53 protein-coding genes and 3 pseudogenes (1 of these 56 only partly in view) are annotated in these 57,216 nt (G+C 59.6%); 33 read left to right on the top strand and 23 right to left on the bottom strand.

Going from position 1 to position 57,216, the window contains the following annotated elements; translation table 11 throughout:
- From QQK95_RS15495 to QQK95_RS15510, 4 genes are all read left to right on the top strand, one after another.
- Positions 1-853 (top strand): alpha/beta fold hydrolase (locus tag QQK95_RS15495; protein ID WP_284274131.1); only part of this gene is annotated, 853 nt, incomplete at its 5' end.
- A gap of 478 nt (positions 854-1,331) precedes the next feature.
- Entirely contained in the window at positions 1,332-1,706 is a 375-nt protein-coding gene (locus tag QQK95_RS15500; RefSeq protein ID WP_284274133.1) for a DUF2147 domain-containing protein, read from the top strand.
- Between the two features lie 13 nt (positions 1,707-1,719).
- Complete coding sequence (locus QQK95_RS15505; protein WP_284274135.1) at positions 1,720-3,153, top strand: cryptochrome/photolyase family protein; 1,434 nt, start codon at positions 1,720-1,722, stop codon at positions 3,151-3,153.
- Between the two features lie 32 nt (positions 3,154-3,185).
- Complete coding sequence (locus tag QQK95_RS15510; protein WP_284274137.1) at positions 3,186-3,596, top strand: DUF2177 family protein; 411 nt, start codon at positions 3,186-3,188, stop codon at positions 3,594-3,596.
- On the opposite strand, the gene QQK95_RS15515 is transcribed toward QQK95_RS15510, so the two are convergent.
- From QQK95_RS15515 to QQK95_RS15535, 5 genes are read right to left on the bottom strand one after another with little or no spacing between them, the layout of a single operon-like run.
- Positions 3,575-4,168: a hypothetical protein gene (locus QQK95_RS15515; protein WP_284274140.1), complete on the bottom strand. Its 594-nt coding sequence runs from the start codon at positions 4,166-4,168 to the stop codon at positions 3,575-3,577. The genes QQK95_RS15510 and QQK95_RS15515 overlap by 22 nt on opposite strands.
- 1 nt (position 4,169) lies before the next feature.
- Complete coding sequence (locus QQK95_RS15520) at positions 4,170-5,198, bottom strand: SAM-dependent methyltransferase (RefSeq protein WP_284274241.1); 1,029 nt, start codon at positions 5,196-5,198, stop codon at positions 4,170-4,172.
- Between the two features lie 2 nt (positions 5,199-5,200).
- Positions 5,201-6,025 (bottom strand): DUF1295 domain-containing protein, encoded by an 825-nt coding sequence (locus QQK95_RS15525; protein WP_284274141.1) that lies wholly within the window; start codon positions 6,023-6,025, stop codon positions 5,201-5,203.
- Positions 6,026-6,034: 9 nt separating this feature from the next.
- Positions 6,035-6,688 (bottom strand): ChrR family anti-sigma-E factor, encoded by a 654-nt coding sequence (locus QQK95_RS15530; protein ID WP_284274143.1) that lies wholly within the window; start codon positions 6,686-6,688, stop codon positions 6,035-6,037.
- Positions 6,685-7,341 carry a sigma-70 family RNA polymerase sigma factor gene (locus tag QQK95_RS15535; RefSeq protein WP_284274145.1) on the bottom strand — a complete coding sequence of 219 codons (657 nt, stop codon included), beginning with the start codon at positions 7,339-7,341 and terminating at the stop codon, positions 6,685-6,687. The genes QQK95_RS15530 and QQK95_RS15535 overlap by 4 nt, the downstream gene beginning before the upstream one ends.
- 145 nt (positions 7,342-7,486) lie before the next feature.
- Here QQK95_RS15535 and QQK95_RS15540 point away from each other — a divergent pair, with 145 nt between their 5' ends.
- Together QQK95_RS15540 and QQK95_RS15545 are read left to right on the top strand one after the other, a co-directional pair.
- Positions 7,487-8,833: an NAD(P)/FAD-dependent oxidoreductase gene (locus tag QQK95_RS15540; RefSeq protein ID WP_284274147.1), complete on the top strand. Its 1,347-nt coding sequence runs from the start codon at positions 7,487-7,489 to the stop codon at positions 8,831-8,833.
- Positions 8,830-9,648, top strand: a complete 819-nt coding sequence (locus QQK95_RS15545; RefSeq protein ID WP_409371691.1) for a DUF1365 domain-containing protein — start codon at positions 8,830-8,832, stop codon at positions 9,646-9,648. Before QQK95_RS15540 ends, QQK95_RS15545 begins: the two co-directional genes overlap by 4 nt.
- 217 nt (positions 9,649-9,865) lie before the next feature.
- On the opposite strand, the gene QQK95_RS15550 is transcribed toward QQK95_RS15545, so the two are convergent.
- Positions 9,866-10,756, bottom strand: a complete 891-nt coding sequence (locus QQK95_RS15550) for a LysR family transcriptional regulator (RefSeq protein ID WP_284274151.1) — start codon at positions 10,754-10,756, stop codon at positions 9,866-9,868.
- A 102-nt stretch (positions 10,757-10,858) separates the two neighbouring features.
- Between QQK95_RS15550 and QQK95_RS15555 the strand changes: the two genes are divergently transcribed.
- The 4 genes and pseudogenes from QQK95_RS15555 (at position 10,859) to QQK95_RS15570 (ending at position 12,978) form a co-directional block, all read left to right on the top strand.
- Positions 10,859-11,728 (top strand): SDR family oxidoreductase, encoded by an 870-nt coding sequence (locus QQK95_RS15555; protein ID WP_284274243.1) that lies wholly within the window; start codon positions 10,859-10,861, stop codon positions 11,726-11,728.
- A 45-nt stretch (positions 11,729-11,773) separates the two neighbouring features.
- Positions 11,774-12,140: pseudogene (locus QQK95_RS15560) on the top strand (AtaL-like protein); the annotation flags it as partial.
- Between the two features lie 53 nt (positions 12,141-12,193).
- Positions 12,194-12,400, top strand: a complete 207-nt coding sequence (locus tag QQK95_RS15565) for a response regulator (RefSeq protein WP_284274153.1) — start codon at positions 12,194-12,196, stop codon at positions 12,398-12,400.
- A gap of 158 nt (positions 12,401-12,558) precedes the next feature.
- The gene (locus QQK95_RS15570) at positions 12,559-12,978 is read left to right on the top strand and encodes a response regulator (protein ID WP_284274155.1); all 420 of its coding nucleotides are present in this window, start codon (positions 12,559-12,561) and stop codon (positions 12,976-12,978) included.
- 410 nt (positions 12,979-13,388) lie between these two features.
- On the opposite strand, the gene QQK95_RS15575 is transcribed toward QQK95_RS15570, so the two are convergent.
- Both QQK95_RS15575 and QQK95_RS33500 read right to left on the bottom strand, forming a co-directional pair.
- Positions 13,389-13,583 (bottom strand): hypothetical protein, encoded by a 195-nt coding sequence (locus tag QQK95_RS15575; RefSeq protein ID WP_284274157.1) that lies wholly within the window; start codon positions 13,581-13,583, stop codon positions 13,389-13,391.
- A gap of 204 nt (positions 13,584-13,787) precedes the next feature.
- A pseudogene (locus QQK95_RS33500) lies at positions 13,788-13,919 on the bottom strand (transposase); the annotation flags it as partial.
- 1,122 nt (positions 13,920-15,041) lie between these two features.
- Between QQK95_RS33500 and QQK95_RS15580 the strand changes: the two are divergent.
- The 3 genes and pseudogenes from QQK95_RS15580 to QQK95_RS15585 form a co-directional block, all read left to right on the top strand.
- Positions 15,042-15,284 (top strand): annotated as a pseudogene (locus QQK95_RS15580) (cyclic nucleotide-binding domain-containing protein); the annotation flags it as partial.
- A 107-nt stretch (positions 15,285-15,391) separates the two neighbouring features.
- The gene (locus tag QQK95_RS33505) at positions 15,392-15,478 is read left to right on the top strand and encodes a hypothetical protein (RefSeq protein WP_409371693.1); all 87 of its coding nucleotides are present in this window, start codon (positions 15,392-15,394) and stop codon (positions 15,476-15,478) included.
- Positions 15,479-15,832: 354 nt separating this feature from the next.
- Positions 15,833-16,372 carry an Hsp20/alpha crystallin family protein gene (locus tag QQK95_RS15585; protein ID WP_284274159.1) on the top strand — a complete coding sequence of 180 codons (540 nt, stop codon included), beginning with the start codon at positions 15,833-15,835 and terminating at the stop codon, positions 16,370-16,372.
- Between the two features lie 19 nt (positions 16,373-16,391).
- On the opposite strand, the gene QQK95_RS15590 is transcribed toward QQK95_RS15585, so the two are convergent.
- Positions 16,392-16,739, bottom strand: a complete 348-nt coding sequence (locus QQK95_RS15590) for a hypothetical protein (RefSeq protein ID WP_284274161.1) — start codon at positions 16,737-16,739, stop codon at positions 16,392-16,394.
- On the opposite strand from QQK95_RS15590, the gene QQK95_RS33415 reads away from it, so the two are divergent.
- Complete coding sequence (locus QQK95_RS33415; protein ID WP_322791217.1) at positions 16,730-17,182, top strand: hypothetical protein; 453 nt, start codon at positions 16,730-16,732, stop codon at positions 17,180-17,182. The two genes, QQK95_RS15590 and QQK95_RS33415, sit on opposite strands and share 10 nt — an antisense overlap.
- A 1,155-nt stretch (positions 17,183-18,337) precedes the next feature.
- Here QQK95_RS33415 and QQK95_RS33510 read toward each other — a convergent pair.
- Positions 18,338-18,886: a hypothetical protein gene (locus QQK95_RS33510; RefSeq protein ID WP_409371694.1), complete on the bottom strand. Its 549-nt coding sequence runs from the start codon at positions 18,884-18,886 to the stop codon at positions 18,338-18,340.
- Positions 18,771-19,046, bottom strand: coding sequence for a hypothetical protein (locus QQK95_RS15600; RefSeq protein ID WP_284274163.1), 276 nt, complete (start codon positions 19,044-19,046; stop codon positions 18,771-18,773). The genes QQK95_RS33510 and QQK95_RS15600 overlap by 116 nt, the downstream gene beginning before the upstream one ends.
- A gap of 88 nt (positions 19,047-19,134) precedes the next feature.
- Here QQK95_RS15600 and acsA point away from each other — a divergent pair, with 88 nt between their 5' ends.
- The 7 genes from acsA to QQK95_RS15635 all read left to right on the top strand — a co-directional run bounded on the left by acsA (position 19,135) and on the right by QQK95_RS15635 (position 26,191).
- Positions 19,135-20,925: an acetate--CoA ligase gene (acsA, locus tag QQK95_RS15605; protein ID WP_240564827.1), complete on the top strand. Its 1,791-nt coding sequence runs from the start codon at positions 19,135-19,137 to the stop codon at positions 20,923-20,925.
- Positions 20,922-21,908, top strand: a complete 987-nt coding sequence (gene pdhA / locus QQK95_RS15610; protein WP_284274167.1) for a pyruvate dehydrogenase (acetyl-transferring) E1 component subunit alpha — start codon at positions 20,922-20,924, stop codon at positions 21,906-21,908. Before acsA ends, pdhA begins: the two co-directional genes overlap by 4 nt.
- Positions 21,909-21,934: 26 nt before the next feature.
- Positions 21,935-22,906, top strand: a complete 972-nt coding sequence (locus QQK95_RS15615; RefSeq protein WP_240564837.1) for an alpha-ketoacid dehydrogenase subunit beta — start codon at positions 21,935-21,937, stop codon at positions 22,904-22,906.
- Positions 22,903-24,150: a dihydrolipoamide acetyltransferase family protein gene (locus QQK95_RS15620; RefSeq protein ID WP_284274169.1), complete on the top strand. Its 1,248-nt coding sequence runs from the start codon at positions 22,903-22,905 to the stop codon at positions 24,148-24,150. The genes QQK95_RS15615 and QQK95_RS15620 overlap by 4 nt, the downstream gene beginning before the upstream one ends.
- Positions 24,147-24,383, top strand: a complete 237-nt coding sequence (locus QQK95_RS15625) for an acyl carrier protein (RefSeq protein WP_240564830.1) — start codon at positions 24,147-24,149, stop codon at positions 24,381-24,383. Before QQK95_RS15620 ends, QQK95_RS15625 begins: the two co-directional genes overlap by 4 nt.
- Before the next feature lie 152 nt (positions 24,384-24,535).
- Positions 24,536-24,994, top strand: a complete 459-nt coding sequence (locus QQK95_RS15630; protein WP_284274172.1) for a pyridoxamine 5'-phosphate oxidase family protein — start codon at positions 24,536-24,538, stop codon at positions 24,992-24,994.
- Between the two features lie 276 nt (positions 24,995-25,270).
- Positions 25,271-26,191, top strand: coding sequence for a universal stress protein (locus tag QQK95_RS15635; protein WP_284274174.1), 921 nt, complete (start codon positions 25,271-25,273; stop codon positions 26,189-26,191).
- Positions 26,192-26,376: 185 nt separating this feature from the next.
- Here QQK95_RS15635 and QQK95_RS15640 read toward each other — a convergent pair whose 3' ends face one another.
- Together QQK95_RS15640 and QQK95_RS15645 are read right to left on the bottom strand one after the other, a co-directional pair.
- Entirely contained in the window at positions 26,377-29,262 is a 2,886-nt protein-coding gene (locus QQK95_RS15640) for an AMP-binding protein (RefSeq protein WP_284274176.1), read from the bottom strand.
- A gap of 335 nt (positions 29,263-29,597) precedes the next feature.
- The gene (locus QQK95_RS15645) at positions 29,598-31,016 is read right to left on the bottom strand and encodes a sigma-70 family RNA polymerase sigma factor (RefSeq protein WP_284274178.1); all 1,419 of its coding nucleotides are present in this window, start codon (positions 31,014-31,016) and stop codon (positions 29,598-29,600) included.
- A gap of 1,221 nt (positions 31,017-32,237) precedes the next feature.
- Between QQK95_RS15645 and QQK95_RS15650 the strand changes: the two genes are divergently transcribed.
- The 4 genes from QQK95_RS15650 to QQK95_RS15665 all read left to right on the top strand — a co-directional run bounded on the left by QQK95_RS15650 (position 32,238) and on the right by QQK95_RS15665 (position 36,010).
- Complete coding sequence (locus tag QQK95_RS15650; RefSeq protein WP_240565255.1) at positions 32,238-32,657, top strand: DUF2267 domain-containing protein; 420 nt, start codon at positions 32,238-32,240, stop codon at positions 32,655-32,657.
- Positions 32,658-32,960: 303 nt separating this feature from the next.
- Entirely contained in the window at positions 32,961-34,697 is a 1,737-nt protein-coding gene (locus tag QQK95_RS15655) for a VTT domain-containing protein (RefSeq protein WP_284274182.1), read from the top strand.
- A 337-nt stretch (positions 34,698-35,034) separates the two neighbouring features.
- Positions 35,035-35,577, top strand: a complete 543-nt coding sequence (locus QQK95_RS15660; RefSeq protein WP_284274183.1) for an Hsp20/alpha crystallin family protein — start codon at positions 35,035-35,037, stop codon at positions 35,575-35,577.
- A gap of 67 nt (positions 35,578-35,644) precedes the next feature.
- Entirely contained in the window at positions 35,645-36,010 is a 366-nt protein-coding gene (locus QQK95_RS15665) for a LapA family protein (protein WP_284274185.1), read from the top strand.
- A 361-nt stretch (positions 36,011-36,371) separates the two neighbouring features.
- On the opposite strand, the gene QQK95_RS15670 is transcribed toward QQK95_RS15665, so the two are convergent.
- Entirely contained in the window at positions 36,372-37,724 is a 1,353-nt protein-coding gene (locus QQK95_RS15670; RefSeq protein WP_284274187.1) for a nicotinate phosphoribosyltransferase, read from the bottom strand.
- 357 nt (positions 37,725-38,081) lie between these two features.
- Here QQK95_RS15670 and polX point away from each other — a divergent pair, with 357 nt between their 5' ends.
- Both polX and QQK95_RS15680 read left to right on the top strand, forming a co-directional pair.
- Positions 38,082-39,800 (top strand): DNA polymerase/3'-5' exonuclease PolX, encoded by a 1,719-nt coding sequence (gene polX / locus QQK95_RS15675; RefSeq protein WP_284274189.1) that lies wholly within the window; start codon positions 38,082-38,084, stop codon positions 39,798-39,800.
- Positions 39,801-39,848: 48 nt separating this feature from the next.
- Positions 39,849-40,541, top strand: a complete 693-nt coding sequence (locus QQK95_RS15680) for a CBS domain-containing protein (protein ID WP_284274190.1) — start codon at positions 39,849-39,851, stop codon at positions 40,539-40,541.
- Positions 40,542-40,589: 48 nt separating this feature from the next.
- Here the strand turns inward: QQK95_RS15680 and QQK95_RS15685 are convergent, their stop codons facing one another.
- From QQK95_RS15685 to QQK95_RS15700, 4 genes are all read right to left on the bottom strand, one after another.
- A complete protein-coding gene (locus tag QQK95_RS15685; protein WP_284274192.1) occupies positions 40,590-41,045 on the bottom strand; it encodes a DUF3775 domain-containing protein in 456 nt (151 codons plus the stop codon).
- Between the two features lie 872 nt (positions 41,046-41,917).
- Positions 41,918-43,732, bottom strand: a complete 1,815-nt coding sequence (locus QQK95_RS15690) for an adenosylcobalamin-dependent ribonucleoside-diphosphate reductase (protein ID WP_284274194.1) — start codon at positions 43,730-43,732, stop codon at positions 41,918-41,920.
- A 66-nt stretch (positions 43,733-43,798) separates the two neighbouring features.
- Positions 43,799-44,629, bottom strand: coding sequence for a hypothetical protein (locus QQK95_RS15695; protein ID WP_284274195.1), 831 nt, complete (start codon positions 44,627-44,629; stop codon positions 43,799-43,801).
- Entirely contained in the window at positions 44,626-47,001 is a 2,376-nt protein-coding gene (locus tag QQK95_RS15700) for a Lon protease family protein (RefSeq protein WP_284274197.1), read from the bottom strand. Before QQK95_RS15700 ends, QQK95_RS15695 begins: the two co-directional genes overlap by 4 nt.
- A 648-nt stretch (positions 47,002-47,649) precedes the next feature.
- On the opposite strand from QQK95_RS15700, the gene QQK95_RS33420 reads away from it, so the two are divergent.
- From QQK95_RS33420 to QQK95_RS15710, 3 genes are all read left to right on the top strand, one after another.
- Complete coding sequence (locus QQK95_RS33420) at positions 47,650-47,847, top strand: hypothetical protein (protein ID WP_322791218.1); 198 nt, start codon at positions 47,650-47,652, stop codon at positions 47,845-47,847.
- A 16-nt stretch (positions 47,848-47,863) separates the two neighbouring features.
- Positions 47,864-48,088: a hypothetical protein gene (locus QQK95_RS15705; protein WP_240565243.1), complete on the top strand. Its 225-nt coding sequence runs from the start codon at positions 47,864-47,866 to the stop codon at positions 48,086-48,088.
- 330 nt (positions 48,089-48,418) lie between these two features.
- A complete protein-coding gene (locus QQK95_RS15710; RefSeq protein WP_240565242.1) occupies positions 48,419-48,835 on the top strand; it encodes a DUF3775 domain-containing protein in 417 nt (138 codons plus the stop codon).
- Positions 48,836-49,091: 256 nt separating this feature from the next.
- Here QQK95_RS15710 and QQK95_RS15715 read toward each other — a convergent pair whose 3' ends face one another.
- Positions 49,092-49,643 carry an HPF/RaiA family ribosome-associated protein gene (locus QQK95_RS15715; RefSeq protein ID WP_240565240.1) on the bottom strand — a complete coding sequence of 184 codons (552 nt, stop codon included), beginning with the start codon at positions 49,641-49,643 and terminating at the stop codon, positions 49,092-49,094.
- A 144-nt stretch (positions 49,644-49,787) separates the two neighbouring features.
- Between QQK95_RS15715 and QQK95_RS15720 the strand changes: the two genes are divergently transcribed.
- Positions 49,788-50,903 carry a CapA family protein gene (locus QQK95_RS15720; protein ID WP_284274200.1) on the top strand — a complete coding sequence of 372 codons (1,116 nt, stop codon included), beginning with the start codon at positions 49,788-49,790 and terminating at the stop codon, positions 50,901-50,903.
- 236 nt (positions 50,904-51,139) lie between these two features.
- Here QQK95_RS15720 and QQK95_RS15725 read toward each other — a convergent pair whose 3' ends face one another.
- The 4 genes from QQK95_RS15725 to QQK95_RS15740 all read right to left on the bottom strand — a co-directional run bounded on the left by QQK95_RS15725 (position 51,140) and on the right by QQK95_RS15740 (position 54,914).
- A complete protein-coding gene (locus QQK95_RS15725; RefSeq protein WP_284274202.1) occupies positions 51,140-53,185 on the bottom strand; it encodes an NAD(+) synthase in 2,046 nt (681 codons plus the stop codon).
- 412 nt (positions 53,186-53,597) lie between these two features.
- Positions 53,598-53,741, bottom strand: coding sequence for a hypothetical protein (locus tag QQK95_RS15730; RefSeq protein WP_284274204.1), 144 nt, complete (start codon positions 53,739-53,741; stop codon positions 53,598-53,600).
- A 376-nt stretch (positions 53,742-54,117) separates the two neighbouring features.
- A complete protein-coding gene (locus tag QQK95_RS15735) occupies positions 54,118-54,267 on the bottom strand; it encodes a hypothetical protein (RefSeq protein WP_284274206.1) in 150 nt (49 codons plus the stop codon).
- 221 nt (positions 54,268-54,488) lie between these two features.
- On the bottom strand, positions 54,489-54,914 hold the full coding sequence (locus QQK95_RS15740) for a L,D-transpeptidase (protein WP_276315533.1): 426 nt from the start codon (positions 54,912-54,914) through the stop codon (positions 54,489-54,491).
- A 451-nt stretch (positions 54,915-55,365) separates the two neighbouring features.
- On the opposite strand from QQK95_RS15740, the gene QQK95_RS15745 reads away from it, so the two are divergent.
- On the top strand, positions 55,366-56,631 hold the full coding sequence (locus QQK95_RS15745) for a glycosyltransferase (RefSeq protein ID WP_284274207.1): 1,266 nt from the start codon (positions 55,366-55,368) through the stop codon (positions 56,629-56,631).
- Between the two features lie 91 nt (positions 56,632-56,722).
- Positions 56,723-57,216 carry the 5' portion of a lysophospholipid acyltransferase family protein gene (locus QQK95_RS33515; protein WP_409371695.1) on the top strand. It continues 199 nt past the right edge of the window, so 494 of the gene's 693 nt are visible here — the first part of the coding sequence; it begins with the start codon at positions 56,723-56,725; its stop codon lies beyond the right edge, outside the window.

Consider the following 57,216-nt stretch of genomic DNA (forward strand, 5'->3'; position numbering starts at 1 on the left):
CCCGCCTCGATACGCCGCCCTTCTCAAACCGTCATCACCCATTTTCCGCCATAGCTCTCAGGTAACCGGTGGGGGGCCGTTCGACCTCGTCTACGTACAGGGCTGGGTTTCCAACCTCGACTATGCTTGGGAATCCCCGCGGCTAGCGCACGTGCTGCGCCGGCTGGGGTCATTTTGTCGGCTGGTCCGCATCGACAAGAGAGGCACTGGGCTTTCTGATCGCAACGTGGGCTTTCCAACGCTGCAAGAGCGGGCGGACGATGTACGGGCGGTACTCGATGCAATCGGATCGCGACGGGCGGTCTTGTTCGGCAGTTCCGAAGGCGGCGTCCTTTGCATGCTTTTTGCGGCGACCTATCCCGAGCGAACCCAGGCACTCATTCTTCACGGTGCTTATGCCCAGGGACTGTGGTCACCCGACTATCCTTGGGCAAAGACTAGGGAGGACATGGAAGAAGAACTGGCCGAGATCGAACGCAAGTGGGGAGAGCCTTGGGATTTGGGAAGAGGAGCGCCGAGCTTGGCGAACGATACGCGCGAGCAACAATGGTTCGCAGCCTATCTGAGGAGTTCGGCGTCTCCTTCCGACGCCATCGCATTATGGCGCTGGGGCGCCGAAGTCGATGTCCGTAACATCCTCCACGCGATTCACGTGCCTACTCTGATACTCCACAGGAAAGGCGATCGATGGGTCAAGGTCGAAGAAGCGCTTTACCTGTCCGAGCGCATTGCAGGCGCCACGCTCATTGAGCTTCCGGGAGATGACCACCTGATCTGGGGCGCCGATTCGGACCGTCTAGTCGACGCAATCCAACACTATCTCGCCCGTACGTTTCCTTCGAAGGCCGGATAGAGCCGAAGGCTGACTTGTACTCTCCACCTGCTCATTGACATGGATCGTCACGATCAGTTTCGGAAGGATCATTGAAAACCACTCGGATCCTAGCGAAGAACTTTGCTGAGTGATGACCGGCGGCGCGGTGGGCCTGATCGGAAACACTCACATCACGGCAGAAGAAAATGACCAGTTGTGGGCAATGAAAACGGCAAACCCGGTTGCTGGCCACGTCACCATTTAGGCCGTGGCGAATCTCTACCGCGTTGATGGGGCGCTTAACTAACCGACGGCTGTCGGGCCACAAGCGAAATGTCAGTTCGCAATGTCAGATTGCCGCTAATCTCTCGGCGCTGACCCCGTGAAGTTTCCACCTTTGCGGAGGGAGGACCCCGGCGGTCCTTGATCCCTGGCGGCGCCAATCGGAGCCGGTGATCCAAACATCCCTCGGCACCGTAGTACCAACAAAGCTAGCCAGCGAGCGGAGAATGGGACGATGCACGGGACAATCGCATTCCTCTGTGCGATATTTCTCGGGTCGGCGGCACAAGCCGACGCATTCTCTGACAGTCGCGGCATATGGATGCGAGACGACGGCAACGCCAAGGTCTCGATCGCGCCTTGCGGACCGCATTTGTGCGCGACCAATCTGTGGATCGGCGATAGCAGCAAGGGTGAACAGGCCGGCGACAAGCTGATCATGACGCTGAAACCGGCGTCACAAGGCACGCTGGCCGGAAAGGCTTACGACCCCAAGCGAAACCGTACCTATTCAATGACGTTGACGGTGAAGAAGGGGGGTCTCACCACGCGGGGCTGCATAGGCGCAGGCTTGATTTGCAAGAACGTGCGCTGGACCCCGGCAAAATGATCTGCGAGACGGAATGAGCCGACAAGCCCAAGCTCCCACCATTGTGTTGTTTCGGCGCGACTTGCGCATTGGTGACAACGCCGCGCTCGCGGCGGCAGCTGAGCGCGGCGCTCCCGTCGTGGCGCTCTATATCCTGGACGAGACAACCAAAGGTCTAAGGGCCACGGGAGCGGCCAGCCGCTGGTGGCTCCATCACTCGCTCGCGGCTCTTGGCGATCTGCTTCGCAAGGCTGGCGCGAATCTGTTTCTGGCGCATGGGCGCACCGAAGACGCCGTCGCCAAGGCGATCGACGCCAGCGGCGCGAATTTCGTGTTCTGGAACAGGCGTTACGCCCCCTCGGAGGCGGGGGTAGATGCCAGGCTGAAAGCCGCCCTGCGCGAAAAGGGGCTCACGGCACTCAGCTTCGATGGCGCGCTCCTGCATGAACCTTCGCTCCTCAAGACCGGCTCCGGTGGGTTCTACAAAGTCTACACACCATTTTGGAAGGCGATGGCGGACAAGGCCCATGTTCGCGATCCGATCGATCCCCCCGGATCGATTGATGGTTGGCGGGGTGAGCTTGGCGGCTTGCGCCTGGAGGAGCTTGATTTGCTGCCTACCAAACCCGACTGGGCGTATGGCTTCCGCGAAACTTGGACACCCGGCGAAGAAGGCGCCCAGGCCAGGCTTCGTCAATTCATTGAGAGCGGCCTTGCCAACTATGAGCGCCAACGCGACTATCCTGGCAAGCTGTCAACATCGCGACTTTCCCCGCATCTGGCCTTCGGCGAGATCACGCCATTCCAGATATTCGCCGCGTTACGCAGGTCGAAAAGCTCGGGAACTTCGACGTTTCGTTCGGAGATCGGCTGGCGGGAATTTTCATATCATCTGCTGTTTCATAATCCTGATCTTTCAGAGCGCAACTTCCGGCCGGAGTTTGACGCAATGTCGTGGCGGGACGACATGCAGGCGCTTCGGACATGGCAGCGCGGCCTGACAGGGTATCCAATCGTGGATGCCGGCATGCGTGAATTGTGGCGAACGGGCTGGATGCACAACCGCGTGCGAATGATCGTGGCATCCTTTCTCATCAAGGACCTCATGATCGACTGGCGCCACGGCGAAAAGTGGTTTTGGGACACTCTGGTCGACGCGGATGCCGCAAACAATCCGGCCAGCTGGCAGTGGGTGGCCGGATCCGGAGCTGATGCGGCGCCCTATTTTCGTATCTTCAACCCAGTGCTGCAGGCAGAAAAATTCGACCCTCGGGGCGACTACGTTCGTCACCACATCCCGGAAATCTCTGCATTGCCCGACCGCTATATCCATCGGCCTTGGGAAGCTCCAGCTGCCGTCCTGAAGGACAAAAGCATCGAGCTCGGCAAGACCTATCCATATCCGATCGTAGACCACGGTGCGGCGCGAGAAAGGGCGTTGGTCGCTTATCAGTCCCTAAAGGATTGAGCCAGAGGATCAAACAATAACGGGAAGGTTTCATGATGCGGTATGCCGTCGCTTACACAACCACTCTGGTCGCTTTCCTGGCCATTGACGCGATATGGCTCACGACGATGTCGCAGCGCCTTTACCGCCGCTATCTCGGGGACATACTGGTTGACGTATTCAACCCTGTTCCTGCTGCGGCATTCTACCTGATCTATGTTGTGGGTCTCATAATCTTCGCAACGTCGCCGGCTTTTTCGAGCGGCAAATGGACAACGGCCGCGCTGAATGGCGCGCTCTATGGTTTTTTCACCTACTCGACCTACGATCTGACCAACCAGGCCACGATCCGCGGCTGGCCGACGGTCATCACCGTGGCGGATATCTGCTGGGGTTCGCTGCTCAGCGCGGTTGCCGCCACTGTGGGATTCCTGCTGACCCGCTATTTCCTGCGGGGCACCTGATCGCCACGCTGGTCCGGGGCTGGCATTGCACCGGACAACAGCAAGCCGATGAAGACGACCAGCGTCGCGGCGCTCAAGGCATTTAGGCCAACCATGGCACTGTTGTCAGCAGCGGAGTAGCTGGCCAGCGGCTCACCGAAAAAGCGCAGCGGGATCGAATAGGCGACAGCGCTGAGCGCGACAATAACGAGTCCGATTGCCCGCTCCGACGGTCTGAACAACGCAGCGCCGATCAATGCACAGGGAACCAGGAAAATCTCCACGCCCGAACCAACGCCAAACGCCTTGGTGCTCACGATGCCGTTAGCGATGCCTGTCAGCGGCAGCAGGACGCGGGCGGCCAGCGCATGCCGTTTGGCGACAGCTGGAACAGCCAGAAAGATCGGCGTTGACATGAACGTGAGAAACGACGGAGCAATCTTGTCGGCGCCGACCGCCGCCCAAAGGTACAGCGGGTAGAACGGCTGGTTCCAGGCAACGACCAGCGCAATCCAGTTGGCCGCGCTGGTCAGGGGGTCGTCATGCGCCGCGTAAGCGGCGACCCGGCGCCGTAGCCGTGCAAGTCCTTCCATGTTACCAGGCCGGCCGCAGCAGATAGTGGCTGACGCCCCATTCCCTGCCCTGGTCGTGACCGAACAGGCCTTCGGTGGCCAGATAGAACAGCCGCCAGCGCCGGCGCCAAAGCGCCGCATCCCGCCCGTAGACATCGGCAAGGATCTCGCCGATGCGCTTGTAGTTGTCATCGAAGCGCGCCAGCCATTGCCGCGCGGTGCGCGCATAGTGCATGCCGTTCCAACGCCAGTCGCGTTCGATGGCGAAACAGTCCGCAAAGTGACCGATCAGCCCGTGACTCGGCATGATGCCGCCGGTGAAGAAATGCCGTGCGATCCAGTCGGCATCGTCGCGATGATCGAAACGGTAGGGACTGTGGCGGTGGCTGAAGACATGGACGAATAGCCTGCCTTCGGGCTCCAGCCAGCTTCGGATACGGGCAAGCAGGTCGCGCCAGTTGGACATATGCTCGAACATCTCGACCGACACGATGCGGTCGAAGCGCTCTCGCGGCTCGAAGCCGTTCATGTCGGCGGTGATGACCTCGACATTGCGCAGCCCGCGCGCCGCCGCTTCCGCTTGGATATGCAGGCGCTGCGGCGTCGAATTCGACATCGCCACGATGCGGGCGGCCGGAAAACGCTCAGCGATGTAGAGCGTCAGCGAACCCCAGCCGCAGCCAAGCTCGAGAATGGATTGGCCATCGCCAAGGCCGGCATGCTCGACAGTCTGCTCTAGCGCCGCGATCTCGGCTTCGGCCAAGCTCTCGTTGCCCTTGGGATAGAGACAGCAGGAGTATTTCCGGTTGGGACCGAGCGTCAGCCCGAAGAATTCGGGCGGAAGCTCATAGTGCTGCTCATTTGCGGCCTGCGCGTGCTCGGCGATCGAATAGTCCGCCATGGCACAGGCAAACTGCTTCTCATCGACCGACCCCGCCTTGGCAAGCCGCCGGCGCGTTCTTCCTACCAGGACGCCGATACCAAAGCGTGTCGCGGTATCGGGAATCGGCCTGCTTTCGACGGCACGGATTACGGATGAGATCAGGCTCACTGTCATGTCCCTTCCCGGGTTGTTGCCGCAATCGGCACGCCCGGCCAGAAAGCGTTTACACGTCCCTGGTAACGGCTGAACTGTTCGCCACGCGAACGCAGCATGTGCGCCTCCAATGGCGGGATGCCGGAGACATGGACCAGCAGCCAGTACATCAGTAGGGGGCCGGCAAGTGCGGCGAAGCCCCACGGATAGGCCGACGGGGAGCTGATCGCGATCGCCACGTATGCCAGCCAGCCCAGCCATTCGAAGAAGTAATTGGGATGCCTGGACAGGCCCCACAGGCCGACATCGCAGACCTTGCCCTTGTTGGCAGGATCGCCTCGAAAAGCATTCAGTTGCCTGTCCGCCAGTGCCTCGCCGCCAATCGCCACCATCCAGAGCGCAACGCCGACCCAGTCGCCAAGCCCCAGCGCCGGAGCCGGCTTGTGGGCGGCAGCCATGATGGACATTGCAAGCAGGAAAGCCGATGCCGCCTGGACCTGAAGGAACCAGAACAGCCGGCTTGAGGAACTGGCGCCCCATTCCTGCTTCAGCTGGCCATAGCGCGGATCGTCGCGGCTGTCGCCGATCGTCCTGCCGGCTATGTGAACGCCAAGCCGCAGCGACCAGACCAGCGCCAGCAGGGCGACCAGCCATCGCCTATGATCGTAGTCGCCTTCAACAGATGGGACGAGCGCCAAGAAGGCGCCGATGATGCCGACGGCGAAAGACCAGATTGCATCGACCCACCCGGACCTGCCGGTCCGTGTCGCGACCAGCCACGCCACCGCCATGGTGGCACAAAGAGCGACCGCCGCAAGAACGATAGCCGAGACGACGCTCATCACCGGAGCTCAGCCGCCGAACAGAGGCTGGATCAGCCTGCCGAAGAAGCCGCTCAGCTTCATCTGGCCTTCGAGCGCGGCAATGCAGATGCATTCGCCGTCCTTGTCCACGATCGGCTGGTGCTGAACGTCGTCATCGGCTTCGTCGAGATCCCCCGGGCCATAGCGGCCGCGCGCGTCCGAGAAGGCCCCTTTTAGTATCTGGGTGTATTCATAGCCCGCATGCGTGTGCTCCGGCAGCTTGCGGCCGGCCACGACCTTCAGCAGCATGACGTTGGCGCTGTCGTCATCAGGCAGCGTCACGCGGCTCCAGCGCACGCCCGGCCCGATCCAGCGCCATGGCCCGATGCCACAGTCGTCAAGCACCTCAGGCAGGCGGATGCCAACATCGGCGCGCGGGAGCCTTTTGGCCGGCGCGGCCTCACCGCGACCGGCCTCATAGGCATCGATCATCGCCATTGCCTGATCAAGGGACCCAGCTTCCATGTCCTCCGGCTCGATATCGTGCAGAAGGGAGCCGCCCAGCGCTTCGAAACGGGCTATGCGCTCGGCGCAAGCCGTGCAGGCGCCGACATGGACGGCCACGACGATGCGCGGCCCGGATTCGAGCGAGCCGTTGGCATAACGGAAGAGCGTCTCATCACTCGGATGATGGTTGATCATTTGAGGTCGTCCAGGATTTGGCGCAGCCGGCCCAGGGCCAGCCGCACGCGTGATTTGACGGTGCCGAGGGGGATGCCGACCGCGTCGGCGATCTCAGATTGCGTTACCTCGCCAAAGAATGACATTTTCAGGATATCGGCCTGTTCCCGCGGCAGAAGATCGAGCGCCTCCCGCACCCGCTCCTCGCGCTCCACCGCGATGATCGCCTGCTCGCCCGAAACCGGCGCATCAGGCTGATCTGACGGATCAAAGGCTTCGGCAATGACCGCCGACCGGCTTTCGCGGCGAAGCCGGTCGATGCGCGCGTTGCGGGCGATGGTGAAGATCCAGGTCGACACCCCGGCGCGCGCGGGATCGAAATACGATGCCTTTTTCCAGACCAGCAGCATGGTTTCTTGCGCGACGTCCTCCGCAGCGGACGGCGTCATCCCCGATCTCTTCAGAAAAGCCTTCAGCCGCGGCGCATAGAAGCCGAACAGCCCCGCGAAGGCCGCTCGATCGCGGTTCGCCGCGACCGCCGTCATCAAACGGACCGCTTCCGGCGCCGACAGGCTCTCTTCGTCTTCGCGCATGGTCACTGCCAATCCGCTCTCCGCAAGATCGAACGCAAGAAAGGCTTTGTCGGCAATGAAATGATGTCCTGATGCATTCATACGCCCTGTTACGCGCGGCAATCCCTTTCGGATCACTAGCCGCGCAGCGATTGCCGCAGACGGTGATCCACAGCCCGCACCGCTGCGTAGAAATTGAACCTAGGGGAGGATGTCAGCCCCTTCCATAGCAAATCGGAGGGCGTGAATGAAGAACGGCGGCTATTTCGAGGCGGACAAGCCGATGGACATCGCCATCGTAGGCAGCGGTATCTCCGGCCTGTCCGCAGCATGGCTGCTTTCAACGCGCCACAGGGTTTCGCTGTTCGAGGCGGACCGGCGGCTCGGCGGCCACAGCAATACCGTCAATGCCGGCGGCACACAGGTCGACACCGGTTTCATCGTTTACAACGAAGTAACCTATCCCAATTTGACGGCGCTGTTTTCGCATCTCGGCGTACGCACCAAGGCGTCGGACATGTCATTTGCCGTCTCGCTCGACGGCGGACGATTTGAATATTCGGGAACCGGATTGGGCGGGCTGCTCGCACAACCGTCCAATGTCGGCAGGCTGCGTTTTTGGCAAATGCTGAAGGAATTGCTGCGCTTCTATCGTGAGGCCCCCCACGACATCGCGCGTATCGGCGAGATCAGCTTGGCCGAATATCTCGATGCCAAGGGCTACGGTGCCGCATTCCGCGAGGATCATCTCTATCCTATGGCGGCAGCCATATGGTCGACTCCGGCGCTTGATGTCGGCAACTATCCAGCGACCGCCTTCATCCGGTTCTGCCAGAACCATGGCCTACTAAAGCTGGCAGGCCGACCAACCTGGCGCACAGTCGATGGCGGCAGCCGCAAATATGTCGAGCAACTGGCGAGGAGCGTCGCCGGCCGTTCATATGCCGGGCGCGGCGTGCGCTTGATCTCCAGGCGCGGGGGCGCGGCTTGGCTTACCGACTGCGAAGGCGTAGAGCACCGCTTCGACCACGTCGTTGTCGCCACCCATGCCGACCAGGCGCTGCGCATGCTGGACGATCCGAGCCACGACGAGACGCGGCTGCTCGGCAGTTTTGGCTACAGCCGCAACGAGGCGGTACTGCATACGGATGCGCGCCTGATGCCGCAGCGCAAGCGAGCCTGGTCAAGTTGGAACTATTTGACACAGGGCCAGGGCGAGACCCGAAAGCTTTCCGTTTCGTACTGGATGAACAGGCTGCAATCGCTGCCCGACAACCAGCAACTCTTCGTCACCCTCAATCCTGTCGTGGAGCCGGCTGCCAATACCGTGCTGCATCGTGAGTCCTACGAACATCCGGCTTTCGACGCTGCGGCGATGCGCGCGCAGCAAAGGCTGTGGTCGCTGCAGGGCAAGCGAAACACCTGGTTCTGCGGCGCCTATTTCGGCGCCGGCTTCCACGAGGACGGCCTGCAGGCCGGGCTTGCAGTGGCTGAGGCACTGGGCGGCGTGCGCCGGCCCTGGAGCGTGGCGAACGAGTCCGGCCGCATTCACATCATCGACGCCGTGGCGCGGCGCAACCTCGAGGCGGCGTGATGCCGGAGGTGAAATCAGCCCTCTATGCCGGCAAAGTGATGCACCAGCGGCTTAAGCCGCTGCGGCACCGCCTTTCCTACCGCATATTCTTCCTGCTGCTCGACCTTGACGAGATCGATGCGTTGAGCCAGCGGCTTCGCCTGTTGTCACACAACCGGTTTAATCTGTTCGGCTTCGCTGACGCGGATCACGGCGATGGCTCGGGCGGATCGCTGAAAGCCTATGTCGAAGCTATGCTTGCGACGGCGGGGATCGAGACGGATGCAGGGCCGGTCCGACTGCTCTCCATGCCGCGCATGCTCGGCTACGCTTTCAATCCGCTCAGCATCTATTTCTGCCATAACCGGCAGGGCGACCTCGTCGCGATCCTGTACGAAGTCAACAACACCTTTGGGCAGCGCCACAGCTACCTGATCCGTGTCGGCGACGGGCACGACGAGACTGTCAGGCAACATTGCGACAAGCGCTTCTACGTTTCGCCTTTCATGGCCATGGGATTGAACTATCGCTTCCGCATCGGCCTCCCCGGCGAAAACGTCGCGATACACATCACTGCCAGCGACGACCAAGGGCCGCTGATGGTCGCAAGCTTCTCCGGCAAGCGGCGGGCGCTGAGCGATGCCAGTCTGCTGCGCGCATTCATCTCCTATCCTCTGCTGACACTCAAGGTGACCGCCGGCATTCATTGGGAGGCGCTGCGGCTCTGGGCAAAGGGTATTCGGCTTCAGGAGCGCCCGGCCCCGCCCCACCACTCCATCACCCACGTCGCCATGGATGGACTTTTACAGAGAAAGGCCGAGCCTGATGTCACTTGACATTGAGGCAAGGGCAAGGGCCGATCGGTAGTCCGGCATTTTTTTGTTGGGCCGCTGATAGAGCGGCTACTCGGTTGCCTGACGGCAGTTTGTCAAACGGGTGACGAATCTGGGTTCTTTTAGCGTTCTAGTTCGCCGCACCGTCCGCTCCTATGGAAAGACTGCGGCGGAACCTGGGATGCTGTCGACAACAGTGCATCGAAAGCGGCTTCGGTCCTCACCTGCCAATATACGCGGCCAGTTCGTCCGGCGTGCCATCCGGGAAGGCCTGTTTCAAAAAGCCCAAGAACGCCGACACGCGCGCGCTGAGCAGCCGCCGCGATGGGTAGAGCGTCCATAGTGAGATTTCAGAGCCATCAATATCCCCCCAATTCACCAGCGTGCCGTCAGCGAGGTCGTGGGCAACCAACGAAATGGGAAGCCGTCCTGCACCGACGCCGGCTCGCACGGCATCCCGAACCATGATGAGCGTTGACAAAACGAGAACCGGCTCGATTGTAATTGTTGACCGGCCACCTTGTGTCTTTACGTGCCATGTTTGCAGTTCGCCCGCCCCGCGCGCAACGCCAGGAGCGGCACGCTCACGGGTCGTGCGAGGAAGGTCGGGGCTCGCCACAACAACCAGACGGTCGCGGAGAAACGCCCGTCCGACCAGGCTTTCGTCGGGATCTGGATTGACCCGGATTACCAGATCGTAGCCTTCCTCGATCATGTCGACAGGCCGATCCTCAGTCGTGACTTCAAGCGTCACCTCCGGGTACTTGAGGGCAAACGCCGCGCCGATCTTCCCCATTGCGGTCTGCGAAAAATGTAAAGGTGCGCTGATCCGCAACCTGCCCTTGGGACTTTGACCGCCCGAGGCAATCGACGAAGCCGTCTCGTCCAGTTCGGTGAGCAACGCCCCCGTCCGCTCGAAGAGCGCCCGTCCTTCTTCGGTCAGCTTCAGGTTACGCGCACCCCGCTCAAACAGGCGTAGATCAAGGCTGCTTTCCAATTCTCCAACACGCCGGGACAGCGTTGCCTTGGGCCGGCCGGTGGCTCTTGCCGCTTTGCCGAAGCCACCATGGCGGGCAACGAGATTGAAATCGGCGAGGGCAAGAAGATCCATGAGTGTTCCACGAGTGGGACAGTGCGTCTAAAATTTCCGTCTATTACGCTCTCAGTGAGCCACACATATTGGAGGTGTCAAGCAACCAACAGGAGAAATTTCATGACCATTCTCGTTACCGGCGCCACAGGCAATATTGGCCGCCAAGTCGTCGAACACCTCGTCAAGCGCGGCGCTGATGTCCGTGCTTTCGTGCGCGATCCATCGAAAGCCAGCTTCCCGGAAGGCGTATCCGTCGCGCAAGGCGACTTTCTCGATGTCGATTCGCTGCGCAAGGCCATGTCAGGCATTTCCACCCTGTTTCTCTTGAACGCCGTGGTGCCGGACGAATTCACCCAAGCGTTGATTGCGCTCAACGTCGCCCGATCGGCCGGCATCGAGCGCATCGTCTATCTGTCGGTGATCCGCGCTGACGTCTATGTGAACGTGCCGCATTTCGCGGGCAAGTTCGGCGTCGAGCGAATGATCGAGCAGATGGACTTCAAGGCCACGATCCTGCGCCCCGCCTACTTCATCCAGAACGATCTGATGATCGAAGACGCCATCACTGGCTACGGCACCTACCCAATGCCGATCGGCGCCAAGGGTCTCGCCATGATTGATGTCCGTGATATAGCCGAGATCGCTGCCCTTGAGCTGCTGCGCCGCGAACAGTCCGTAGAGCCGCTTGCGCTCGACCGGATCAACCTCGTCGGTCCGCAGACACTGACTGGGACGGATATCGCCGCCATCTGGTCCGACGTGCTCGCCCGCCCGATCAATTATGGTGGCGACAATGCAGAAGGCTTTGAGCAAAATCTCAAGCAGTTCCTGCCCGCCTGGATGGCCTACGACATGCGCCTGATGGGCGAGCGCTTCTTCTCCGAAGGGATGCTGCCTGAGGCCGGCGACGTCGAGCGCCTGACTGCGCTTCTGGGCCGTCCACTTCGCCCATATCGCGACTTCGCGTCGGCCATCGCTGGTTCCGCCTGACAGAAGCGAAAGCTATCTAGAAAGGACTTTTGCTATGATCCATTCGCGCGCTTTTTCCTCGTCCCGGGCCTCTGCAGCCGTCGTGAGGTTGTTGGGGGAAGGCGCTACCCACTTCCTACGTGAAGTCACGATCGGGAGTCACTACCTGCCCGAGATCGTCACGCTCGAGCCGGAAAGCAAGGTCACCTTCTTCCAGACGGCCGGTCCGCGCGAGGGAGGGATTGTCAACGAACTGTTCGAAGATGAGGAAGGCGCACGGCAGCTTCGCTTCTGCTGCTACATGAGCCTGCGCGGCCGAGAACCAACCCCTTTTGAGGAGCAGGCTCAGCTCAACGGCGAGAACGGCTACATGGCCGCCCTCATGGCAACCCTGAAGCGAACCCGCGAACTGCTCGCAGACGGGACGCTTTAGTCATCACCAGAAAAACGAGCAACAGGGTGCCTCCTACACAGGCGCCCTGTCTTGTGACAATTCGGCTGCTGGAGGCAAGAACGGACATCGTTCTGGTGATCACCGACGTCGGCATTCCCGGCACGATGAACGGCAGCATATTGGCTTATCTCATCCGAAACCGATGGCCGACGGTCAAACCGATCGTCGCTTCCGAGGGTACGATTGTCAAACAGATGCGCCGGATGCCGTCACCGATTGAAACGCATCCGAAGCCCTAGGGATGGATCGTCAGAGCCATTCTTTGAAGACCTAGGTCCGGCCTCACGTCTAGTTGAAGTTATTAGATGGAACTACGCATTGTCGAAACCATAATGAGTGACTGCCTAGACGGTGGTGGGGAATCCCGAGGGAACATCCAGATGAGCAACGCCGCGGTTTGGTCGTTGAGGATGAACAACTGATCCTGCTTGACGTCGAGTCGGCGCTGGAAGAGGCCGGCTTCGAGGTCGTGGCGGCTCACAACGCGGCCCAGGCCATCGAGGCGTTTGACGCCGAGCCGGGTAAGTTCAAGGGTCTCGTCACCGACATACGCCTGGGGGCGGGCAAATCGGGCTGGGAAGTTGCAAGGCATCTGCGCCAAGCCAACCCGACAATGCCGGTGATCTACCCGACAATGCCGGTGATCTATATGAGTGGCGATAGCGCCATCCATTGGGGCGCCGAGGGTGTTCCGGAAAGCGTCATGATTACCAAGCCCTTCTTCCTCCCTCAGATCATCACGGCGTTGTCGACGCTGATGAATCAGCAGCATTCCGACCATGGTTTGTTACCTGCGGATCATGACTCTGCACTCTGACCGCTGCACGACAACCTTGAGGGCGGGCCTTCGAGGTGTCCCGCCGGCAACGCAACTCGCCTGTCGGGATAGCTTCCTGGCGCAGCAGGCCCTCAAGTGGTCGCGTTAGAAATCTGCTTTTGGGCAACAGCAAATTGGCCAAACTTCCAAGTTCTGGCGCGTTCCGGAAGGACGGTTTTGGGGCCGAACGCAGACGATCTGCTTTTGGGCCAAGTCATGGGTGAGCGGGCGGGCGTATAGCTATTACGCACTCTCCAGTCACCCTCGTCGCCCGCCAAGCGCAGCACCTCTCGAAACTAGAGCCAGCGCGTAAGGGTGGCGGCGCAGCGGTTGCAAACAACGCCCCCAGAGCAACATAAGGTTAGTGTCGATAACGGCACGTCCCAGAATCCAAAGCCCTTGCGGATCGATCATGGCTTGACCGTGAAGCTGTAGCTGCCGTCGGTCTTGTGAATGCCATTGCCCGGATCGTCGCCAGGCCTGAGCGCCGATTGTAGAGGAATAGTGAGGGTTTCGCCGTCGTTCGACAGCAGCGCCTTGCCGGGCTGAATCCGCGAACCTAAAGGCAAGTACGGCACGATTTCCAATACAGTTGCAGCTGCCACGAAACTCGGAGGACCGCATTTGTCGTAAGCATGAATGCTTACGGCTTACATTTTATACAAGAAAATCAATCACTTACGGTGGATGCCGATGGTACCGTTGGCTGGGATCGATGCCCCCGACAAGCCATTGTTTTCCTTACCATTTTTTCGCTAAAGAGCCAAATTTGTATCACAATAGGTATCACAATATGTAGCACATTCTCGGCGAAGGTTCGAGATCGCGATCCGGCGGTATAGCGCGACAGATAGGAGAGCACTGCCTCAGGACCGGCGAGGGGCGGCTTGGCGTAGACCACCAGCGTTTCTTCCGACGGGAGCGAGATGGCGCAGGAAGGCTCGCCGAGCGTGAAGACGACCTGGAAGTAGCCAAGCTGCCACGGTCCGTAGCAACTCAGATGTCCGTTTCTGGAACACGTTCATCCATCCCCTTCAATCGTTTGTCACATTGAGGTTTAGGCTGGACGGCCGCTTGTCACAAATGATCGATATCGACCCAGACGTTACCCTGAATGTAGCCGGCGTATTACGTCGAGCGGGGCATACCCTGCGAGCTGCGAGGCCGGTAGAGTGCGCCCCTGATTGATGTGACTGTCATTGGCCGAGATCGGCCCGTCTGCTTCCGGCGAAATTCGTAGGTAGCAGCCATCCCACCTTAGCTACCCACCTGTTGGGCCCGAACAATGAACCAGCCTGCAGAGCAAGTTCGGCCTCGTTGTAGACTGCCTCGTTCTCGGAGCCACCTTTGTCTTTCTCGTCCTCATCGCCGCACGGCTATACCCGCGCATGACCACCTGAACGCATCGCCATGCTCTTGTCTTCGAGGCATTTTGGTGGGCGGCGCGCGATTTGGCCTAGATAAAAATTAGCTTGACACTCGTTCGCACATACAAGTGTGCAGAGACGTGACGATCGGTCACGGCATCGGCGAGTTCCTTCCGCACCAGAGGAATCAGCGCTGTGCGCCTCTCCTAGGTTAGCAGCCGTTCTGCCGAGCCGCGACACGTAATCCGATAGGGGCTACCCGACTGCAAGTCCTATCCCCGTCACAATGATTGCAAGCGCGAGAACGGAACCGAGGAGCCATCTCGCATCATGGACGCTGTTCATGTTGTGCCTCTTCAATGAATCTAAGACCACCACATTGCAGGGACGGGATCTCGGACCTTGATGCGAGTCAAAATCGCGTCGACTTTGAGGGCTGCTGGCCCGGCTTTGGCAGCGTACCCCTCCCTTGGCGGGACCGGCAAATACGAGATGCGCGTTCACCGTCCCACGAGAATGACGATGGGTTTCCGCAAAGCCCCTTGGCGACGCTCGACAGACATCGCCCCACCTCCGAAGTGGCCTCGGCAACGGTCTAACCACCCGCCTAGGTAGTTTCCCGTAGGGAGAAAACCGAATTTCGTCACCCCCGGATTCGCGCGATTTTTGCGGCACGGATCAACCGGGAAAAAAGCCATGCACGCTTACACCGCCTCCAGAACTGCCCTGTCATCGCGGCCCACCCAGCCAAACCCGCCTGTGGCATTCGACCCCATACTGCTGCAACCGCTTAGCTTCTATCCCGCCGGCGCGGAGATCTATGCGCAGGGGGAAAAGGCCGGAGCCGTTTATCAGATCGAATTCGGCGCCGTGCGTGTCTACCGCCTGCTTGCTGACGGCCGCCGGCAGATAAGCGCCTTCCACCTGGCTGGAGAGACATTACGAGGCGAACACCGGTAGGAAGAATTGGTCGAGCAGGGATTTGGTCATCCCGCCGAACAAGGCTTGACGGATTCCAACAGGCTATCCACGCTCATAATGCGCATGTGGCCGACTATCTCTATGGGACGCCGTTGCTCGCCGACCATCTCGCCGATGGATTGTCTGTACCCGGCTACGTGCGCCGAACTTGAGCGCCAACACCTTTGATCATCGACTGCTGTGCCAAGGGACGGTGTTGCCAGTCATCGCGTTATCTTGGTGGCCGCGCCTCTCAATCTGAATTCCGGCGGACGACTTTTTTCTCTCGCCATTGATCCCAATCAATAAGCGGCCACTCCACAACTGCTTTGATGCGGCTCTTGTCAGGCTGGATGTGGCGACGCGGGGCGGCAACGACCCGGAGATCGGGAAGTGGTTGGGCGCGTAGCCTACTCTTTCAGCATCTGGCAAGCGGGCCCGCTTCTCTGACCGGCTCCTGGGGAAACCTGAGGCGAAAGGGTCGAGACAGCGGGCTCGCATTCAACCCCAAATGCTAGGAGAAGACCATGGCGGAAGCTGCCACCAAACTCCCCGTCAAGACAGAGAAGAGCACTGCCCCTGCCCGGTCCGACAACTGGACAGCACCGTTCGAAAGCCTGCGTCGCGAAATCAACCGGCTGTTCGACGACTTCCATGCGTTCGATTTCCGGCTGCCTTCGACCCGCTCCCTTTTCGGTCGTGAACTGCCGTCGCTGCGCAGCGCGGATTGGCCGGTGGCGCCGGCGATGGACCTCGTCGAAAAGGAAAAGCAGTATGAAATCACGGCCGAGCTGCCCGGCATCGACGAGAAGAATGTCGAGATCAAGCTCTCCAACCGCATGCTGACGATCAAGGGCGAAAAGAAGGAAGAAAAGGAAGAGAAGGACAAGGACTATTATCTGTCCGAACGCCGCTACGGCTCCTTCCAGCGTTCCTTCCAGCTACCTGAAGGCGTCGACACCGACAAGATCGATGCAAGCTTCACCAAGGGCGTGCTGACGGTGAAGCTGCCCAAGACCGCCGAAGCCCAGAAGGCCGAGAAGAAGATTACGGTCAAGGCTGCCTGATTGCCGCGGCTGAGGATCCTCAGCGCGCCAGTGCGGCGGCGATGATGTAGGCCTCAGTCCCGGCGGTTGAAGATGGCGATTGCTTGCGAGCCTGATGCTTTGCCATTTTGAGCTTTTGTTGCTCGAGTTCCAGGGCCTTCGATCGCCCTCTGTTCGGAATCAGTCCCGCCTTGAGCAGATCCTTGAAAGTGAGCGACTGGAACGCGTGAGGATCAGGAAGCGATAACCGGTTCCCAAAGTCGGCATGGTGGGGTCCCAGTATCAAGTTTGTGGGATAGGGAGCAATGGAACACCCTGCGACATCAGAAAGTCCTCGCACAGGCCTTCGCACCATCTCCTCGGAAATCGCTTTCAGCGATGACTGCAATCATGGGCGCTGTCCACCCATCGGGGATAGCTGCCCTGTGCAGCGCCCACCAAGGCGATCACGTCCTCGTCTCTCAATTGATGGAAATCGCGATAAAAGGCCGATCGCCTGGAAAATTCAGGCTCGTCAAGACAGATGACATCGTCGGCCAGGCGAGGCTGATCCGGATGGGCTTCCGGCAGGGCTCAAAGGCAGGCTTTGGCCTTCGGCGCCTGCTTGTCGATCAACATGGCCGCCCAAAGGGCATCCTTTCGTCCTACGAATACAAGAGCCTGCAGACGGATCGGATAGTTCTGGCGCTCGGGCCGGCTGACGAAATTGCGACAGTGAGATGGATTTTCGGTCACTTTGCCAGAACACGGAAGACAGAACTCGAGACGGAAAGAAGAGCCGTTGGCATTCAAGATAGGCATGGTGGCGAACAGACAAACGTTCTGCACTAAGCTCTGGCCGCATCTGGACCGGCTACCAGTCCGCTGTATATCGACTATAGTGCATTCCCAACGTAGCACGATCAATCCTGAAGCTCTGATATTGGCCGCAACCAACCCGATTGGAGCGGTGCGCTAGGGAGTAGATCTAAGTCGCACCACGAAAGCGACTGGGTTGCATCGAGCCGCCTAAGTGGGCGTGTTTTTCGAATATCTTTAGCTTTTCAGGGTAGCCAATCCGGGTCATGCGCCCGCAACCGTCGCATCGATATTTCGACACGACGCGGAACCAGCTTCCGCGCTTGACGATGGGGAATTGGCACGCCGGACATTGGTAGGTCAGATCGACAGAAATTAAGCTCTCGGAAAGTGTCATCTTCGACCTCGCGGGCCAAGCAGCATTGATCAGCGGAGGGGCTACGATAAATCGCGCAACCGTCGACACGCTTGACTCAGATCAACCCTGATCGACGCTTCGAACGCTAGGTTCCTACAGAAGGAGGCCTCAGATGTTGCACGAGCGATTGCATTTTAGGTTTGCCAGATCGGTCAACATCCAGTGGCATGGCGCGAACCCGGCGCCACGCGAGCCGAATTCCAATGACAGCCTGTCCTGGCATTTGAGGCATGCGGTCCACTGCAACTGTTATCCCCTTCCCAGGGAAGTCACGCGGGAACTGGAGCGGCGGCAAATCTTCGCGTATGTTTCCGATACGGGGTGAGCGCAGTGTCAGCAGCCATGGCACGGCATCGTTGATCCATATGACGAGATCAACGACCTGGGCTTGGAATTCGCAATGCTGGGAGCAGCTGGATTTGCCCGATCCTGCTCCATTTGCTCAAGGCACCCCACTGTCGCGAGCAAATCTCCATGTCATAGCGGACAGGGGATCGGTTGCTTAAAGTTCTTGTAACCCTTTGTGGGGCAATCGCACTCTGGGTCGAATTTCCCGAGAGGTTCGTGGCGCTTGCAGTCCCGTTCCGTCTTATAGGGATGGTTCGGAAGAGGGACTTTGCAGCTTTCGCTGACACATGCCGAAAGGACCAGTCCAAGCCCAACGACGGCGAGATATTTCATCATCTGTAACTCCTGACCAACATTGCGTGGGTGCTTGTCGCACGTGGCCAGAGCGGTGAATTTGTCCCATATCAAAAATTGCAAAAATTCTAAAAGCGAGCTGCCGTTGTGTGCAGAATCCTCGCGCTTTGATTTCGGTCAACGCATATCCAACTGCTATTACTACTACTATTAATAAGGTCACGGGCAGAAACTGTTAGGTGGACAAAAACCGCGAGGAGAAATATCGTTTTTAAGCTGGCTCTTCTATCAGTGATGGCGATCTCATTGGCGTCTCCGGCAGCGGCACAAACCCAAACCATGCCGCAAAGGGGACATAGGCAAGGTGACCGAGATGATCGCCACACCCAGCGTAAGCCATACAAGCGCCGGGCTTGGACGGCTCGCCCAGCTCGCATTGTGCGTGCGCACGATAAGTAAGATCGCGCCAACTGGGTCATGAGTGATTCGACGTGCCACGACGTTTGGAATGTAACGGGTGCCGCGTGGGCGATGAACAACAGGAACGCGAAGGTCGCAAAGTCAAACAAGGAACTCATCGGCCCAAAGCTGAGCATGAACCGCCGCACGAAGCCGATATCCCAGCGCCGCGGCCGGTGCAGCTGATCGGTATCGACATTGTCGGTGGCGATCGCCAGCGAAGAAATGCTGGAGCAGAATCTGCGTTGCCAGCAGCGGCAGGAAGGGCAGAAACAGCGAGGCGATGGCCAATGAGCTCGACAAGTCGCCGATGCCGACGGCAAGGCCGCCATTCTGGTCGGCGGAATAGATAACCCGTAAGCCTACACTTCCTTGCACCGAATTTGACCACGATCAATGCCGCGCATGTGAAGCCGTTGATGACTTAATTGGGGTGCACTCGAAATCAGGGACGGAGAAATCGGCTATGAGCAGGCCCGCGCACCCGATCGAACATTCGAGTGACCAGATCACGAAGCTATCTTCTTCATTTTCTAGGGTGCCAAACCTTACGGACTACGCTGGCGAATACATGCGCTTCACCTGGCGGGATGCCTGGAAGTTGCTCGACGGCTTACCCGGCGGAAAAGGTTACAATATTGCTCACGAGGCCGTCGACCGGCATGCCGCCGGCCCAAGGGCCGACAGAGTGGCAATCCGCTGGCTCGGCAAGTCAGGTGATCGACGAGATTTCACCTACCGCGATCTAAGCGAGGCAAGTAACCGTTTCGCGAACGCGCTGATCAACCTTGGAGTCCTGCCCGGCGAGCGTGTATTCGTGCTGATGGGACGTCTACCTGAACTCTATGTGGCGGTTCTGGGAGCACTCAAGGCGCGCTGCGTGGTCTCACCGCTGTTCTCCGCATTCGGCCCGGAGCCGATTGCAACACGTGTCGAAATTGGCGACGGGCGGGTCTTGGTCACGACACTCGGGCTCTACCGCCGAAAGGTGGAAAGCGTACGGGCGAAGCTTCCTGGGCTTGCCCACGTCATTGTGGTGGGCGACGAGACTTTCGAGGATGCCGGACTGCATGCGTGGTCCGCGCTGATGGAGACGGCATCAGCCCGTTTTACGATCGCCCCGACCGACCCCGAAGACATGGCGCTTCTGCATTTCACCAGCGGCACCACGGGCCGACCAAAAGGAGCGATCCATGTGCACGGTGCGATAGCCGCGCATCATATGACTGGCATCTACGCGCTCGACCTTCATGACGATGATATCTTCTGGTGTACTGCCGATCCCGGCTGGGTCACCGGAACCAGCTACGGCATTCTGGCGCCGCTGACGAACGGCGTGACCAGCGTCGTCGTCGAAGCTGAATTCGATGCGCAGACTTGGTATTCAGTGCTTCAGCGCGAACGTGTTAACGTTTGGTACACTGCACCGACCGCTATCCGTATGATGATGCGGCTGGGTTCAGACGTGGTGAAGAGCTACGACCTGTCGGCACTGCGCTTTATGGCAAGTGTTGGCGAACCACTCAATCCGGAGGCGGTGGTGTGGGGCCAGGAAGCGTTTGGAATACCGTTTCATGACAACTGGTGGCAGACCGAAACCGGCGGCATCATGATCGCCAATTTCGCGGCACTTCCCATCAAACCGGGCTCGATGGGTCTGCCGCTGCCTGGCATCACAGCGACAATCGTTCGCCACGTGCAGGATGGCGGGGTCGATGTCATCGACACGCCCATGGTCGAAGGCGAACTGGCACTCAGGAAGGGTTGGCCGTCGATGCTGCGAGGCTATCTCAAAGAAGAAGAGCGCTACCGCAAATGCTTCGTCGGTGACTGGTATCTGACCGGCGATCTCGCCAAGCGTGATTCCGACGGTTATTTCTGGTTCGTCGGACGAGCCGATGATGTCATCAAGTCGGCCGGCCATCTCATCGGTCCGTTCGAGGTGGAAAGTGCTCTCATGGAGCATCCCTCGATAGCGGAGGCCGCTGTCATCGGCATACCCGACCCGACGGTTGGCGAGGTGGTCAAGGCTTTCGTCGCTCTGAAGCCAGGTCACGAGCCGAACGAGGATCTGCGCAAGGAACTCCTCGGGCATGCCCGCAAACGGCTCGGTCCCGCCGTATCGCCAAAACAGATCGACTTCCGCGCAAACCTCCCCAAGACGCGCTCGGGCAAGATTATGCGCCGGCTGCTCAGGGCCCGCGAACTTGGGTTGCCAGAAGGGGATTTGTCGACCCTCGAAAGCGACGAGAAATGAGCGAAAAGCCACACATCGACCGTCAGCACGGGCAACAGCTTTTCAGGGATATGCTGCGCATACGCCGCTTCGAGGCCAAATGCGCCGAACTCTATCAGGGGCAGAAGATCCGCGGCTTCCTGCATCTTTACGACGGTGAGGAGGCCGTCGCAGTCGGAATCATGCAGGCACTTGAAGAGCGCGACGCCATTGTCGCCACCTACCGTGACCACGGCCACGCGATTGCCAGGGGCCTTCCCATGGGCTCACTCATGGCCGAAATGTTCGGAAAGGTAGAGGGTTGCAGCCGCGGTCGTGGCGGCTCGATGCACTTTTTCGATCGGGCCAGGCGCTTCTATGGCGGCAATGCCATCGTCGGCGGCGGCTTGCCGCTTTCCATCGGCATCGCGCTCGCTGACAAGGAACTTCGTCCCGGTGCAGTCACCGCCTGCTTCTTCGGCGAAGGTGCGGCCGGCGAAGGCGAATTTCACGAGAGCATGAACCTCGCCGAGTTATGGGAACTGCCCGTCATATTCGTATGCGAGAACAATCTGTACGCCATGGGCATGCCACTTGAGCTTGCGGAAGCCGAGACTGACATCTTCCGCAAGGCTCAAGCCTACCGCATGCCGAGCGAGAAGGTGGACGGTATGAACCCGGTCGCGGTCGAGGCCGCAGCGCGGCGGGCGGTGGAGCGGGCGCGAGGCGGAAAGGGCCCCTCCTTCCTCGAATGTCGCACCTATCGATTCCGCGCCCATTCCATGTTCGACGCCCAGCTCTACCGCACCAAAGAGGAGATAGCCCTTTGGAAGGAGCGCGACCCGGTCCCGCGAATGCAGGCGTGGCTCGAAGAGAACCACATGCTTTCCGCTGAGGAACTCAAACGCATCGAGGATCAAGTCGATGTCGAGATCGATGCAGCCGTCACCTTCGCCGAGGCAGGCCAGTGGGAGAAGGTGGAGGATCTCGAACGTTTCGTGCTGATGGACGAGGTACCCCAATGAGTTCCCCTGTGGCGAAACCTGTTCGAATGTCCTACCGAGAGGCGTGCCGCCAGGCGATCCGAGACGCGTTGACCAACGATCCGCGCACCTTCCTCATGGGCGAAGATGTCGGCCTCTACGGCGGCTGTTACGCCGTCACCAAGGGACTGCTCGACGAGTTCGGTCCGCGTCGTATCCGCGATACGCCGCTGTCGGAGAGTGCTTTTGTCGGTGCCGGGATTGGTGCGGCGATCGCGGGAATGCACCCGATCGTCGAAATCATGACATGCAATTTCAGCTTGCTCGCACTCGACCAGCTTCTCAACAACGCCGCTTCGATCGCGCATATGTCGGGCGGGCAGTTTGCCGTTCCGCTGGTCATCCGCATGGCGACGGGCGCCGGGCGCCAACTCGCAGCCCAGCATTCTCACAGCCTGGAGGGCTGGTATGCCCATATTCCCGGCCTCAAGGTGTTGGCGCCGGGCACCGTCGAGGATGCGCGACATATGCTGAGATCAGCGTTGGCAGATCCCAATCCGGTGCTGATCTTCGAGCATATCGTGCTTTACAACGTCGAGGATGAACTCGATCCGGCGGTCGAGTCGGTGGACATTGGTTCCGCAAAAATCCGGCGGCCGGGACGCGATGTCAGTGTGCTGGCCTACGGCAACAGCCTGCCCAAGGCCTTGGCTGCGGCCGACACGCTTGCCAAGGAGGGTATTGAGGCAGAGGTTGTCGACATTCGCGTTTTGCGCCCACTCGACAATGCGACAATCTTCGAGTCCGTCACCCGCACACGGCGCTGCATCATTGTCGACGAAGGCTGGAAGAGCGGCTCGATTTCCGCCGAGATTGCCGCGCGCCTTTCGGAGAATCTGTTCTTCGAGCTTGACGCACCGATCCGCCGGATCTGCAGCCGCGAAGTCCCCATTCCCTATTCCCGGCACATGGAAGAAGCTGCCTTGCCGCAGACGTCTGCCATTATTGAAAGCGCTCGAACTCTGATTGGAAGCCGATGAGCGATTTCCTCATGCCATCGCTCGGAGCCGACATGGAGCGCGGCAAGCTCGTTGAGTGGCTGGTCAAGCCTGGCAGCAAGGTCAGAAAAGGCGACGTGATTGCCATCGTGGAAACTCACAAGGGGGCCTTTGAGGTCGACATATTCCAAGAAGGGGTGATTGCGGATTTGTGTGCCGTCGAAGGCCAAGAGGTCCCGGTTGGCGCAGTGCTGGCACGACTCGCGCCTTCAGACAAGGCACCAGCCCTCGGAACCCTCCGCGCTCCGGCAAACCCCGTTGCTGCAGAGAAAGCCCCTGAAGTAGCGTTGGCTGCACCGCCCTCACCCGAAGCTCTTTCCGCCTCTGGAAAGCCGGCCAAAGTGGCACAGAAGGTGTCCCCAATGGGGCCTGGATCAAGGGCGCATGCCAAGGTGACACCTGCCGCCAGGCGCCGGGCGGCTGAACTTGGCATCGATCCCTACACACTTAAGGGCACCGGCATCGACGACTCGGTGACCTTTGCCGATGTGGAGCGGGCCTCAGCTTCGCACGTCGGCCCGGAAGCACCAGCAGGACCGACAAGGCCGGGGCGTGGTTTCGATCCCCTGCAGATGCGCCAGGCAATTGCGGCGGCGATGTCACGTTCGAAGCGCGAGATCCCACACTACTACCTCACCACTACCATCGACATGGGCCCCTCATTGTCCTGGCTTGAGACGTTCAACACGGAGCGGCTGCCAGATCAGCGTCTGCTGCCCGCCACTTTGTTCCTGAAGGCCACTGCCCTGGCGCTGCGCGAGGTACCGCAGCTCAACGGCTTTTGGGAGAATGGTCGGTTTAGGCCAGGAAGCGGAATACATATCGGCTGGGCAGTGTCTTTGAGAGGTGGCGGGCTGATCGCGCCGGCCGTTCACGATGTCGACACTATGACTCTACCGGAGCTGATGATCGCGCTGCGCGACCTCGTGGCACGTGCACGTGGTGGCGGCCTGCGCAGCTCCGAGATGACCAATCCGTCATTTACTGTAACCAGCCTCGGCGAACGCGGCGCCGATTGCGTGATCGGTGTGATTTATCCCCCTCAGGTGGCGACCTTGGGTTTTGGTCGTATTTCCGTGCGCCCATGGGTCACTGGTGGCAAAGTGACCGCGCGGCCCATAGTGGTGTCCTCGCTCTCAGCCGACCACCGCGCCAGCGACGGACATGCCGGCGGGCTGTTCCTCGCCGCCGTCGACCGCCTGCTTCAGGAGCCTCTCAAATTATGACCAAGGCCGAGATTCGACAGCTTGCGCTGGACATTCTCTCCAGCATAGCGCCCGAGACGGATCCCTCCGCACTTGCAGGTCACGAGGATATCCGAGAAGCACTCGACATCGATTCAATGGATTTTCTCAATTTTGTCATAGCCCTGCACCAGCGCACGGAAATCGAAATCCCGGAGGCCGACTATCCAAAACTGTTCACTCTGAATGGAGTGGCTGCGTATCTAAGTCAATGACGCCGAGGCAGATGCGGAAGGTGTCAATAACAGGCGATGCGAACGATGGCCGAAACGACAATCAAGATCGCGACATGCGGCCCGAAACGCGGTGGCCAGACGCAATGAGCGGCGGGCGGAAGACGAGGCCATAGGTGCAAGAGGCCAAACGAATGTTGATCCGCACACTATCTGCACTGGAATGTACGAAGGTGTTGACGGCCAATCGGCTTGCCGCCCTGGCGTGCAGCAGAGACGCGCAGCCTTACGTGGTGCCGATCTATTATGCCTACGCGGAGAACCATCTTTATGCTTTTTCGATGCCTGGCAAGAAAATCGAGTGGATGCGAAGCAATCCAAAAGTGTCGCTTCAAGTGAACGAACGGGGCGAAGAGCGGGACTGGAGAAGCGTGATTGTCGATGGTCTTTACGAGGAGCTGCCGGATCGAACTGGCTACAAGGAGGAACGAGGCCATGCGTGGGCGATGCTCAGCAGGCATTTTGACTGGTGGGAGCCGGGGGCACTCAAACCGGTGACACCTGCGCTATCGCACCACTCGCCTCACGTATTTTTCCGGATTGTCGTCAAAGAGCTGTCGGGGCGCGAAGCAACGGAATCAGCAGTTACCTAGCATCGGGCGGGGTGATATACGGCGCCGAACAAGATTCGCGGCGGTATGAGATCCGGGAGGGCGGTCGGAAGATAATGCAATGTCGCACCATGCATTCGCATTCGGCGGTCCTCTGAACCGCAAGAACCAAAGTTTCGTCACAGGCTATCGTGACCTTCGACCGGCTGGAAGGATTTCTTAGCCCACGGGTCCCCTAGCCTTGCGGCGCACTTGCTGAGAATTGGCAGGACTCGGATTGGCGGGCCAATGGTGCCGTGACCGGCCAAGGGAAGCGCTATGAAAGTGTCGATGCCCACAATCAGGAGTTTGACGAGCATCAAGGCGCAGCTCTGGCTTCCCGGCGACCCTGCTGCACGTTCCAGAGGAGGCACTGAAATGGGCTTCAATACTATAATGGTTCAGCTCGATGTGGATTCTCCGGCAGCTCAGCGAGCGAGTTTTGCCCTGAAACTGGCCAGACAGTTCGAAGCCACACTGATCGGTTTTGCGGCAGCCGATCCGTACGTGTTTGTTCCGGGGATGCACGGTGACTTGGCGGCGGCGGAGATCATTCGTCAGCGCAGCGAAGAGATCGAGGAACACCTTAAGACCCTGAAGCAGGAGTTCCTGAGCATCGTCGGAGACGATGCGTCGTGGCGTGAAGAGATCGGCGATCCGACAGGTCTCCTGGCTACGCATGCGCGCGCTGCAGACCTCATAGTAACTGGAGCGCCGACCCCAAGTGCTGCCGACGACCATCGCCGGGTGGTGGATATCGGAACGTTGATCCTGTCGGCCGGACGTCCTGTTTTGCTTGCCGCGGACAAGCTCGCTCCGCTCGACACCACGAAGGTAGTGGTCGCATGGAAGGACGCTCGCGAGGCTCGGCGGGCGGTCGCCGATGCCATGCCCTTTTTGACCAATGCACAGGATGTGCTCGTGGCGACGATCGAGGAGCAGAACCAGAGAAACGCGCGCGAAAATATCAGCGACGTCATCCGGTTCCTGATGAGACACGGCGTCAAGGCGAGATCTGAAGTGCTGGGTGTGGGCCATGCGGACGCTGGCGAAGCAATAGCCGAGCTTGCTCGTGGAATGGGCGCCGAACTTGTGGTCGCGGGCGGCTACGGTCACAGCCGCGTCCGTGAATGGGCCTTTGGCGGCATGACTCGCTCCCTAATTGAAGAAGGCTCGGTCAACCGGCTGTTTTCCAACTGACTTCTGTCGCTGTGAACAAAGCCCCATATGAGACTCGTTCGGCGCAGTGGCAGCCTCCAAAGCCGCAACCGTCCGTTGACTTTGCCGCAATGCGCCTTCCTCCGAAATGGGGACGTCGAACCACCCTCGGCAGCTGAGCGCCAAGGCGTCAGGTGGTGATGCGCGCGCTGTTGCTTCGATCTGCATCAACGACGCATTGGAGAGTCGCTTGCGGCTTGCGACGGTTCGGGTTTGATCAATTCTTCGAGATCAGGTTCCCCGCAGCGAGACAACATGGCGCTGCGCACAGATTCCCGCAGTCGCAGCACGGACGCGAAATCAGTACCGGATGGCGCAACCGGCTCAGCGATCTCGACACTGATCGCAGCGTATCTGGGGAACCATTGGTCGCTTCGAAGCATCGATCGTGTTCCGCAAATGACGCCAGGCAGGATGGGTAGGTTCGCTTCTGCAGCGACCTTGAACGCGCCAAGATAAAACCCCGAGAGCCCGGCCCTTCGGGTGAATGAACCCTCCGGAAAGAAGACCAAGATACGGCCGTGGCGCGCGAGAGCGATCAGCGCTTCTGTATCCGTCAGGCTACTGGAGACGTCATAACGCTCGACAAACGGAATGCCCAGGCGCCGCAGGAGGGGGCCCGCAATGAGCTGTCCAGCCAGCTCTCTCTTGGCGACGATCGCTGGTTCGCCTGGGAGAATCGCAGCAAGTACAAGCGCGTCCATATAACTGGAGTGATTGAAAACCAGCATCGCATCTCGGTCTGGAATTCGCTCGATTCCGGTGATCGAGACGGGGACACCCATTGCCGCAAGGGTCGCGCGGCCAATCCCTCTGAGCGCAGACCAGCGCCAGGCGAGGCTCGGGAGGACGATGACGGCGAAGCCCCCCAACAGGAATGCACCGCCAAGCACCACCCACCAGCGGGCCGCATATAAGACCTCGCGCGCCAGTCGCGCCAAGCGCCGTGCCTGCGGACCGACCCCCGACAACGTCAGGCGCAGCAGTTGCAGCCATAGGGTGCGTTGAGCCAACCCAATGGCGCCGGTTTCATAAAGCTCCTTTGCCGCACCGCGGCGGATCTTACCGCTTGATGTCTTTGGTACCGTGCGTGGCGGTGCCAGGACGATTTCATCGGGTGGCGTGCCGGCGATGTCGGTCGTGATCTCGAACGCTCGCGCCTGAAGCGCCACCCGAGCAGCCGGGTCGGACTCGCGCGTTTCGGCCAGCACAACTACACGCTCGGTACCCGAGATCCGATCGGTCGCGCCAAATACCGCGACCCCGCCCTTGCGGATCCCAGGAATACCGGCGACTGCCTCTTCGATCTCCTGCGGATAGAGATGCCGGCCGGCGCGAATAATGATGTCCTTGACGCGGCCAGTGACATAGACATCTCCCTTGGCCATATACCCGCGATCGCCGCTATCAAGCCACCCATCACGAAAGAGCTCACGGGTCTTTGTCTCACTGCGGAAATAGCCGCCGGTCGTCGACGGCCCGCGGAACTCGATCCTCCCTTCCCGCCGTTCGCCGAGTTCGTAGCCCGCTTCATCAACAATCCGAATTTCGTGGCCGGGCAGCGGTTGGCCACAGGCCACGATTTCGAGTGGCTTGGTGTCGTCTGCTTTGGCGGGCTCTGCCACTCCGTGAGTGCTCAGTCGATCACGTTTGACACGATCAACAACAGGCAGGCGGCCGAGCGGCGGAAAAGCCAACCCGACCGAGCTCTCGGCAAGGCCGTAGACTGGTGCCATCGCCTGTGGAGGAAAGCCAAAGCGGCCGAACCGCTCGATGAAACGACGTAATGTCTCCACTCTTACCGGCTCTGCGCCATTCGCGACCATACGCAATGAGCTGAGATCGAGGTCCTTGAGGTCAGCATCGGCAACCTTGTTGAGGCACAATTCGAACCCGAAGTTGGGCGAGGCGGAGAAGGTGGCTCGAAAGCGATGGATCGCCCAGAGCCAAGCCTCCGGTCGTACCAGAAAGCTCAACGGTGACATCGCATAGAGCGGAGCAGCATAATGGAGGCAGCCAAGCCAGGCGCCAATCAGACCCATATCGTGATAAAGTGGCAGCCAGCTGACGAAGACGTCGGTCGAACTCGCTTGCATGACCCCACCCATCGCGCGGATATTGGCAAGCAGGTTCGCGTGACTGAGCACTACACCTTTCGGGTCCCCGGTGCTGCCAGACGTATATTGGATGAGCGCGATGGAATCGGAGGCACTCGGCCGCGGCAGATCGACGAGTGGCGGCGATGTGTCTAGCTCTCCAACGCTTTCGACTCTATTCAACGTGTCCACTAGCGCGCCAAGCAGTCCGGCGAGCTTCCGCCCCTCCGGCATTGTAATGAGCAGGCACGCACCGGCATTGCGTAGAATACCCGTCTGCCGGCGCAAATGCTCCTCGAGCTGCGAAAGCCTCATTGGTGGATAGATCGGCACCGGAATGGCGCCGGCATAGAGGATGCCGAAGAACGCTGCGAAAAAATCGATGCAGGTCGGAAGCATCAACGCAACGCGATCCCCTGCCGCAACATCACGAGCAATCAAACCGCTCGCGATGTTGCGCGCCCTGGCTGCGAGCTCACGATAGGTAAGAGCGCCAAGAACCGTCACCTCGTCCTGCAGCACCGTTACGTGCAAACGGTCCGGATGCCGCGCAACATGCCACTCGAGAACTTCGACCAGTGTCCGCGCTTCTATCGCCGCCGGAACGGAAGGAAGTGCAGAAACCGGCGGGGTTTCGAAAGCAATCCGTTCACACTCAGGTCCGGCCTGTTCCAGCGCCCGTAAAAGGTCACGGACGGTTTCGGCCTCGCCAATGGTTTGAGCAGGTAGTCGTACCCGGAATGCACGCTCGATCCGCAGTATCAGCTCGGTTCGACCCAGGCTGTCAATCCCGAGATCGCGCTCAATCCGGCTTGACGGAGCGATACTAATGAACCTGATCCGCTGAGGATGCAGTTCGCGCACAAGTTCCGAAACGACCCCGATCAGATCGCGTTCGCGCGCCTCCTGCTCTGCAGCCCCGGCAGGTGGGTCCGATTGCTCAAGGTGCTTCGACATAGGTCAAAGAATAGCCCCCCATGTCGAATAGATTTTGATGCCGGTCAATCGTTCGCCTCGTCCAGTGTCCACAAAGGCTAGCCGCCCTGCTGGCTTCGGGATGAAGATGAATAGGTCTTGTGCGCCCACCTCTTTGGCGTGAACCATCAAACGTGAGAGTGGCCTTTTCGTCATAATGGCGACCTGTCGCCATCCAGTTCCTGCGAGGTCTGCTGCGAGCAGCTCCGTGGAGGGCACCCTCCGTGGGGCGCCCAGTCGGCGGAATGCTGCCCCCAGGCATCCATCGAACCTCATCACTGCCGAGCGCCGCGGGCCGCTTGTTTGGACGTGGTTGGTCAGGACCCTATGAAGCCAGCGAGTTTGCGTGCCCGCCGGGAATCGCGGATCTTCTGAAGCGCTCTCGCTTCGAGCTGGCGGATTCGCTCGCGGGTTACGCCGAATACCTTGCCAACCTCCTCCAGCGTGTGCTCGTCGCCGTTAATGCCGAACCGCATCTGCAGGATACGCTGCTCGCGCGAGGGCAGTTCGGCGATCGCCTCGGCGATCGATCGCTTCAGCGCGCTCGCTTCCGCCGCCTCCTGCGGATCGACCGCGTCGCGCGATTCAATCAGGTCGCCCAGAGTTGCATCGCCGTCTTCGCCAACCGGAAGATCGAGCGACGTGGGTTCCTGAACCAATGACAGCACCTGCTCTATACGCGCAACCGGCATTCCAGCGCGGAGAGCGATTTCTTCCGGTTTCGGCTCGTGACCCGCCTCCTGGTGGAGCATATGCCTTATCCGCTGAACCCGCCTCGCGGTATCGTTCATATGCACCGGTACTCGGATCGTGCGCCCCTTGTCGGCAATCGCGCGCGCGATCGACTGGCGAATCCACCATCCGGCATAGGTGGAGAGTCTGAATCCCCGGCGATAGTCGAACTTCTCGATTGCGTGCATGAGGCCCATATTGCCTTCTTGGATCAGATCGAGAGGTTCGAGCGAACTCTTGCCCTGATAGCTCCTGGCAATCTGGATCACCAAACGCAGCTGCGATATGAGCATTTCTTCGCGCGCTGCCTCGAGCTTTCGCCGCGCCTTCCGGATGTCGGCGGCGACATGCCTGAATTCTGAAGCCGGAAGGCCCACCCGGCCAAGCCGAGCGATTTCGTCCTCGTTGCCGCGAAACGTCTTCTGCTCATCCTCCAAGATCTCGATGAGCTGCGAAACACGATCGGGCCGCAGCGGCAGCGCGACCAAAGCGACCGCAAAGCTGGAGACGAGTTGCTGCAGCCGGATGCGGAGTTCCTCGGCGAGGTCGCGTCCGCGCGAAACGGCAGTGATCCGCTCCTGGTTCAAGCCGGCAATTTCGGCGGCGAGATGTCCAAGTTCGTCCAGACGCCCCGCAAGAACAGGCGCAAGCTGTGAGTCCGCGGCTGGTCCGGCATCTTCGTCTTCGGTCAGCGAGCCGACTGCCTCTCTCCCATGGCTTTCAGGAACGGGTCGGGCCTCGGCATCTACAGCCTGCGACATATCGACAAGATCATTGAGGCGCAGCAGCCCAGTGGCTGCTTCCCGCGCCCAGGCCGCGACGCGCTCGACGAGCATCGGAACATTGCACAGCCCCGTGACAACTGCATGCTGCGCCGTCTCGATCCGCTTGGCGAGCGCGACCTCCTCCTCGCGCGAAAGCCGCTTGCCCTTGCTGGTTTCAACGCGATAGGCGCGCATGGCGTCGTGATTGGGGGCGTCCTTCCTCGACTCTTGCGCCTTCAAACTGGTCGCCCTGCCGTTCCCGGACGCTGGTCCCCTCACGGCGGTCTCTTCTGACGGAGAGGGGGCGCGCATGCTCGGCTTTGGCCGCTCGAAACGACCGACTTCGGTCCGGATTTCAGACGGCAAGGCATTCCCTTCGCGGTGCACCGGTCTGTGCGCAGCGCAATCCAATTCAACCAGCATTTGATCCCCGTCCTCGCGGACTGGAGAATCAAGCAACCCGTGCATGGATGCATTCCTTTGGTATGCGCCGAGATCGAACAGCGCGGACAGGCGAATGGGCCGCTTCGGAGGCCTCACTCGTGGGACCGAGCCTCCTTCGGGCCAGCATCGCGGACGATCTTGGAGAACGGCGACTTTGCCGCCGCCTGGCACTGCTTGTGGCGCGATAGTTAGCTGGAAAATGGTGGCCGGGTGCAGAGAAATCAAGCTGCTTCAGGCTTCTCTAATAGAAAGCCTTATCACCGCCTCCATTTCGTGGACCCCAAGAGCGCCATGGAGGCCTAAGAGGCTCCGACCTCAATCTCGTTCAGGGCGCTGTCGACCCGAACACGTACCAGGCGTCGGCTTCGGCTGCGCCACGAACCGCTTCCGATCTGACAAGCCGGATAAGGCGGACGACCCGGCCTCGCACGCCAACGCGAATTTGGGCAGCATCGACGAGAGCGTCCTTTTCAAGCGCAATCCAGACAGCCTCCTCGATAAGGACAGGAGCGTCGTCCTCCAGCGGAGCAGTTTCGATTCTGTTGATCACATCCGGGCTGCCGGGCATCCACCAGGCCAGCAAGCCGGCGAGGCGTTTCGACGTAAGGCCCGGGAGTGACCGTTCAGCGTAACGACGCCATCCTGGACCTCGAACTCGGTCTCGCCGACGGCGTGATCCGCCGTGGCGCGCACCAGGGTGACGCCGACGTCTTGTCTGACCGCGCCCTCGGATCGCTTACGTCCATCCTGTTTAGGCCTTGAAGGACACCGCGCATGCGATCGCTCTTCCATTTGAGAGTGAGGAGACCAAAGAAATCGAGTTACGCAAAGTGCCATCATTTCGTTGGCACTTCTTGCGCGGCCGGATCCCTCCGTGGCGAGTCGACCTGGATTGGATAGAACCTCACGGACGAGAACTGCCTGGATTGATCCTGCTCAACGACAGACAGTGATCCCAATCTTATGAGTGCATCAGTGAGGCCTTGCTCTTGAAACACTTGGGATGCGAATCCGGCAATGACAGTCGCGAAAGATTTCAGCACCGCGGTGCAGACAGCCCAGACTTGGATTAATGAACTGACGCAACGCCTCGGCTGGCATGACCAGGAGCGCGTGTATACGGCTCTGCTCGCGGCCTTGCATGCGCTACGAGATTGCCTGGGGCGCAACGAGGCGGTCTATTTGGGTGCACAGCTGCCGCCCCTTCTGCGTGGCTTCTACTACGAGGGATGGCATCCCGGCGGACGCAGAGCTGCGTTGAGTCGTAGCGCGTTTCTCGACCGCATCCATGACGGCGTGCACCGCGATCCAGCCGTAGATCCGGAGCAGGTTGCCCATGCGGTGCTCGCACTTCTTGCATCCCGACTCTCGCCTGCGGAGCTAGAGGGTGCCAAGGCCGCGACACCCAGATCATTGCATCATTTCTGGCCAAGCTGATCGGCAGGCCCCATGAAGCAAAAGCCACGGGCGCATCAGAAGCAAGCTGGAAGCGGACCGATCGATAACGCCCTCGACACGCGCAGTTTGTCCTCGACTTGGCGAGTGCTTCACCAGCGCGGATTCGAATTCTTCGTGCGGACGGCGGGCTCTACGCATCAGCGAGTTCGAACAACGTGACCGCGGTCGGATTACGCCGCTCGGTAGCGCATTCAGAGCCCCCGGCACCAATCGGAGTCTGCGATCGCTCGAACACTCATCTGGTCTCGCTAACCCCTAGCGCCATTCGAAAGGGCGACAAAAGTGAACGTCGACGTCTCGTCGGTTGATGTCCCGGGATTCGTCGGTCCTTACCTGGCGCTGTTCGTTACTGCGATCGCATACGAAAACGTCGCGATCCTTGCTGCGGCTTATCTTATTATCGAACATGAGGCATCTGCATTGCCCGTCACGTTGATTGTCCTTACCGGCATAGTTACGGGTGACTGGCTCATCTATGGGCTCGGCGCTGCTGCACGGCACTTTCCGGTCGTACGTCGATGGCTTGGAGGTGAGAGGGCGATCAGATCACGGCGCTGGCTGGATGATCACCTTCTCACCCTCGTGATCGCAGCGCGGCTCTTTCCCGGTCCCGGCGTCCTGTTTCCTACCTTCGCTGCCTTTGGCGGTCTGGGTATCCCTTTCTGGCGGTTTGCGCGCGCGACAGTCATAACGGCAGCATTTTACACGCCGCTGGTTCTTCTGCTCGTTGTCTCCTTCGGTTCAGCCGTTGCAACGCGAGTCGGTTGGTCGGCCCGGGTATTCCTTGTGGCGGCCCTCGTAGTCGCTGCTGCGGGGCCGTGGACACAACGCCTATCGCGATGGATATGGGCACTACTCGAGCAGATTCACCTTGATGCTTCTGCCGTCCGCTGGCTCGGTCAGTTCACGCATCGGGGAATGCCGCGCCTGGCGGACTTGCGCGCACACGGCTCCATCGCCGAACACATTCCGCCGCCGTTGTTCTATGTGCCACTGGTCTTGCAGTGGATCGGTCTCGGTGTTCGCTATCGTTCATTCACCTTGCCGACGATCGCCAATCCAAACATCGAGCTTGCGGGGCTATTGGGAGAGTCCAAAGTCTCCTATCTCGACCAGATCCAGGGCGAAGAGCGGAAATGGCTGGCTCCCTACCTATCCCTGGTACGCGGGCCCAATGTTCCGGCCGCAGCAGACGTCAAGGCGGCGCTCTTTCAGATGTCAGAGGTGGGCCTCCACTTTCCCATCGTCGCCAAGCCCGACATCGGATGGCGCGGCTATGGCGTGAGGCTTATTCAGGATGCTGACGAATTGAACACCTATGTCGATGGCTTTCCACGTGGCGCGCGCCTTATCCTGCAGAAGACCATCGACTATGACGGGGAAGCTGGCGTCTTCTATCTTCGCCAACCGGACGAGCCTCATGGCCGCGTCCCTTCCCTTACGCTGCGCTATTTCCCCTTTGTCGTCGGTGACGGTCACAGCACGGTTCGCGAACTTGTAGACAAGGAGCCGCGAGCCAATTGGAAGGCCCAACTTCACCTCGGCATGAGGAGCCAGCACCGCGGATTTGCCAGCGAGCAATTGGATCAGGTGCCCGCAGCGGGCGAAATCTTCCGCCTGGCCTTCATCGGCAGCAACAGGGTCGGCGGCCTTTATCGCGATGCGAGCGCCTACATCACGCCTGAACTCGAGCGATGCTTCGACACGATCTCTCGCGCCATGCCGGAATTCTACATCGGCCGTTACGACATTCGGTTCGCATCGATCGATCGGCTGCAGCAGGGACAGGATTTTGCTATCATCGAGATCAACGGCGCCGGTGCGGAGGCCATCCACGTTTGGGATCCGAACATGGGACTTGGTGAGGTCTACCGCACGCTCTTCACTTACCAGGAAACCTTATTCCAGATCAGCGCCAAGAACCGAGACCGAGGCTTCACGCCCGCTTCTATGAGCCAATTACTTCGCGCGATTCGCAAGCAGAACGCCTTGATCCGTCGTTATCCGCCATCGTCTTGATAACAGCAGAACCGAACTCCCACCAAACAGGCAAGACCGTTTATCGCTCGATTATCGATATCAGAAGCCTGCCGTGGAGACATCCGCGGCGGCGAAAGCAAGGTCGTCATCGCTGCCAAAACGCAGACGCCCGGGCTTTCGCGACGGCTGGATCAAGCGCTCGAATTTCGCCGACGCGGCCGCAGTAGCTTGAACGGCCGCTGGGCGGGAAGCGTGATCCCGCCGCGCGCACATTTCTTGCACTTCATTGATCGCAATCAAGGCTTCGACACTTCGGACCGTATTAAGTGGCTATCCCACAGGCGAATTCGACGCGCGCAGACTGGGAGAGGCAAAGATGTTTGAAGCACGGGTAAAATTGCCGCCTCAGACGAAAGGGCCGGTGGTCTGGCATGCGAACGTACAGAGCGGATCGCATCCCGTCGAGCGGCTGCGGACGGAGATCAACCGCCGGCTCGATGATCTTCTGCGAGGCTATTGGCATGTTCCCTTCAGGCGGTCGGCAATCGACGTCGAGCCTTATCTGCGAGGAGACGTCGGCTTCGGCACAGTGCCCGCCGTCGACATTGTCGAGACGGCCGACAGCTACAGGCTTACAGCCGAACTTGCTGGCCTGGATCCTCGAAAGGTCAGCGTTAGATTCGCTTATGGCACGCTGACGATTGAGGGAGAGAAGGAAGAGGCGAAAGGTGACGAGAAGCTCGACCATTTCCTGTCGGAGCGCCGCTACGGATCCTTTCACCGCTCCTTCCGGGTGCCCGACAGTGTGGACGCAGACAAGACCGACGCGAGCTTCAAGAACGGCGTCCTTACAGTAACGCTGCCAAAAACATCCGAAGCGCGCATGCAAGAAAAGCAGATTGCCGTAAAGACCGCTTGAAGGTGCGGCGGCGCCTGTCTTTTCGTCACAGCGCGTGTCCGATGCTGACCCGCGGCGGGCCGCTGTGATGGATGAGGTTCAGCTGGAGGGGCGCGCCGGATTCGTGCGCGCACCTTCATTGGCGGGCAAAAGCGAAATCTTTGGGATCTTGCGCCCAGCCCACTCGGAGACCGGCCCGCTGGAGTGCGGCAATGTTTCAGGCCGGGGGGATATGATGCGAAAAGTGGGGCTCACGATTGCATTCGTGCTGACTGGAATGGCAGTGCTGTTTGCGCTTCAGAACATGACGCAGATCGAATTGACATTTCTCTTCTGGACCTTGCAGACGCGACGCTTCGTCGTCGTTATCGCTTCGGTAATGGCCGGAATTGCGGTTGGGATATCGCTCGCCTTTTTGCTGGGTATCCCCCGGCGCGATGGATCCGCAGATTAGGCGACGAATCTGTTCTCGTGGAAGACTGGCAAGCTTGCGCTGCTTTTCTTTTGTCGAGGCGACACCGTCGCCGGCTTCCTTCCCGTTCTGGAGGAATGGGCGGACATCGTCCTTGGGCTTTGGCTCGTTTGACTCCCGTGGGCGCTGAATTTCGTCGTCTCGCCGAGCGCGCGCTGGAGCTAATGGAGGAACGTCAGACCGGCCACGCGTGAGGTGTTGGTCCATGTCGACGGCGGCTCCTGATTCGGCAGGCTCCGCCGTCGCACATCAGTCAGTGGGATTGAGCAATCGCGACAGTGGATCGAATAATCCATTCGCTGATGCCGACGCCATGATGATCGTCAAAGTGGAACGCTCGGTTTCACCGCAGAGGTTTTGGTCCGCCAGCTTTAATGGCGACCCGTCGCGACTGAACCTCAAATGCGTTGAGTCTCTCACTGATCCCAACAGGGTAAGGGGGGCGAACGACCTCCATGCGACGAATTGATTCCGGCAATTCGGCGATCATTTCCGCAGTTCTCTCCCTCCTTCGCGCGAGCGGCAGGGGCGTCTGATGTCGTCTGCCTCGGGACATCTTCAGCTGCAGCAGTGGTTGGCCCGGCAAAGTTTCTCCGTTGCGAGCGATTATGTCGCCTACGGCGTGGCCCTCACGAAAATGCCGGAACACCTGCTTACGTCCGGGAAGGATGCGCTTGCCGGCGGAGAGTTTCATGCGGCCGATGCCGTCATACTCGGTCAGTTTGTAGGCGATATCAAACGCCGGAGCGTCAGTTGACACCATCATGCTCGTGCCAACCCCGAAAGCATCAATGGGGGCCCCTTCGCCAACGAGATGGTCAATCTTCCACTCGTCGAGGCTTCCGCTCGCGAATATTCGAACGCTTCCGAGACCGGCACCGTCCAGAATCTGCCTAGCGCCGCGGGAAAGCTTGAGAAGGTTTCCCGAATCCAATCTAACGGCCTGGATCTCGAATGACGCCCCGACCTCCCGTGCCAAGGCGGCGACGGCCTCCACGCCCGCCAGCGTGTCATAGGTGTCAACGAGGAGCGTTGTATTCGGGAACAGGTCTGCAAACGCCCGAAAGGCCTTCATCTCGCTCGGAAAGGCTTGGATGAAGCTGTGCGCCACTGTGCCCACGGCCGGAATACCATACTCGCTGGCGGCCTGTACATTCGAAGTAGCCGAAACTCCGGCGACGAAGGCGGCGCGGGCACCCTTGATCGCGGCATCCAAGCCATGCGCCCGCCGCCCGCCAAAATCGACGACGTCACGGCCTTGCGCCGCCTCGACGATGCGAGCCGCTTTCGATGCAATCATCGTCTGGAATCCGATTTGGTTCAGCACAAGCGTTTCAAGCAGTTGCCCTTGTGCGATTGGCGCCACGATCTCGAGTATCGGCTCATTCGCGAATACCGGCGTGCCTTCGGGCATCGCGTAAATATCGCCGCTGAACCGAAAGGTCTTCAGCCACGACAGGAATTCCGGTCTGAACCTATGCAGCGATGCAAGATGCGCAATGTCTTCGCCTTGAAAGCGGAAGGCATCGATATCGTCAAGCAGAGTTTCCAGCCCGCAAGCGATCAGGAAATTGCGATGTGGCGGAAGCTTGCGCACGAACAGACTGAAGACGGCAGTCTTGTCCATGCCAAGAGCATGATAGGCCTCGAGCATCGTGAATTCGTACAGATCGGCGAAAAGTGCGGAGACAGACATTGCCAAGGGCTCTTGCTGGGAAGAAGCGTTGGTCTACCGACCACTCATCAAAGCCGGGATCAGGACCGCCCGTCGTTGATCCGTATCAAAAGTGCAGCCAAAGGGTCTTTTGAACAGACGGGAGCGCGATTCACCGGCTGAGCACTTGGCGAACTGTGTACGCAGGGGAGCTCTACAGCTCGATCAAGGCCTGAATGTAATTGGCGCGCGAGCCGCTCTTGCAACCTCCCCCCCGCGCTCCGTCAAGTTTCAAACGCAAGTGCTCTGGCTTGAACCGGGTGCTGGCGCGCCGGGCCTGGGGATGGATTCTTGATCTGTCGCAATGCGGCACCGGTACTGCAGGGGCATAATTAATCGATGGGTATCCACAACGCCGACATTTCTGCGATGCTCAATCGAATGGCCGATCTATTGGAGATCGAAGCGGCCAATCCATTCCGGATACGCGCCTATCGGCGAGCCGCGGCCACCATCGACGATCTGCCGGAGAACATTCCCGGCATGCTAGCAGAGGGTCGGCCACTGTCCGATCTTCCCAGCATCGGCGAGGACCTTGCAGGCAAGATTGAGGAGTTCGTCAACACAGGTCACTTGCAAGCTCTGGAAGAGGTTGAGGCGCGGACGCCGTCGACGCTGGCGGCGTTGACTGCAATTCCGGGGCTGGGACCAAAGCGGGTGCACACGCTGCACGAAGCGCTTGGCATCAAGTCGCTGGATGATTTGGCAAAGGCTGCCAAAACGGGAAAGATCCGCGACCTTCCACGGTTCAGCGCCGCGGCCGAGGCAAAGATCCTTGACGAAATTGGCAAGCATCGCAAGACGGAGCGGCGTTTCAAGATATCCACTGCTGAAGATTTCGCAAACGGCCTTACGACGTATCTCAAGGCTGGTCCCGGCATCGAGCGCGTGGTAGTTGCCGGCAGCTTTCGACGCCGCAAGGAGACTGTCGGCGATCTCGACATCCTCGTCACTTGCGAGAAGGGTCCGGCAGCAATCGATCACTTTGCCGCATACGACGAAATCGCCGAGGTCATATCGAAGGGAACGACCCGCTCGACCGTCCTCCTGAAAGCGGGCATGCAAGTCGATGTCCGGGTGGTCCCCGAAGAGAGCTACGGAGCGGCCCTTCATTATTTCACCGGATCCAAGGCGCACAACATCGCAGTGCGCAAGCTCGCCCAAGCCAAGGGTCTGAAGCTTAACGAATACGGCGTGTTCAAGGGCTCGAAGCGGATTGCCGGACGGACGGAGGAGGAGGTCTTTCGGACAGCTGGGCTGCCCTTCATCGAACCGGAGCTGCGCGAAGATCGCGGAGAAATCGAAGCCGCGCAGGTTGGGAAGCTACCCGCCCTCGTTGCCCTTTCAGATATTCGCGGCGATCTTCATGCCCACACCAAGGCCTCCGATGGCAAGAGCAGCCTGGCAGAAATGGCGGAAGCCGCGAAGGCTTCAGGCTACGAATATCTCGCCATCAGCGATCATTCCAGGCACGCCACCGTAGCGCACGGACTGGACGCCAAGCGTCTAGGCTCCCAACTCGACGAAATCGATCGCATGAATGACCAGTTTGGCGACTTTCGGCTGCTCAAATCCTGCGAGGTCGACATTCTCGCGGACGGCAAGCTCGACCTGCCCGACGGTATCCTAAAACGCCTCGATTTCACTGTATGCGCCGTCCATTTCAGGTTTGAGCTCAACATAGAGGAACAAACGCAACGCATTCTCCGCGCAATGGACAATCGCTATTTCAACATCCTGGCCCATCCAACCGGTCGGCTGCTCGGCGAACGGCCGGGCTATGCGGTGGATCTCGATCGAGTAATCGAGGCGGCCAAGGAGCATGGCTGCTTTCTTGAAGTAAACGCGCATCCGACCCGGCTCGACCTTGACGACATCCATTGCAGGCAAGCCAAGGAGGCAGGCGTCAAACTTGCGATCTCGACCGACGCGCATTCGACCGTTGGATTGAACGCCATGCGCTATGGCGTCGATCAGGCCCGTCGGGGCTGGATTGAGGCATCGGATGTCCTCAACACCCGCCCCTGGAAGGAGCTCAAAGGGCTGTTTGCCCGCTAGTCCAGGCATCGAAGGGCGACGTCTCGTGTGGTCGCAGAAGGCAGGACGATGGAAGCAGGTGACATCATGACGGTGGACACGTCAACAGTCGGCCCCGAGGCTTCCATCATGGACGCGGCGCGCATCATGCTGGACCGTCGCATCAGCGGGTTGCCGGTTATCGAGCAAGGCGGCACCTTGGTCGGAATTGTCACGGAGCGCGATCTCCTGCGACGGCCAGAGATCGGTACCCAGCCAGAACGCCCACGATGGGTTGAATTGTGGCTCACCGCCGAGGAACTGGCGGAAGAGTATGTGCGCGCCCATGGACGAAGAGTAAGGGATGTGATGACGCCCCAAGTCGTTAGTGTTGGTATCGACACGCCGGTGAGCGAGGTTGCTGCGCTGATGCAACGCCACGGCATCAAGCGCCTGCCGGTTGTTCGAGACGGCAAGGTAATTGGAATCGTGAGCCGTGCAGATTTATTGCTGGCTCTATCGCGACGGATCGACAAGACACCAAGTTCGGTCGTCAAAGACCTGTCCATCCGCAGAGGCATCCTGCAGGAGATCAAAGAACAGAGGTGGGCCCCAAGGCCCGCCATAAACGTTGTCGTCCGCGACGGCGTTGTGGAATTGAACGGAACGGTGACGAATGAGCATGTGCGTGACGCCGTTCGCGTCGCGGCGGAGAATGCGCCCGGCGTTAAGCGAGTGGCTGACAATCTACGAACCATCACATCCACGGCGACCAAGACTTGAGCGGCGACAGTGGCGCGAAATCCGCGGCGCCTTTTCTCATGGATGTCGTCAGAGACGTTCCATCTCGAATTCCTGGCAGGAGTATCCCAGCATAGACAGGCCCTCTTCCAGAAAATCTCCGAGCAGCGGCGTGCCGATTAGATAGTCTGCTGTACGCTCGTTGTGGGCAGAGGCAGCCTCTTCGCGCACCACCGGCCAGTCGCTGGCTGAATTGTCGTCGCGGCCCAGCCAGGCCAAAGCCACGAGATCAACCTGTTCGTCCTCGGACAGGGAATTGATGAGCGAAGTGAGCTCCTCCACGACGGAGTCATCGTCATGGTCCTCAAGAACCGCGGTCTCCTTGTCATCGGATGGATTTGACCCAGGCTCCGGCTCGGTGACTTCATCCTTGGCGTCGAATTCCCGCATCTTGATGATTATGAAGCAAACCTTCTCGGGTGAAATCGTGAGGGCTGGCTCTACCTCGCCGGCCGGCATCCCCGTCTGACTTGACTGTTCCTGCATGACATCCTCCTGTGTTGTGGATAGGGCCTCGCCGGCTGAGTAGCGCAGGGCCGTCTCGGCTTAAGCAAATCCCACACCTCACCGTCGGTCCTTGAGGCACGTCAAGTCAGGTTCGCTCGTCCGGATATTCCTCGTTACGCCGGAAAAAGGCCTATCTCGTTGATCGGCATCAACGCGCACGGCGTGCGTGCCGAGTTTAATAACGACATCATCGTGTAGAGGAACATCGGCGAAGTACGGAAGTGAACCGTCTCAGGGCCTCAGGGCGCGCGGATTTGTCGATGGACCAGTCTACCGGTGGGCATAACGCAGAGGGACCCGCGGACTCTTTGCCGAACGCCCGGAGGAAAGTCCGGCTCGAAAGCAAATTGGCGCGGGTCCTGCTTGAATGAAAAACGTCCACAGCCAATCCATGGGCTCGCATTTACTGGGCCTTTGAGTTTGAACGAGAGCCGAAACGGTAAATTCGCCAGTATTATTTCAGAGAACGCTGCCCATGCAGACCTATCCCGTCGACATCGATCCCGCGCAGTTCATCCGCTGGCTTGAAGCTAAACATGCAGCTTCGCCATCGGTATTCCGCATAACTGCAGTGCGCGCAACCGATGAGAGGATGGTTCCGCCACGTGGAACTCACCTGGATGACCTGGACCGCGAGGACCTCCGCGAAATAGCGACCATAGCGACACTTGAGATCGCACCGGCTCACGCAAGCAGACACTGCTTCGAAGACGAAGGCAGGCTGCTCGAATGCCAATATGGTCCAATCGAAGAGGATCTTCACCAAAAAGCCCCCCTTCGCGAGCATGCTGGTTCCAGCAGCCATTGCCCGCAATCACATGGAGCGTATCGAAGAATATCCCGCTGCCCAGTCAATCGGCTTCCCGTTCGATCGTGCAGCAATGGGGTGCCTCGACGCCTTCGGCGGTCGCCAACACGAACCCCCGGACCGGCGTCGACCGAAACGTCGTGCAGCCTTTCAGACCAAGATCATAAGCCGCGTCATAGATTCCGCGGAAGTCATCGAATGAACAGTCTTCAGCGACATTGATCGTTTTGGAGATCGAATTGTCGACGAAGGGCTGAAGCGCGGCCTGCATCTGCAGGTGTTCGTTCGGAGAGAGATCGGTTGCGCAGCGAAACGCCGGAGGCAGGGCTTGCTTCTTCGCTTTCGTTCGCCGCCAAAGAGCAACGGCGTAGTCTGTCATTTGGAAGGCCCGAACCGCCCCGTTGGCATCCAGCACGTTGCGCTGATAGGCGCCCGCAAACACAGGTTCAATTCCGCTCGATACGTTGTTGGCCAAAAGGCTGATCGATCCTGTCGGTGCGATCGCCAGCAGATGGCTGTTGCGAATGCCATGCCTGGCGATCCCGTCTCGGATGCCAGTCGGCAGCGCTGCGATGAAGGAACCCTGCAAATAGTCAGCCTTGCGAAAGGATGGAAATGCCCCCTTCTCAGCCGCAAGGTCGACGGAGGTGCGATAGGCAGCATGGCAGATGGTGCGCATGATCCCAGCTGCAACTTCACGGGCCTTTTGCCTTCCGTAGTCGAGACCAAGCATTATCAGTGCGTCCGCCAATCCAGTAACGCCGAGGCCGATCCGACGTGTCCGATGCGCCGCTTCGGCCTGCCGGCGAAGCGGAAAACGCGACACGTCAGTTACGTCGTCGAGGAAACGCGTCGCGATTTGCGTCGTGCTGGCGAGAGCGACCTCATCGATGCGCGCGTTTGGACCGAAAGGCTCATGGACGAACTGCGTCAGGTTGATCGACCCGAGATTGCAGGCGCCGTAGTACGGCAGGGGAATTTCGCCGCACGGGTTCGTTGCTGTAATCCGTTCGCAATAGTTGAGGTTGTTGAGGCGGTTGATCCGATCGATGAATAGAACGCCTGGCTCGGCAAAATCGTAGGTCGAACGAAGGATGGTCAGCCAAAGGTCGCGCGCTTTGAGGCGTCGATGTACACGACAAGGCACCGCACCTTGATGCCCTGGCCACTCTCTGAGGACGAAGTCGCCCGAATCCCCTATCGCCACGGGAAAAACAAGCGGCCAGATTTCGTCCGCGCGCACCGCCGCCATGAAGGCGTCCGTCACCTGGACCGAGAGGTTGAAATGGCGTAGCGCGGCTGGAATTTGCTTGGCGGCGATGAATTCTTCGATATCGGGATGATCGCAGCGGAGCGTTGCCATCATGGCGCCTCGGCGCGAGCCAGTGGACAATACAGTAGCGCACATGGCATCCCATAGGGCCATGAAGGAAACCGGGCCGGAAGCAATCGCGCCGACGCCGCGCGCACGCATCCCTCGGGGGCGCAACGTCGAAAAATCGTAACCGACACCGCCCCCCTGCTGCATGGTCAAGGCACCTTCGCGGAGCGCACGAAAGATTCCGTCCATGGAATCTTCGATTTCGCCCATAACGAAGCAATTGAACAGCGTGACCCGCAGACCCGTTCCCGCCCCAGCCTGAATGCGACCGCCGGGCAGGAAGCGGAAGTGGTTCAGGATATCGAGGAAGTTGGTCTGCCAGGCGCCCCGATCCGCCCCTTCGGCGCGGGCGACTGCACGTGCGATGCGCTGCCAGCCGTCTGCGACTGTCCCGTCGATGATCCGTTCGCCTGCGCGGTGACGGTATTTGCTCTCCCACACGTAGCGGGACACTGCCATCGTGAAAGGATCGCTCATGCCGACCTTGCCTGGAACCGGGTGAGGCGTCACTGTCATCTCGTTGGCTGTCAAATGTACCTACATTTACAGTGGGGCGTCGTCTCGATCCAATTCCACAACAAAGACGGGGGTTCTCCGGAGGGAGGCAATCGCCGATAGAGTCGCGTCGTCAAAAGTCCCACGACTGACAAGGACAATACGTTCGCTTGGCGCGCCGAAGGGAAACCCAGACGTCCCGGAGGTGGCCATCGCAGAGTTCCACCTCCTTGGGGCAGCTTGGCCGCCATTGCTTAAAAGCTCGCGTTTGTGCGTGGGAGGCGAAATGCCGGAAGGCCAATTAAGCCGGAGGAGCCTTTCTCCTGCCGAGGTGGCAAGATGCTGCGCGAGCCCGACGATCGGATCGTCCCGCACGGCAGCAACAGCGATGACCGGACCGCTTCTTCGTACGATCTTGGTCGGCATGATCAGGACTCCCGCTGCGATGCGAAACGCTGCCTCGAGCATTAACTCAAACGGTTCCTCCGGCCGCGCTTGTGGGTGAATGACAGCTATCTGCTCATCGCACCTGCGCATCTTTGCCGACGCCGCATGCCGAACAACCTGGAAATGATGCCTGGCAGTGGACGAACTGGTCGCCCGCTCGAACATGCGACGCGCCGCTGCCACTGCGATCGCTGAGGCATGCATGATGTCCTCTTGCGCAAGGCTATGCCAGTCGCGTTCAAGGAAACGAAATTCGCGAGCAAACGGCAAACCTGCGAGCTTCGCTATGTCGGAATCCTCGACGAAACGGCCCAGCAAATCGACGTCGAGGAGTTCGGCGAGTTCGGCCACGAACTGGGCTGTCTGCGCGTTGCGACCGCTTCCAGACAGGTCAAGGACAATGCGCCTGAAGTGGAGGTCGCGCCCAGTCATGGCACATCGTTCTGCGATATTGGCGGCGCCGATGCGGGCGAGCCCATCTCGCCGAAGCGCTGGCGGATGTTGGCAAAGCCTCTGAGGCGCCGTTCGACCATCCCATTGATGGTGTCCTCACAATATGCCTGATCAATCGTATGCTCGCCGGCGGGACGGCCAGTCAGCAAGGCAATTCCGTCGTCACTCGTCGCGATCGGGTAGATCGCGAAGCGACCTTCAGCACAGGCATCGATGACGTCCTGGCGCAGCATGAGATGCTGGACGTTGGCCTTAGGGATAGCAACACCCTGCGTCCCTGTAAGGCCGCGAGCGCGGCATATATCAAAAAAGCCTTCGATCTTCTCGTTGACTCCGCCGATCGCTTGGATTTCGCCGTGCTGATTTACTGAACCGGTCACGGCGATATCCTGTCTGAGCGGAACCTCGGCTAAGGCCGACAAGAGCGCGTAGAGTTCCGCTGAGGACGCGCTGTCGCCTTCAACGGACCCGTAGGATTGCTCGAACACGAGGCTGGCGTACAGCGACATCGGGGTATCGGTTGCATACCGGCCCGCCAGGAAGCCGGAGAGGATCAACACGCCTTTGGAATGGAGTGGGCCACCGAGCTTTGCCTCCCGCTCGATATCGATCACGTGTCCGCTCCCGGGCCGTACGCGACAGGTGATCCGCGTCGGACGACCGAAACAGAAACCGCCCAGTTCGATGACGCTGAGGCCGTTGATCTGCCCGACGCGTAAGCCTGCCGTGTCAATAAACGCAACATCCTGGAGGATCGCCTCGCGTGAGCGGTCGCGCAGCCTCGACGCACGTCGAACCTGCTCATCAAGTGCCCCCTGAACGTCTTGCCGCGATACCTCGGGGCGGCTGGCCTCCGCAGCGCGGAAGTCCGCCTCGACGATTAGATCGCGGATCTGGTCGATGAGGAGCGTAAGTTTGCCTGAATGATCGGCCAGGCGCGCGGCATGCTCGATTACGAGACTGACCGCCTCGCGATCCAGCGGCCGCAAGGCATCGTCGCGGGCGACCGAGGCGACGAGGCGGGCAAGCACGACCTCGCTCTCTGACGTGCGATCAAACTCATCCTCAAAATCCGCCAGCACCTTGAAGTGTTCGATGAGTTCAGGGTCGTAAGCAAAGAGCAGATAATAGATCAACCGGTCGCCGAAGAGCACTATCTTGAGGTCGAGAGGTATGGGGTCGGGTTCCAACGTGACTGTGCTCGTCAGGCCCAGAAAGCGATTGACGTCTTCGATGACGATTTCGCCTCGCTTGAGAATACGTTTGAGGGCCGTCCAACTGAATGGTTCCAGAAGCAGGTTGCGGGCATCGAGCAGGAGGTAGCCCCCATTGGCGCGGTGGATGGCGCCTGCCTTGATCAATCGAAAATTTGTAACCAGCGCCCCTTGCAACGAAAGGTACTCGACCCGCCCGGTCAGATTGCCGAGGGTGGGATGCAATTCTTCTATTATCGGGACGGCGCGTGCCCTCCCTTCTTGCGTAACCAGGACATTCACTTCATAACGATCGAACGGTCCTCCCGGGCTTGCATCAATTGCTGGGGATTCCTCGCCTTCCGCCTTCGTGACGAACATCCCGACGTTTTCCACGAGATCCGCTCGCACCATCTCGAGGTGGGCAGCAATTTCGGGCAGGTCGGCAAAGCCGGTCTTGGCTTCGTCGATCGACTGACCGACGGCCAGATTCGCAGTGTCGCGATTAAGCTTGCGAGTCTCGTCGCGATGCGCCTTTTCCCAAGATGGCAGTTGGCGCACGACATGTTCAAGTTCCATTTCAAGCGATTGGATGGATTCCTCAACCTCGCGCCGCTTCGCCTCGTCCCATTTGTGGAATTCCTCGGGCGCAACAACCTCTCCCCTCTGGGCCGGGGCCAGTGCAAAACCGAGTGGCATTCGAACGAGTATGAGACCCTTCTTTTCTGCTTTCTCCCGCAATTCGGTGAAGGCATCGGCTTGCTTTTTGTGGAATGCCTCGTCGATGGCGCCGCGCCGCGTCTGATAGTCCTCGCTTGCGAAAGCGCCCGGAAGCGCTGCCTTGAGATCCTCGATCAGGTCATGGATCGCGGCACGGAAATGAGGCGCCCGCCCCGCCGGAAGCCTTATAGCCACTGGCTTGTGAGGATCGACAAAATTGTTGACATAGATCCAGTCCGGCGGAACGGCCCTATCCGCCGCTGCGGATTGCAACATCGTCTCCACCGAGCGCTGCATGCGCGCTGCTGTCGAGCCGATAACGAACAGATTGAAACCCGGTTTGTTGATGCTGCTTCCGAAGCGAACAGCATCTAGGGCACGCTCTTGGCCGGGGAAGCCGTCGATTGGTTCGAGCTCAGCAGTCGAGGTGAACGCCAATGCCGATAGATCGGCAACCCTTCGCAAACGATTGATCGGAAGCGGCTTTGGACCTTCCGATGCTCCCGCCTGAACTGGTGACTCGGACCTGTCTAGAGGCATTACATCTGCTCGCTTTCATCCGCAGGAATTGCACTAACCGATCTTCGTGAGTTACTTCATTGCTGTGATGCACGAACAAGGGCAGAGCCAGAGCCCACCATTGCCGATTTCGCCAGATCACAGATCGTCGACTCAACATCCTGGCAATTTCGATAGCGTCTCGCGCGGATTCCACATTGAGGCTGATCAAACCGCGCTGGCCAAATCCTGCGTTGCAGGTTGCTAATTGCTACGGATGCCGCAAGTTCGCTGCTGCCCTGCCTTGCCAGCGCAACGTTCTCTCGCGCGAGAACCACCTTCGCGGCGATCCCCTCTGGGAAATACTCAACCGGCGCCGCCGCTGCCGAGGGGCTCGGCGTCGACCCTTATCACCCTTCGGCTTGGACCCGCCCCCGATCCTCACCAAAAACGGGGGACACGAGTCTAGAGGGACGCCGCATGCACAGTGGAGATAGGAAAACCTACGATAGTTTGATCCAGAACAAATCGGGCAAGTCTGCAAAATGAGACAAAGGACGCTACGCTGTGGGTGTCGGGGAGGAAACCATGAAAGTTCTCGCCTTAACATTGGCGGCATGTGTTCTCGCTGGTTGCGTACAACCGAGCTATGTGGCCTTGCCGGGTTATTCATACAAAACCAATCCTCACTGCAAGCGTCGTGAGCCGCCCTCGAAGTTCGATGAACGCTGCGATTGTCCAAGACTCGGCTTCAAGAATTTCACACCGCCAAAGTGCCCCCTATAATCGATCCTTTGTGTGAGTGCAGATGGTGGCCCGGAGTTTTCTCGCGTCTGTTTCGGCCGACGACCTGAAGATGCTGCACAAGGTCTTTAATCAGCTGCGGGTGGAATTCGGCTTTGCGCCGAGATCCGGTTCGGCCCAAAGATTGGCGCTCGATCTCATTGAAGAGTTTCAGGCTGGCACCGTTGAAGAAAATCACTTGCGAACAATCCTCAGGACCGCGCTTCTGGCGGAAGTGATATGACCAGCGATTAACTGTGAGCAAGACGGCACCTGATCGGCTTGCCTATGTGAGGGCGACGATGCGAGTCGCGCAGTAGGTGAATCCGTCGCCAGCGTGGTGATGTCGTCAGCTAGCTCAGACAGGAGCTAGCAGCCCCGTCGCCGACCGGCAGGGTCAGCAGGAGCAAGCGCGCCACGGATCGCGAGCCGAGCCGCGGTGATCTCTTTCTCAGTCTGCCCGGCCTCGTCTTCAACGGGAAAGGCGCGAGCGATTGAGTTAAGTCAATGAGGGATACCGGCCTGGCGCGGTATCATATTAAAAAGGCTTTGCCTGGCTGCGAGGGAGACAACCATGCTCAAAGCGCTGAACGTCGATCACGCTCGTTTCATTGGTCTGCTTGCAAGAAGCGCCAGGACACAGCGCGACAGGTTGCTAGGCAACGTGCAGGAGCAGGATCTTGCCGGGCCGGCGCCGGTCCGTGGCGAGCATAATCCCACGGCTGAGTTCGGTCTGGAACCGTTTCCTTCGGATAGTTCTCCAACCGTGCTTTTGCGGGAGGCGCTCTCAGACTTGTCCGAAAAATCCCTATGCGAGCTATATGCCTTGATGCGCGTCGGGCAGGGTCATCTCGCTGCACGAAAATTCTATCGGGGGGTGTCCGAAGCCCAGACCTTAGGTTCTGAGATGGTTGTGTCCACTCTCATTGAGGATCCCGATCTGCACGATCACATCGCAAAGGCCCTCTTCGCGACCAAGCTCGCATCCTAGCGGCAGCGTCCGGTTTCGGGAACGATTCGATTCACGTCACAGCCAGGACCAGGGAGTGATCAACTTCCGGCCTTATGAGTTCCTAGAGAGATGGTCAGCCGTAGTCTCGCGGACCTCTTGATTGTTCTTTGAGCTGTCTTTGAGGGTCCACTTATTCGGCAGTACCAATTACGCAGAGTGCAAGAGTCCGAAGACGAGGGACTCGATCAAGACCGCGGGTGAGCCAGCGGTCATCCATCCTAAGATAGAAATGGGTTCACGCTGGCATGACGGCGGAGGCGTAGGGGCCTTTCTCCCCTTCATGTTCGGCAAACCGTACTTCGTTGCCTACTGCGAGGGTCTCCCATTGGCTGTCGGAGGCCATGCTTTCGCGCCGGAAGAAGAATTCGCGCCCATCCGGGCCTGAGATGAATCCGAAACCTTCCTCGGGCACCAACCTGATGACGGTACCGTGGTGCGTTTCCGGATGCGGTTTGACGCGATGCCCGCTCATTTTGCGCGCGACATCCTCAAGCTGGCGCTGTGCCGCATTGAAGCTGTCGCGGATCGCGACATAGACGTCCTCATGTGCATGATTTTCTTCCGAATCTCGGCCCACTACGATTTCGCGGCCAGGCACGGTTATATCAACCCGAACATGATAGATTTTGCCCCTGTGGCCATGCCGGTGCGGTGCTTCGACCACGATGTTGCAGGATGTTATCCGGTTGTCGAAGCGCGCCAGCCGCCCAATGCGCTCGCGGATGACTTCCTCCACCGACGGCGACGGTTCCATGCCGCGAAACCGAATCTGTGGTGTGATTTCCATGGCTGTCCTCGCATGAAAAATCCATAGTAATCAGCTTCGGCGCAGAGCCGACCTGATGCATTGATCGGCATCAATGCGACACACGCAGCCTGATGGCATTCTTTCAAAAAACGCCGCAATTGCTGGCATCAGGATTGGTATCCGATGAGGCTCTTTCTTTGCGGAGACGTGATGACCGGCCGTGGCATCGACCAGATCCTGCCGCATCCCTGCGATCCGACGCTGTATGAGACTCACATGTGGTCCGCGGTCGACTACGTGGCTCTTGCGGAACACAGGGCCGGCGAGATTCCGAGGGCCGTGCCTTTTGACTACATCTGGGGCGATGCCTTGGATGAGATCGATCGGCGAGAACCTGATTTCAGGATCATCAACCTCGAAACGAGCATCACCGCCGACGGCATGCCGGAAGCCAAGGGGATCAACTATCGAATGCATCCCGATAACCTCGGATGCATCGCGGCTGCAGAAGTCGACTGTTGCGTGCTCGCTAACAACCATGTCGCGGACTGGGGGGTAGACGGCTTGAAGGACACAGTTGAGGCACTAGATAGAAACGGCATTGCAACGTCAGGCGCCGGGGTAGATGCTGAAGAGGCAGCCCGCCCTGCGGTTCTCACACTGGCTGCGGGCATGCGGCTCCTGATCTTTTCCTTTGCTTGTCCATCGAGCGGAGTCCCTGTCCAGTGGGCGGCTGAGAAAGGGTGGCCCGGCGTGAACTTTCTTACGGATTTCAGCCGGAACGCCGTCACAAGGATCGGCCGCAAAATAGGAAGATGGAAGCGTCCAGGTGATCTGGTCCTGATCTCAATCCATTGGGGTCTCAATTGGGGATACGAAATCCCCGACGATCATCAAAGTTTCGCCCGCAGTCTCGTCGACAAGGCCGGTGTCGATGTCATCCAAGGGCATTCATCGCATCACCCTTTGGCCATCGAAGTCCATGCGGGAAAACCGATCCTCTACGGCTGCGGTGACTTTATCAACGACTATGAGGGTATCGGCGGATACGAAGCGTTCCGGCCAGACCTTGTGCTCGGCTATTTCCTCGATATCGATGATCGAACCCGCTGCCTGCGAGCCGTCGAGATGGTCCCGTTTCACTCAAGGAAATTCCGCCTTGAACGCGCGTCCCGCGCAGATGCCGATTGGCTGAGCGGCACCCTTGACCGCGAATGCCGGCGCTTCGGCCATACTGTGCGGCTGACCGAAGACGATGCCCTGGCACTGTCATGGTGCGTGCAACACGCAAAGGTCTGAGGGTCCCTGTTCTTTTCCGGCAATCCCGGGGGCGTTTTCGTCTGTCAGCAACCACGCGCAGGCGCTGCGTGTCCCACTCCCGACGGAGAAGCCACGACTGCCGAGTGTCTCATTTTTATACAATCCCGATTGGTCGACTCGCGCGACGGATCGGCAGCTAGGCAACAGAGCTGACTACGCGATTGCCGCGACGCACATACAGAGACCGATCTCGCCGGCGGCGAGGCGGGAGCCATTCAGGACTCTGGAACGTTCTCCGCAAGTTCGGCCAGCCAGAGCCTTGCCTGGGCGTCGGACGGCGCACGCCAATCGCCGCGCGGCGATAGCGAGCCGCCAGACGTGATCTTCGGGCCGTTCGGCAGGGTGGAACGCTTGAACTGGTTGGAGAAGAAGCGTCTGAGGAACACCTCCAGCCAATGACGGATCTCTGCCAGAGAGTAGGCACGGCGATCGGACGCCGGCAAGTCGACAGGCCATGCTCCACGTTCGGCGCCGCCCCAGGCGTGGTGTGCGAGGAAGGCGATCTTGGAGGGCCGGAAACCGTAGCGGGTCAGGTAGAAGAGGTTGAAATCCTGAAGCGCGTAGGGACCGACGATGGACTGGGTCGATTGGATCGTCCCCCCAGCCCCGGCCGGCACCAACTCCGGCGATATCTCGGTGTCGAGTATGGCGTGGAGCACCCGGGTCGTCCCAGCGCTCACGTCGCCCGAGGCGGCCACGAAGCGGATGAGATGCTGGATCAGGGTCTTGGAAACCGACGCGTTGACGTTGTAGTGGGACATATGATCGCCGACACCATAGGTGCACCAGCCAAGTGCGAGCTCGGACAAGTCGCCGGTGCCGACGACGAGCCCGCCATTTTGGTTGGCGAGGCGGAACAGGTAATCCGTGCGCAACCCGGCCTGCACGTTCTCGAAAGTCACATCAAAGAGCGGCTCGCCTTTGGCGAAGGGGTGACCGAGATCGGTCAGCATCTGCCGCGCCGCCGGACGGATATCGATCTCCGCACCTGTGACGCCCAGTGCATCGATCAGCGCCCATGCATTCGCCTTGGTCTTCTCGGACGTTGCAAAGCCGGGCAGCGTATAGGCAAGCACGTTCTTGCGCTGCAGCCCGATCAGGTCCATGGCGCGCGCCGCCACGATCAGCGCCTGCGTCGAATCAAGCCCGCCCGACACGCCGATGACGGAATGGTTGAGGCCGGTAGCGGAGAGCCGCTTCGCCAGGCCCTGAATCTGGATGTTGTAAGCTTCGTAGCAATTTTCCCGCAGCCGCGAGGGATCAGCCGGCACGTAGGGAAAACGTTCGATCGTGCGCCGCAGTGGCACCGGTCTGGAGGGCAGGTCGAGGGTGAAGGAAACGACGCGCCAGATAGGTCCAGCGGCGGCCTCTTCGCGCAAGCAGTCGCCGAAGCTGTTGACGCGCATGCGCTCTTGGCGAATACGGCCGAGGTCGATGTCCGCTGTGACGAAGGTGCTGTCGCGCGGAAAGCGCTGCGACTCAGCAAGCAGATCGCCATATTCGAAGATTGCCGCGTGTCCGTCCCATGCGAGATCGGTGGTCGATTCTCCCGGGCCGGCGGCGGAATAGGCATAGGCCGCGATCGCCCGCGATGAATGGCTGGTACACAGCAGCCGGCGAGTGTCGGCCTTGCCGATGGTGATGTTACTGGCGGACAGGTTGAGCAGTACTTCTGCGCCGGCCATCGCCGCGCGCGTCGAGGGCGGCAGCGGGACCCAGATGTCCTCGCATATTTCGGCGTGGAAGGTGAACGGTACCGAGCCGACGGACCGGAACAGGAGATCGACCCCGAACGGTACGGCTCGGCCCGCAATCGCAATCTCCAGCCCCTCAATGCCGGCTCCGGACGTGAAGTGGCGGCGCTCGTAAAATTCGCGATAATTCGGCAGATACGTCTTGGGTACGGCGCCCAGGATCACGCCACGATGGATGGCGACGGCAGTGTTGTAGAGCCGGCCCTCGCGGCGCTGCGGAGCGCCAATCACCAGCATTGGATAGAGATCGGCAGATGCTTCGGCGAGCCGGCCTATCGCCCGTTCGACCGCATCGAGCAGCACGTCCTGAAACAACAGGTCATCGATGGCATAGGAAGAAATCCCAAGCTCGGGGAACAGCATGAGTGCCACGTCATCGGCGTCACCCAACCTGGCCAAGCGAAGGGTTTCCTCGACAGCGAAGTCCGGATCCGCAACTTGCGCACGCGGCACACAGGAGGCGATACGCAGGAATTCATGGCTGTAGAGGGATGCGAATTGGCTCATTGCCTCGCTGGTCCAACTGGCTGACATGGATACTTGTCCATATTTCGCGGGCGCGGGCAACTTGCCACCAGCAAGGACGACGGCTTGCCCGCGTGGATGCAGGATGGTGGCGCATCAAGGCGCCCGATGTTTCGCCTGTTTGCCGAAGCTTGATAATGAACCCCAGGGGGAACTGTTGGATCCCTTCCGGACACGCGCTGTGCAGCACAGCGTGACCACAGCGTAGAAGAGCTCATCGGAGCCGCTATTCTGGCGCCAATCGCCATAAACCGTAGCAATCCACGCCGGGGCGTCACTCGGCCATTTGCGGCACCAATTGCGAATTTAGTGCGAGACGAAGACCGGCAGCGAGAATTGCTCGAGTAGGAATTTGGTCATTCCGCCGAACAAGGCCTCACGGGTTCGCGAATGGCTATATGCGCCGGCCACGATCAAATCGGCGTCCTCCGGCGGCGCGCGAAGCAAACAGCGCCTCGATTGCCGACAAGTCGCCGCTGTCCGTCCAGCGGTCGGTCTCGGCTTTGACGCCATGGGCAAGCAGATGGTCGCGCAGCAAGTCGATGTCCGTATCCTTTATCGGCTGGCGGAGCGAACGCGAACACCGTTACCTTGCGCGCCCGGGTCAAAAGGGGCATCGCATCATGCACGGCACGGGCCTTTTGCCCGCCCGGTGACCAGGCAATCGCGACTTCTTGTCCAACGGGTCTCGGCCGCCAATCGCGTGGCAGCAGGATCATCGGCACGCCTACCGACGTCAACAAATCGCCGGGCACGCCGGGGAGGATCCTCGCGGAGACGTCACGGTAGGGCTGGGTGGCAATCACCAGATCTGCATAAGGCGTAGTAATTCTTCCATTCGCCCGAGTTGCGATCCGCGACCTTGAAGCGAACGTCGACACCAAATTGGTTGGTGCTCAAGCGATTTCGCGCGTTCAGATCACTCCAGCGAAGGCAGTAGCGGAGTCGACGTCGACGCCAGTCAACCTTGCGCCGTGTGCTTTTGCCTGTGACAGGGCAAAATCCACCCGCGCTACGTTGTCGGCGGAACCGTCGAGGAGCACCAAGATATCCTTGAAGCTCATGTGACGCTCCTTCTTCCGTTTGCCGCCTGTTTCCAGGCACTCCCATCTAAGCGCCACGGGCGCGCCCGCGCATTGAGGCGGATCAAACCGGCCGCAGCACCTCCCCTGATGCAATCCCGCCAAGACGTCGTTGGGCAGCAGCACGGCGGCAACGCTTGGGCTCACGCGCCGAGGCAGTTGTCATATTTGATAATGCATGGGTAGGTGCCGCCCGCCATGTCTCATGGCCTGATGGTTATTTCGGTCGCACCCTTGCCGTACAGTCTGACCAGTTCGAAGAGGCGACGTGCGTTAGCGGGGTGAAGCCGCACGCAACCGTGAGATACGGGACGCCCAAGTTTGCCGACCTCGGTCGTGCCGTGGATGGCATATCCGCCGCGAAAGAAAATCGAATACGGCATTGGCGATAAATCATACCGCGTGGAAAACCACGTCCTCTCAAGCCTAACCGGGTAAAAGTGCCCGACTGGCGTCCGGTATCCCCGCCGCGCCGTTGAGACAAGCCAGCTGTAGCGATTTTCGCCGTCCACTTCGACCAGCATTCTTTGCTCTGAAAGGTCGATCACAACTTCGACTTTTGCTGCAAATGCTTCGGTTGCAGGGAAAAATGCAAACGACAGGATCGCGGTGGCAAACCAAATGCGCAATGTCTTTCCTTTGCACAGGACGACACAACCATGGGAACTCTCTTCCTAGTCATTTTCCTGTGCGAACGATTTGATCCACATCACGGCCATGCCCAGAAGCCCGTTTGAACTTGACTTGGGAACACTATGCCAGCTTCGTTTCGTTTGATTTCGGCTAGTACCGCGGACCTGCGAACGCCTCAATTTGCCCTGACGGTTGCCTCAGTGATCTGAGGATGCCAGCTGAGCAGAATCCCGTGCTAACGCCACGAATGTGGCGTTTCGCGAAGGATCCGACCTCGCCTTTGACTCTTGGGGATATCGGCTTGTCGATATTGCCCCAACAAACCCTGCGGACTGGCCTCCTTGTCGTCGATGATCCAAGTTCGACCGTATGATGCCGATCAATGCGGCGATGTATCAGCAGCGATAGGAGGGTCGGCGACAAATCTCCCGGGGACTGCGGCTTTCGATGAAGATATTGATGCTCACAAATACCTTCACCCCATATATTGGCGGCGTAGCCAATAGTGTCACTTGGCTTGCCGAAAGTTTGCGAGCGGTCGGCCATCGGGTTCTGATCATCGCGCCCGAGTTTGACGGCGCACCAGAAGATGAAACCGGCGTACTGCGAATTCCGGCCCTCCAGCGCTTCGGAGGCAGCGACTTTTCGGTGCCGATCCCGCTCAGTCGTCCGCTCGACGAGGCCCTGGACGTCTTCCAACCCGACATCGTGCATTCCCATCACCCATTCCTTCTGGGCGACACGGCTCTCCGCGTATCGGCTACGCGCAACCTGCCGATCATATATACGTACCATACCCGGTACGAACTCTATGGGCATTACGTTTCGCAGGACTCGCCTGTTCTCAAACGGCTCGTTCTTAGCCTGGCTCTCGGCTACTGCGATCTTTGTGACGCCGTTATCGCACCAAGCCAAAGCATTGCGCAATTTCTCACCGAACATGGCGTCAAAACACCTGTAACCGTGGTTCCCACGGGGATTGATGCTACCCGATTCGACCACGGCGACCGCAAGCGCCTGCGGTCTGCCAGTGGCATTCCGAGCGATGCCTTTGTTGTTGGTCACGTCGGGCGCCTGGCGCCTGAGAAAAATCTCGAATACCTGACCGAAGCCGTGAAACAATTCCTGACCTCTCACGCAGGCGCTCATTTCCTTGTTGTAGGCTGCGGAGAGACAATGACGCACATCCAGGACACTTTGACGGGAGCAGGCTTAGGCGGCCGGGTCCATCTGGTGGGCGCGCTTACGGGAACAGAACTTGCCGACGCATATGCGGCAATGGATGTCTTTGCATTCTCCTCGCATTCCGAAACGCAAGGCCTCGTCCTCGTCGAGGCGATGGCGGCTGGTATCCCCGTTGTAGCGCTCGATGCGCCGGGTGCTCGTGAGGTTGTGATCGACAGCCGCAACGGACGGCTCCCTCCAGCCAACTCGCCAGCCGATCATTTTGCGCATGCGATCCAGTGGGTGGCGGATCGCACTGTCGCCGAACGAACGACGCTACGAGAAGCTGCAATTCAAACGTCGAAGTGCTTTTCCAGGGATGCAACGACAAAAATGGCGTTGACGCTCTATGCATCCGTGCTGGAGACGCACAGGGCAGCGAGAGCGAGCAAAGACAACAACTGGCAGGCCGCAAAGCGCGGCCTTGACGAGGAATACAAAATTCTTCGAAACCTCGCGCACGCAATCGGCGATGCTGTCCTGGGATAGGCGCCGTGATGGCGGGGCGCTGCAGTCAAAGGCCATGAGCACTCCGTTGCATTGCGATAAGTCTGATCAGGAACGGTGGTCGCGCAGGATAATGTGCGCTTGTCGCGATGCGGCGGCCAGCGCCACAAGCATCGGTGCAGAGGTGATCCTGAGAGTGTGGTCTGCCTCATGGCGAAAAAATACGGAGCAGATTCTGCTCCTCGATCGGCTGTTGGCTGAAGGAGCCCCAGTGCTGGCTGTGTTTTGGCATGGCAAATATTTCCCTCTGTTTGCTCTGGCTGAGGGGCGCCACGCGACGGTTTTCGTTGGCCAGTCATTTCGGGGAGAGATAATCGCTCGGATATGTCGCCGCTTCGGCTACGAGGCTGTACTCATTCCGGCACATTCTCGTAGCGGTGACGCTTACAGATTGATCGTTGACCGCCTCTCGGCAACAAGATTCGGGGTGCTTGCAGTGGACGGACCGCTGGGTCCTTATCACCAGGTGAAGCTAGGCACGGTCCGATTGGCGTCGCAACTTCAGTTCTTGATCGTTCCGGTCTCAGTTGCCAGTGATCCCAAATGCGTCATGGCCAGCCGATGGGA

This window comes from Mesorhizobium huakuii, assembly GCF_030160235.1.
Lineage (GTDB): Bacteria > Pseudomonadota > Alphaproteobacteria > Rhizobiales > Rhizobiaceae > Mesorhizobium > Mesorhizobium huakuii.

Coding starts and splice junctions, on each gene's coding strand:
- QQK95_RS15510 (WP_284274137.1), top strand. CDS start 3,186: ATGATGCGGTATGCCGTCGCTTACACAACCACTCTGGTCGCTTTCCTG.
- QQK95_RS15665 (WP_284274185.1), top strand. CDS start 35,645: ATGGATGAGGTTCAGCTGGAGGGGCGCGCCGGATTCGTGCGCGCACCT.
- QQK95_RS15735 (WP_284274206.1), bottom strand. CDS start 54,267: ATGAGCTTCAAGGATATCTTGGTGCTCCTCGACGGTTCCGCCGACAAC.
- QQK95_RS15500 (WP_284274133.1), top strand. CDS start 1,332: ATGCACGGGACAATCGCATTCCTCTGTGCGATATTTCTCGGGTCGGCG.
- QQK95_RS15630 (WP_284274172.1), top strand. CDS start 24,536: ATGTTGATCCGCACACTATCTGCACTGGAATGTACGAAGGTGTTGACG.
- QQK95_RS15515 (WP_284274140.1), bottom strand. CDS start 4,168: ATGGAAGGACTTGCACGGCTACGGCGCCGGGTCGCCGCTTACGCGGCG.
- QQK95_RS15635 (WP_284274174.1), top strand. CDS start 25,271: ATGAAAGTGTCGATGCCCACAATCAGGAGTTTGACGAGCATCAAGGCG.
- QQK95_RS15535 (WP_284274145.1), bottom strand. CDS start 7,341: ATGAATGCATCAGGACATCATTTCATTGCCGACAAAGCCTTTCTTGCG.
- QQK95_RS15525 (WP_284274141.1), bottom strand. CDS start 6,025: ATGAGCGTCGTCTCGGCTATCGTTCTTGCGGCGGTCGCTCTTTGTGCC.
- QQK95_RS15685 (WP_284274192.1), bottom strand. CDS start 41,045: ATGCAGGAACAGTCAAGTCAGACGGGGATGCCGGCCGGCGAGGTAGAG.
- polX (WP_284274189.1), top strand. CDS start 38,082: ATGGGTATCCACAACGCCGACATTTCTGCGATGCTCAATCGAATGGCC.
- QQK95_RS33420 (WP_322791218.1), top strand. CDS start 47,650: ATGAAAGTTCTCGCCTTAACATTGGCGGCATGTGTTCTCGCTGGTTGC.
- QQK95_RS15585 (WP_284274159.1), top strand. CDS start 15,833: ATGGCGGAAGCTGCCACCAAACTCCCCGTCAAGACAGAGAAGAGCACT.
- QQK95_RS15550 (WP_284274151.1), bottom strand. CDS start 10,756: ATGGATCTTCTTGCCCTCGCCGATTTCAATCTCGTTGCCCGCCATGGT.
- QQK95_RS15680 (WP_284274190.1), top strand. CDS start 39,849: ATGGAAGCAGGTGACATCATGACGGTGGACACGTCAACAGTCGGCCCC.
- QQK95_RS15720 (WP_284274200.1), top strand. CDS start 49,788: ATGAGGCTCTTTCTTTGCGGAGACGTGATGACCGGCCGTGGCATCGAC.
- QQK95_RS15670 (WP_284274187.1), bottom strand. CDS start 37,724: ATGTCTGTCTCCGCACTTTTCGCCGATCTGTACGAATTCACGATGCTC.
- QQK95_RS15620 (WP_284274169.1), top strand. CDS start 22,903: ATGAGCGATTTCCTCATGCCATCGCTCGGAGCCGACATGGAGCGCGGC.
- QQK95_RS15695 (WP_284274195.1), bottom strand. CDS start 44,629: ATGACTGGGCGCGACCTCCACTTCAGGCGCATTGTCCTTGACCTGTCT.
- QQK95_RS15540 (WP_284274147.1), top strand. CDS start 7,487: ATGAAGAACGGCGGCTATTTCGAGGCGGACAAGCCGATGGACATCGCC.
- QQK95_RS15690 (WP_284274194.1), bottom strand. CDS start 43,732: ATGAGCGATCCTTTCACGATGGCAGTGTCCCGCTACGTGTGGGAGAGC.
- QQK95_RS15725 (WP_284274202.1), bottom strand. CDS start 53,185: ATGAGCCAATTCGCATCCCTCTACAGCCATGAATTCCTGCGTATCGCC.
- QQK95_RS33415 (WP_322791217.1), top strand. CDS start 16,730: ATGACTGCAATCATGGGCGCTGTCCACCCATCGGGGATAGCTGCCCTG.
- QQK95_RS15555 (WP_284274243.1), top strand. CDS start 10,859: ATGACCATTCTCGTTACCGGCGCCACAGGCAATATTGGCCGCCAAGTC.
- QQK95_RS15530 (WP_284274143.1), bottom strand. CDS start 6,688: ATGATCAACCATCATCCGAGTGATGAGACGCTCTTCCGTTATGCCAAC.
- acsA (WP_240564827.1), top strand. CDS start 19,135: ATGAGCAGGCCCGCGCACCCGATCGAACATTCGAGTGACCAGATCACG.
- pdhA (WP_284274167.1), top strand. CDS start 20,922: ATGAGCGAAAAGCCACACATCGACCGTCAGCACGGGCAACAGCTTTTC.
- QQK95_RS15640 (WP_284274176.1), bottom strand. CDS start 29,262: ATGTCGAAGCACCTTGAGCAATCGGACCCACCTGCCGGGGCTGCAGAG.
- QQK95_RS15625 (WP_240564830.1), top strand. CDS start 24,147: ATGACCAAGGCCGAGATTCGACAGCTTGCGCTGGACATTCTCTCCAGC.
- QQK95_RS15660 (WP_284274183.1), top strand. CDS start 35,035: ATGTTTGAAGCACGGGTAAAATTGCCGCCTCAGACGAAAGGGCCGGTG.
- QQK95_RS15650 (WP_240565255.1), top strand. CDS start 32,238: ATGACAGTCGCGAAAGATTTCAGCACCGCGGTGCAGACAGCCCAGACT.
- QQK95_RS15745 (WP_284274207.1), top strand. CDS start 55,366: ATGAAGATATTGATGCTCACAAATACCTTCACCCCATATATTGGCGGC.
- QQK95_RS15715 (WP_240565240.1), bottom strand. CDS start 49,643: ATGGAAATCACACCACAGATTCGGTTTCGCGGCATGGAACCGTCGCCG.
- QQK95_RS15710 (WP_240565242.1), top strand. CDS start 48,419: ATGCTCAAAGCGCTGAACGTCGATCACGCTCGTTTCATTGGTCTGCTT.
- QQK95_RS15505 (WP_284274135.1), top strand. CDS start 1,720: ATGAGCCGACAAGCCCAAGCTCCCACCATTGTGTTGTTTCGGCGCGAC.
- QQK95_RS15615 (WP_240564837.1), top strand. CDS start 21,935: ATGTCCTACCGAGAGGCGTGCCGCCAGGCGATCCGAGACGCGTTGACC.